The organism is Endozoicomonas sp. ISHI1, from assembly GCF_024606225.1.
In the GTDB taxonomy this organism is placed as follows: domain Bacteria; phylum Pseudomonadota; class Gammaproteobacteria; order Pseudomonadales; family Endozoicomonadaceae; genus Endozoicomonas_A.
The window spans coordinates 1-40804 of sequence record NZ_JAGRPU010000047.1; the positions used below are offsets into that span (position 1 = coordinate 1).

Sequence of the window (40804 nt, forward strand, 5' to 3'; positions counted from 1 at the left end):
GTTCAAAGTTGCATCAGCTTCTTTATCGCCTGGAAGCTTTTAAATATCAGAGATTGTGCGCTTCAATCAGTTCAGCAAGAAAGCTGCTAATCCTCTGCATCATTCACCATTTGCCCTTGCGGGTGGGTTGCCATGCTAACAAGTTGCTGGTGTCGCCCCTAAAGGGGCTGGGACGCCGCCGTGCGGCGCCCCACAGCATGGCGTTATATTTCAAAGGAGAGTATGTGCAAAATTTCAAAATAGCTGTAGCTCAGGTTCCTTCTAAAGATGGAGAGATCGATAAAAACATTGAAATGCACATGAGGGCAATTTCTCTTGCTCATAAAAACGCTGTTTCAATTATTATTTTTCCAGAACTTTCTTTAACAGGTTATGATCTTGAGATAGCAAGCAAACAGGCTTTAACCATTGACGATAAAAGGCTTTCAACCTTTCATAAAGCCGCTATTGAGAATGATATTTTTGTGGTAGTCGGTGCGCCTTTAATAAAAATTAAAGAGCCTGAAATTGGATCAATTATTTTTGCTCCAAATGGTGAGATTTCATCTTATTCAAAAATCCATTTGCATTCAGGAGAATGTAAATATTTCAAACCCGGAAAAAACTATAAAATCATAGAAGTTCAAAATCAAAAGGTTGCATTAGCTATTTGTGCAGATACAAATAACCCTGATCACGCTAGTGCCTGCGCTAATGCAGGAGCAACAGTATACGCAGCTGGGGTTCTTTTCACTGAAAATGGATATATCCCAGATACGGATATGCTCGCTTCCTACGCAAAAAAACATGAAATGCTGGTTACAATAGCCAACCATAACCAAAACACAGGTAGTTGGGAGCCAACTGGAAAAAGTGCTAGCTGGTCTAGCAAAGGGCTTTTATCAAAGAGCAGTGAACAAGCAAACTCTTTGGTAATTTCACAGCAAATAAACAGCGAATGGGTTTCCGAGGTATTTGAAATATAACAAATGCTTCCAGTTCGTTCCGGGGCTTCGCCCCTCCACCCGACGCACCTGCGGCGCGCGGCTGAAGCAGGCGTTAAAACTCTTATGAAAAAGTGCTGCAATAAAATTCTTATACCTAAAATAAAGTACAAGGCCAGCATAATTGACTCCATCGGTCTTACTGTGCTGCTTAGCTTCTTTCTAGGCATTGCCTTTCTTATTGCTTGGGCTGGCGCTGCATCACTTGTCTCCTCAGTTGAGGATGGCTCTATTAGTGATCGGGGTATATTCGGACAAAGAACCGTACCAGGCGGCCTCATAGTCTTTGCATTCTTATATTATTTTCTCCCCAAGTTCATAAATGCATGTACTTACTTGGTAAATTATCAGCTGCATATAAGCGCAGTATGTAAGGCTTGCGGTAAGAATCATCAACTAGCAAACTACCCCAAAACAGATGACCCGTTTTAACAAGGCCAAGCACTTATGCACGCTGCGCGTGCTGGACTCGCAACAAGTTGCTCGCCCGTGTTGGCGGCGTTATACGGCTAATTCCAAATTCAAGAGTATTTAAAATTTGGTGATAATTTAAAAATGCAAAATAAATTTGTTTTTACAGGTGGTCCTGGTGGTGGTAAAACAACAACATTAGAAGAACTCAAACGGCTTGGATATTGTTTTATATCAGAAACGGCAAGAGAAATAATTAAAAAAAGATTATCTAAAGGGCTATCACCTCGCCCAGAACTTGAAGAATTTGCTTACGAATGCTTGAAATCAGACATTCAAAAATATGATAAACATGATAAAGATAGCACTACATTATTCTTTGATCGAGGCATATTAGATTCATTATATATGCTCAATAACGAAGCTAAGATAAATGCTTCTGAGTTAAAGGATTACATTGAATTTTATGAGTACAATCCTCTTGTATTTGTATTCCCTCCATGGGAAGAAATTTATGCAACTGATAACGAACGTGATCAAACTTTCGAAGAATCACATAAAGTTAACTCAGATCTAATCAAGTGGTACAGTGCTCATGGGTACAAAACAATCGAAGTTCCAAAAACATCGGTTAAAAATCGGGTAGCGTTTATCCTAAAAACCATCAAGAACGCCGTATAACAAAGCATTCAAGTTCGTTCTGGTGCTTCGCACCTCCACCCGACGCCGCCTGCGGCGGCGCGGCTTAATGCGGCGTTATATTTCTCTATCCCTCAACTCTGATTTAAGTAATCTGACAGCAAAATCCATAGCTTTTATTATATCTTCTGGCTTGTCACCTCTGATTTCTATTCTTTGATGTCTGTCGTTATTCCAGTCAATACGAATAGCATTACTTTCATTTTCCTCAATCCATATTTTTTCAAGTTTTGTCATTACCCAAACTCCATGAAATATAACAACACGCTCAACGGGACGCACATACTGTGCGCCCGTCAGCTTTGAGGTTAACTTCCAGGAAAGTATCGAGAATTGTGCATGAAACAAGTACTTGTCAGCGCTTGCTTGCTAGGAGATAGAGTTCGCTATGATGGCAACTCTTTGTCTACCAACAGTGAAATTCTCCAAGAATGGATAGATGACGGTAGAGTTGTTTCAATTTGTCCAGAAGTAAGTGCTGGTATGAGTATTCCAAGAGCTCCAGCTGAGATATCTGGCGGTGAAGGAAATGATGTTATTTCTGGAAGAATTTCAGTAATTGAAAATAGTGGTGAAGACGTCACCGAAAAATTTCTGACTGGAGCGAATAACGCCTTGTCTCTGTGTAAACAAAATCATATCAAGGTTGCTGTGCTGGCCGATTTTAGTCCTTCATGTGGGAGTTCATCTATATATAATGGTGCTTTTTCAGGAACAAAAATTGATGGTGCAGGCGTTACAGCAGCATTATTAACAGCTAATGGTATTAAAGTGTTTAGTCAATACCAACTAGAAGAAGCTAACAAGGCCATGCACCCGACCTCCGGCAGCTGTCACGCTTTTTGCCGAGGGCAAAAAGCGTGACAGCTACCTCCGGCGGGTGATGGTAGCGTTAGCAGGCAGCAATAATCGAGAATTTCTGGTTGTGAAAAGACCAGTTTTCAAAAAGAGTTTTTGGGTTCACTGTCTATGGTGGGTTTCGAGTTAGAACCTCCCAGCAAAAAGACACTGTTACACTAACTTTTCAGTAGTTCTCAGCAGTACATGTCTGCTGGTGTGAAGTCTGTCGCTGAAAAATCTGCGGTGTATCGTTGGGCATGTCAGCGTTGGTTTTCAGTTTATCGGTACTTTTTGCTCAGTGGCCCTATGCCAGTTCAAAGTTGCATCAGCTTCTTTATCGCCTGGAAGCTTTTAAATATCAGAGATTGTGCGCTTCAATCAGTTCAGCAAGAAAGCTGCTAATCCTCTGCATCATTCACCATTTGTCCTTGCGGGTGGGCTGCCATGCTAACAAGTTGCTGGTGTCGCCCCTGAAGGGGCTGGGACGCCGCTGTGCGGCGCCCCACAGCATGGCGTTATGTTTCTAGGATATGTTATGAGTAACGAAATACCTACAAGAGTACATGTTGTAAGCTGGTTTTTCATGATTATAGGGAGCTTAAGTGTACTCAGCGGTGCTGGAAATTTAATGGTCAGAGAATCTGGCGATCTAGCGATATCAATTATTTGGCCAGTGTTAATGCAGATCTTTATAGCATTAATGCTTATCGTTGGCGGCTATGGATTACTCAAAGGCTCAGAATTAATGCGAAAGTTGCTTGTCAGATTATCGTTTTTAATTCTGATATTAATGGCTATTTTTTACGTTGATAAATCATTTGATTTCAGCTTTGTGTATTCTCTTGCCATAGGCTATTTGTTCTATCTTGTTCCATTAATATTTGTAATTCGAGCATTACAAAGTGATATCACCAAAGGCTACACCAACCGAAACATAACAAGGCGCTAAAGTACGTTCCAGGCTTCGCCCTCCACCCGACGCAGCCTGTTGCTGCGCGGCTTATCTTGGCGTTATGCCTCATGTACAAACTTAAAGAAATTCAAGAAGATATGAAAATTTGACAAAGTACGGCAATGCCGTATACTTTAACTCATGATATTTATTGAAACAAGCAAGTTCACCAAGTTGCTATCTGAATATTTATCGGATGATGAGTATAGGATGTTGCAATGGCACCTACAGGAAAAGCCTGAATCTGGTGATATTGTTCGTGGTAGTGGTGGTGTACGAAAAGTAAGGTGGGCACCTGAAGGTAAGGGTAAAAGCGGTGGTGTTCGGGTAATTTACTACTGGAAGAAGAGTGACCATGAAATTTGGATGTTAACGATTTATAGCAAATCTGAGCAAGCCACTGTTCCCGGTCACATTCTGAAGAAAATTGCGGAGGCTATCGAAAATGCGTGATAGAGATATAGGCCAGGAAATTCTTGATGGTATAGAAGAGATAAAAGCCTTCAAGTCAGGCGAAAAAGAATTGAAAACATCTATTCTTTCAGAGCCATCTCCGGCTAAAGAGATTAGAAAAAAGCTAAAATTGTCACAATCAGCGTTTGCTGGTTTTATGGGCGTTAGCATCAGAACCATACAAGACTGGGAACAAGGTCGCCGAAGTCCACAAGGTCCAGCAAAAGCCCTCTTGCGAATCGCAGAGCAGTGCCCGGAAGTCTTCCAAGAGCTGCGATAATCTCAGCAAAGGCATAACAAAAAGTTCAAGTTCGTTCCAGGGCTTCGCCCTTCCACCGGACGGCGCTAGATGCGCCGCCGCTTAACTTGGCGTTAACTGTATAGATATGGAAGAAATCGCACTAGGATCGATCAACTCAAAGTTCTATGAAAAGAATGGAGAGCAATACTATAAAATATCGCCAATATTGGGGCAGCAGATCAATTTCTTTCTCGATGCTCCTGTATCTGAAATCAAAGTATTAAAGAGCACAGAGCAAGAACTAGTAATAAAAAGAGGCAGGCTTAAACTTAAAATGGCATTCAAGCCATATGTTCCGGGGCTTCAAAAACTTCGCCTAATGCCAATCTATTTCGACTTCTTACCAATGGGGGTTTATTTCTGTGAAATATCCGAAACAAACAAAAATAGGTTACTCGGTACATTCGGCAACAGTTAACAAGTTTAGGCAACCTCGCCCCTACGGGGCTGGACAGCCAAAGCTTCGCTTCGGCTGCCGTTGCTAAAGGCGTTAGCAGGCAGCAATAATAGAGAGTTTCTGGTTGTGAAAAGACCAGTTTTCAAAAAGAGTTTTTGGGTTCACTGTCTATGGTGGGTTTCGAGTTAGAACCTCCCAGCAAAAAGACACTGTTACACTAACTTTTCAGTAGTTCTCAGCAATTCATGTCTGCTGGTGTGAAGTCTGTCGCTGAAAAATCTGCGGTGTATCGTTGGGCATGTCAGCGTTGGTTTTCAGTTTATCGGTACTTTTTGCTCAGTGGCCCTATGCCAGTTCAAAGTTGCATCAGCTTCTTTATCGCCTGGAAGCTTTTAAATATCAGAGATTGTGCGCTTCAATCAGTTCAGCAAGAAGGCTGCTAATCCTCTGCATCATTCACCATTTGCCCTTGCGGGTGGGCTGCCATGCTAACAAGTTGCTGGTGTCGCCCCTAAAGGGGCTGGGACGCCGCTGTGCGGCGCCCCACAGCATGGCGTTAGGTTCCCTCAACCGGCGTCTGTGATTTAGCTCAAATACTAAGCCCGTCACGCCATACAATCTTATCGGCAGATAAAAAGTTTGGGAGTTCCCAGTCAAGGATAACCGGCTGCGGGAACAGTCGGCCCCGGCTGAAAAACTCCCCGGAGCGTGGGCACACACTCCGTTAGGTGGCCAATGTTGAGAAGCAATGCCCCAGTGTTCCCGCACTGGACAAGTACGTCTATCACAGTAACCACCAAAGCACGGCCACGTTTAACGTAGTCGCGCAGCGCTGTTGCGACTGCATTGAAATGGTATCAGCCATGAAAATGCTTATCGCAATCAGAGTAAACGTCAGTGTAGATAGAATCATTATGTCGGTATCCGCCTGCACAATGGTTCTTCACGAAATCGGTTTACTCTAATTCCAAGTCCTCGGTGGGCAGCCACCGGGGCATTCAAACAATCGAAAACCTAACAAAAGCGTGGTGTCGGCAGCAAGCTGTCTGGGATGCCGCCTGTGGCGGCACCCCACACACAGGCGTTATGTTGCAATCCAATCAAAGGAGTTATCAAGTAGATGGATTTTCTTGTACCTTCTGAATTAGAAACAGAGCGATTAATTCTCAGGCAATTCCAAGATGATGATTGGAGAGATCTTCATGAATATTATTCCGATACTGTTGCAACAAAATTTACAACTGGTCGGGAATTCACTGAAGGTGAAACTTGGCGAACTATGTGCGGTATGATCGGTCATTGGCAAATCAGAAAATATGGGCCGTATGCTGTAGTGAGTAAGGATTCTGGTAAAGTCCTTGGGCCTGTTGGTTTCTGGTATCCCAATGATTGGCCAGCGCCAGAAATAAAATGGGCTTTGGCTCCAAGATATTGGGGTAAAGGTTACGCTAAGGAAGCAACTATCGCAGTGCAAGTTGCTGGCAGAGAACACATACCAAATTTGCCATTGATTAGCTTCATAAATTCAGAAAATATTCCATCTATAAAACTTGCTGAATCTGTAGGTGCAGTTTTTAGCAAAGCTACAGAGTTTCGTGGTGGTATATGGCATATTTACCAGCACCCAACAGCAACATAACAAAAAAATCCAGGTGACGCCTACGGCGCACCTGATTTTGGCGTTAGGTTTCCTCAACCGGCGTTTGTGAATTAGCTCAAATACTAAGCCCGTCACGCCATACAATCTTATCGGCAGATAAAAAGTTTGGGAGTTCCCAGTCAAGGATAACCGGCTGCGGGAACAGTCGGCCCCGGCTGAAAAACTCCCCGGAGCGTGGGCACACACTCCGTTAGGTGGCCAATGTTGAGAAGCAATGCCCCAGTGTTCCCGCACTGGACAAGTACGTCTATCACAGTAACCACCAAAGCACGGCCACGTTTAACGTAGTCGCGCAGCGCTGTTGCGACTGCATTGAAATGGTATCAGCCATGAAAATGCTTATCGCAATCAGAGTAAACGTCAGTGTAGATAGAATCATTATGTCGGTATCCGCCTGCACAATGGTTCTTCACGAAATCGGTTTACTCTAATTCCAAGTCCTCGGTGGGCAGCCACCGGGGCATTCAAACAATCGAAAACCTAACAAAAGCGTGGTGTCGGCAGCAAGCTGTCTGGGATGCCGCCTGGGCGGCACCCCACACGCAGGCGTTATGCGCTTCGATTCATCATAAATCATAGCATTGATACCATTTTATGATACTATGCTCTATAGTGTCTTCTATGAATGCTAAACACCGTAAAACGCTCACAGCGATATTCAAAGATCCAACCCCAAAACAGTTGGAATGGAAGGCTATAGAAGCCCTCTTGATTGCTGTCGGAGCTGATATTATCGAGGGGCGCGGGTCACGTGTAAGATTCCATAAAGATGGGGAAATCGGAACTTTTCATAGACCGCACCCAAAAAAAGAGGCAAAGCCCTATCAGGTTAAAGATACACGAGATTTTCTAACTAGAATTGGAGTTAAACCATGAACACAATGACATATAAAGGCTATGCAGCTAGCATAGAATACAGTGACGATGATGAATGCTTTATTGGTCATATTGCAGGCATTAAAGATCGAGTTGGTTTTCATGGTGAGTCAGTAACAGAATTAAAAGATGCTTTTCACGACGCAGTTGAAGATTATCTCGAAACTTGTGCCTCTGTGGGCAAAGAGCCTCAGAAACCATACTCTGGAAAATTGATGCTACGTATTCCACCAGAACTTCATGCAACCATTGCAACAGCAGCTCAGGTTAGCGGTCAAAGTATCAACCAATGGATTTCAAGAGCCTTAGTTCAAGCTTCTCGCATATAAACCAGCGCATAACAAGTGCGTGGTGTCGCTAGCAAGCTGGCTGGGACTGCCGCCTGTGGCGTCAGCCCCACACGCAGGCGTTAGGTTTCCTCAACCGGCGTCTGTGATTTAGCTCAAATACTAAGCCCGTCACGCCATACAATCTTATCGGCAGATAAAAAGTTTGGGAGTTCTCAGTCAAGGATAACCGGCTGCGGGAACAGTCGGCCCCGGCTGGAAAACTCCCCGGAGCGTGGGCACACACTCCGTTAGGTGGCCAATGTTGAGAAGCAATGCCCCAGTGTTCCCGCACTGGACAAGTACGTCTATCACAGTAACCACCAAAGCACGGCCACGTTTAACGTAGTCGCGCAGCGCTGTTGCGACTGCATTGAAATGGTATCAGCCATGAAAATGCTTATCCAGGGAAAAATCATGAAAACCCCTGAAATTATTGACCTGTAGCTTATATTTGTTTTCTTTTTAATACGTCTATGGTCTTATACCTGCACAACAGGATAAGGCCTCAGCATGAATGCTCACGATTTGATTTCACAACTCTCTATTATTAGTGACCCACGCCAAGCCTGGAAAGTCGGCCACAAGCTAACAGACATCCTTTTTCTGACCATCTGTGCTGTCATTGCCGGCGCAGAAGGCTGGGGTGAAATCGAAGACTTTGGTCATGAACGGCTGGACTGGCTTAAGCAGTACGGTGATTTTGAAGAAGGCATTCCTTCTAATGACACCATAGCGCGAGTCGTGAGTACCATCAGCCCAAAGCGGTTCCAGAAGTGCTTTATTGCTTGGCTGCCTGCGATTCCTGTTAAAATATTCTGATCAAGATAATTCAAAAAATCACACGAGAAAAATAATATAAGTGGATGAACTCCTGGGATTTGATAACCAGATTGATAAAGCAGATTGTCTTGATTTAGATGAGAAAAAACCACTTGCCAATCCATCATGTCAATAGCTGGCGTTCTTAACAATAAACTAGGTGCGTTATCGAATGACAAAGTAAAACTCTTAGAGTATTCGCGTTCAGCAGTCATACTCATAATTCCTGTCCTGTACAAAGAACGCGAAAAATTCTCTAGAGCTGTAAAGAAGGGATGTGTCCCCAGCCTGCTTCTTACTGTATCTGATAGTAATGACCTGACAATGATTTTATCGGGGACTATATTTCTGGTCCTGGATGCTTGATGATTATATTTGGCTGTGATTTCAAGTACCGGTATTTTGTCAGATTTAATGATTATTCTTTCAAATCCTGCTTCAGATTTTAGTACAATGCAAAGCAGTAAGGTTGATGTGAAAAGCCCAAAATGTTTCATTTTATTTCGTTTTGAAAACACCATAACAAGAAGTAGGTTCTAATATAGTTCATACTTAAATAGCTGCCATATTAGTTATAAAGAAATTTTCGTTCAGGGTAACCGCCGCATAACAAATGCTTCCAGTTCGTTCCGGGGCTTCACCCCTCCACCCGACGACGCCTTCGGCTGCGCGCTACACGCAAGCGTTGAGGCTGTAGAAAAACCCTCAAAAGCCCTGTCCTGGCCGGTGTTGTCTGATAAAATAGCGCTCAAGCCCCTGAGAAGACTTAAAACCCGCACTATGTCTCGCTTTAAACCGTACGACACCAGTCAGAATCTGTTATTACCAGTTAATCTTGCCGAACAACTGGTGCCGGGCTCTTTTGAATACACGCTGAATTACCTGGTAGATCATGAAATCGATACTTCGATCTTTCATGAGCATTACAACAATGATGAAACCGGTCGTTTAACCTACGATCCAGCCATGCTTTTAAAGGTGGTGTTGTTCGCCTATTCCCGAGGGATCACCTCCAGTCGTAAAATCGAAAAAGCCTGTCGGGAGAACATTGTATTTATGGCACTGTCAGCCGACAGTCAGCCTCACTATACGACCATCGCCGAATTTATCAGCCGCTTGAAGGGACCGATTACCCAGCTGTTTATGCAGGTGCTAATGGTGTGTGATCAATTGAGTCTGATCGGCAGGGAGATGTTCGCCATTATGTCACCGACCCCGACAGTGCCAAAATGAAAACCTCCAAAGGCGTGATCCAGGGCTACTGCGGTGTGGCCGGTGTTGATAGTAAGCATAAGGTGATTATGCACGGGGAAGCCTATGGTAGCGGCGCTGAGCAACCGACTCTGATACCCATGGTGCAGGCGATTGACGCTCACTGTGAATGGCTCAAACACCGCAATGTACTGACTACCGCCAAAATTGTAGCCGACAGTGGCTTCCACTCTCGGGAGAGCCTGGAGTCGCTGTTGGCTATGAACGTCGATGGCTATATTGCAGACAACCAGTTTCGTCAGCGTGATCCGAACTTTGATCAGGCTGGGCGTTATAAGATTCAACACAAAAAGGAGCGGGCGGCCCTGGCAAAGAAACACGGTAAGCCTACCGCCTCGGACCGTTTCACCCTGAAAGATTTTGCCTTCGATAAACAGGAAGAAACTTGCATTTGCCCGGCGGGTAAGGCCATGTGGCTTAGCAGCAGGAACGCGATGGTAGGCGGCACATCAGCCTATCAGTTCTGTGGCTATCTTCATTATTGCTAGCTGCACTGTCCAGATTGACCACCTCTACCGTTAAAAAGTCACCCACTCTGCTGTTATCCGGTGACCACACCGCTGCTCAAGGTCCAACATATTTCTTATATTCATCCATTCTGTCCCGTAGTTTTTTAATATATGGGTGTTGCTCCAGCCTGATTGGTTTCTCATTGAACAAAACATGCTCAAGCTGTTGTGCCTCTGTAAGAAAAACCGACCATAAAAATGCTCTCTCATCCAAGACGGTTTTTTGAACCAGCTCTATTTCTTTAGCTTGACTTAACCACTCTTCAAACAATGACAGGTTGTTGTAAAAAAGCTCATACGCATCACTGAAAAAACAATTCATTATGTAGTCCTGGTTCTGATTGCGATCTGTGAACACAAAATAGAAAGGTTCGTAGGAGTCGATGCTATGCAAGCGTCGAAGTCGCTTTGAAATGACGTCATAGAGATCATGTGCTGTCGCCGACATGGGACTCAAAACACAAAGCCGAAGAAATAGCTTAATGGCTGTCATCTGTCGTCCATGTATCCGATAACAGTTGTCTTCTGACCCTGCCAGTCCTTCCTCAATAGCCAGTACCAGAAAGCAGGTAAGTGAATTCAAATCATAAGGCACTTCTACTTGAAAGCGTTCGTTATTTGTTTCTTTTGATGAACATTTGGTGACATTTAGTGGTAAATCTTGACACGCACTGCCTTAAAAGTATCCAATCCAAACTCACAAGGAACAGAATAATTATAGGAAGTCGCACCGATGGATGGTGTACGCAGTTCGGAATCAGCAGTGACCTGTCTGGTGATGCTGGCCCGTTTTCATGGATTGGCCGCTCAGCCGGAGCAGATCAAACACCAGTTTGGTGATTCCGATCGACCTGTTGAGGGGTTAGACCTTTTAAGGGCCGCAAAATTTTTAAAGCTCAAGGCTCGTCGTACAGAAGTTGAGTGTGAAAAACTTCAAGATCTGCCTCTACCCGCCATTGCCCGTCACTCTGATGGCCATTACTTTATCATTGCCCGCTTTCATGATGGCAAAGCACTGATCCAGGACCCTTTGAAAGACCGGCCTGAAACGGTATCACTGGATGTACTGGAAACCCTGTTCACTGGTGAACTCTTTCTATTCACCAAACGGTCATTGCTACCAGGGGGGATAGCAAAATTCGACTTCAGCTGGTTTATTCCGGCCATACTCAAGCATAAAAAACTGATTTATGAAGTGCTGCTGGCATCCTTCTTTATTCAGCTCTTTGCCCTGATTACGCCTCTGTTCTTCCAGGTCATTATCGACAAGGTTCTTGTCAATCAGGCACTAACGACACTGGATGTATTGGCTTTTGGTCTGCTCGTGCTGTCAGTCTTTGATATTGTGCTGAATGGACTCAGGAACTACGTGTTCAGCCATACTACCAATCGGGTAGATGTGGTGCTGGGTTCCCGGCTTTTTAATCACCTGCTCCGCTTGCCCGTTGCTTTTTTTCATGCCCGCAGAGTCGGTGACACGGTAGCCCGTGTCCGTGAGCTGGATACAATTCGGGAGTTTATTACCGGTTCTGCGCTGACGCTGTGTATTGATCTGTTGTTTACTATCATCTTCTTTGTAGTAATGTACTTCTACAGCCCGACACTGACCTGGATTGTTCTCGGCTCTATTCCTTTCTATATCATTCTGTCCCTGATAGTAACGCCTGTTCTTCGTGCCCGATTGAATGAAAAGTTCAAGAGAGGCGCAGAAAACCAGTCCTTTCTGGTGGAGTCTGTCACCGGGATGGAAACCATTAAAAGCAGTGCGGTTGAACCTCAGATGCAACGAGTCTGGGAAGATCAGCTTGCAGCTTATGTCTCTGCCTCGTTCCGGGCGATGAACCTGGGTAATATTGCCAGCCAGTTTGCAGGGCTAATTAACAAGGTAGTCACAGTGCTGATTCTCTGGGTTGGCGCCACCCTGGTGATCAATGGTGAGCTATCGGTCGGTATGCTGATTGCCTTCAATATGATTGCAGGCAGAGTGAGTGCACCTATTTTGAAACTGGTTCAACTTTGGCAGGACTTTCAGCAGGCAGGTATTTCCGTTCAGCGGCTGGGCGATGTTCTGAATACACCCACAGAACCGGGACATGACCCAAATCGTACGACACTTCCAACACTGAAGGGAGTTGTCAAGTTTGAACATGTCACGTTCCGCTATCAACCCGATCGTCCTGCTGTCTTGAATGGCATCTCCATCGCCGTCAAACCGGGTGAAGTCATTGGTATTGTCGGTCGCTCGGGTTCAGGAAAAAGCACACTCACCAAACTGGTACAACGACTTTATGTGCCTGAGTCTGGTCGAGTATTGGTCGATGGCATTGACCTTGCGTTAGTCGAGCCCGCCTGGTTGAGAAGGCAAGTCGGCGTGGTGCTTCAGGAAAACTTTCTGTTTAACCGCTCAGTACGCGACAACATAGCACTGGCTGATTCGGGTGCTTCTATTGAACGGGTCACTGCTGCCGCCCAGCTGGCAGGTGCCCATGACTTTATTCTTGAATTGCCTGAAGGTTATGACACTCAGGTTGGTGAACAGGGCAGCACCCTCTCTGGTGGGCAGAAACAGCGTATTGCCATAGCTCGGGCATTACTGACCAATCCGAAAATTCTGATATTCGATGAGGCCACCAGTGCGCTGGATTATGAGTCCGAACACATCATTCAACAGAATATGAAGCGGATCAGCCAGGGTAGGACGGTTTTTATTATTGCCCATCGTCTTTCAACTGTGCGGGATGCTGACCGCATCATTGTCATGGAAAAAGGTCGTATTGTGGAAGAAGGCGCTCATGATCAGCTGGTTAAGCAAGGCGGACATTACGCCCGGCTGAATGCCCATCAACATGGTTTGCGGGAGGCTATCTGATGGTCAGACCAGTTTGGGAAAAAGCGACCAGGTTCCTGTTGACCAGAACAGAAAAACAGGAAGCATTGCACAATACACGACGCCAATTTCTACCGGCAGCTCTGGAAGTGGAGGAAACACCGGCGAACCCGACCAGCCGAATAATTGTAAAAACCATCATCCTGTTATTCACAATAGCCATTGTGTGGGCTTGCGTGGGCAGGATTGATATTGTTGCCACAGCACAGGGCAAAATCGTACCGGGCGAGCGCGTAAAAACCATTCAGCCGATGGTGATAGGTGAAGTACAGGCCATTCACGTTCGGGAAGGCGATGAGGTGAAAGCTGGCGATCCACTGGTTTCTCTGGTTGGCATTGTGACCGAGGCAGAACTGGTCAGGCTGAAAAAAGAAATAATCGCTCTTGAGCTGCAACTGGCCAGACAACGGGCGTTTGTTAGTTATCTTGATCAACCAGCCCAAGACCAGCCGGACAGTATCCGGGTACCCCAATATAAGGCAGCTGACCAGTACTCGAGTGGCTCGCCGTCACAGGAAACACTGGCTTTTGAAGAACAGTTGCTTGCCCAGCAGATAAAAGACTACTTAACGGCTTCAGACACCCTAAAGAGCCAGCTTAAGAGTAAAGTGGCTGAGCAGCGGACTATTGAAGCTATCGTCAGCAAGCTCCAGCGGATTTTACCCATCATTGAAGAGCGAACACTGGCACTGGAGGGGCTCTACAAAAAGAACTTCGGCTCAAGGGTTCAGTATCTCGAACTGGAACAGCAACGCATAGAGCTGGAAGAAGATATCAAGGCACAAAAAGCGACGGTTCAGCAGCTGGTCGCAGAACAGGAAGAGACTCAAAACCAGCTGCACAGCCTCCATGCCCAGAAACGCCGGGAGAGCCTGGATCAACAGGAGCAGGTTCGTCGCCAGCTGACCAGCCTGAAGCAGGAAAGCATCAAGGCCCAGGAACTGCATGACCAGCAGAAGATTGTTTCGCCCATAGACGGCACAGTGCAGCAACTCCAGATACACACTATTGGAGGTGTCGTTCAGCCTGCACAGGCACTGATGCAGATCGTACCTAAAGAAGCAACCATGGAAGTTGAAGCCTGGGTGCTGAACAAAGATATCGGCTTTGTGCAGGAAGGCCAGCGGGCAGAGGTGAAAATCGACACCTTCAACTTCACCAAATACGGTCTGATTGGCGGTGAGCTGATCAATATCTCCGACGACGCTGTACCCGATGAAAAGCAAGGCTTGCGGTACCTGGCCAGTGTTCACATAGAGAAAGACTGGATGCTGGTAGAGAAAAGGAAAGTGAATCTGTCGCCTGGCATGAGTGTAGCTGTGGAAATTAAAACCGGGCAGCGGCGATTGATAGAATACTTTTTGAGTCCGCTTTTGAGGTTTAAGCAGGAGAGCATCAGGGAAAGGTAAAGCCTTTTTCTGGGCAGTCTATTTTATTGATTCAGTTACAGGTAGAGAGAATGAAGAAGAGAAAAGTAAAACAAGAAATGCAAGAACTACTCAACAAAGGTATGGGAAAAAGTGAAATTTACAAAAAATATCAGGATAACGGCCTACCAGAGAAAAAACTGGCCTTAATGGTAACTGCACTTCCTGATCCTTTCTTGTGCCAGAAGTATGAAAAAATGAATAACCTGCTTATTCTTATAATGTTCGTTCAGGCAAGCATCGCAGCTCTGATTGGTTTCAATACGGGGGCCTTGTTAGGAGGACATAACATTATCCTTTTTGGTCTGATCAGTATTGCTGTGCCCGTACTGTTTATTATTGGATTCTATCGCTATAGCTTAACAGCCTACAATGCTTTTCTTATCCTTGGCATTATCCAGTTTCCCCGCTTATTCAAAGATATAGGGCAAGTGCCAGTTTTTACCACTTTGGTCGTTGTCTTTTCAATACTGAGCATGGGCTACGTCTGGTTTTTGAAAAGTAGGCTTTATCCAGACAGTGGGCTGTTTGGTGTGAAGAAAAATGGTGGTAAGTATTTTCAATTGACGCAGTAGCATCGAATTATTATTGCCCTTATTTTTATTGTTGCTGCTATGGGCTATACCTGTATGAAAATAACTTTTGACCTAAAGATGAGTAGTGCCAAGCAATTGCTTCTTGGAATTGCGATTACAGCTAGCATTGTTTTTTGTTATAGCTACATTAGTCAAATAACCAGGTCCGAAAGTGATCATAATTCTGCAGCTTTGGTTTGTGGAAAGGTGGTCAAGTCATTTTGGGCATCTTCCAAAAGAGGTATATCTGCTTGGCTTATTGAGCTTAAGGATAAGGAAAAAAATACTATTAGAGTCATAGATAAAAAACTTGTTTCAAAAATAAAACAGCTAGATATTAAAAGAGGTGATTATTTATGTATTAAATATATAGTTGCAGATTACTTGTCAAATGAGGACTTCGTTTTCCAGATATATCGCAATAGCGAATATTTATTGAATGAAAAGTATGTCATGGATGTGTACTTGAAAAAACCTTCAAGACTATTAGCCTATATCACATTGTGTCTACTATTTTTTTCTTTGATGCTAACAATTAAATTCCATAGGTAGGAATATGTCAACAATAGGGATCAGTAACGCTGAGGCTGCGGTTCGAATACTGCAAGGCCATGGAGCCTCAACTTCAATTGCATCAGCCGCAGACAGTTATTCAGATGGTGACTACCTCAAAGCAGGTTCAGATTTGATAGCTGCGCTTGATGCCTTAGCTACAATGGCTGATGCAGCTGAGCTTGCAGGCAAAACGATAGGCAAAGCCAATATAGCTGTTCTAATAGCCCAAGTGCCTGCGATAGTTGAAAAAGCTTATAGCGAGTTAAATAACGACAACAAATTAAGTGATGCAACAATCCAGGACATTTTGGGCTTAGGTCTTGGAACTGCAGGCATGTTTGCAATGGCAGCTGGCTCAGTCGGTTTTGCATTGGCCGCAACAACTGTTGGAGTAGCACTCGGTGCATATTCTCTGGTGAGACCAGAAGAAGGTAGCCACATCTGGGATACCATTGTAGGTGATTTTGATGATGCTTCAAACTCGCTAACTTCACCTGAATCTTCAAACCAGCTAAAATCACCCACCGACCCGGTGTTTGTCATTTCAAACGACCCTAACATTACAATAACCGATGAGCCATTACAGTCAACAGATATTAACCTCAGTATTGAAACTGACAACGCCACCGGCGTGAAAGTTATCACCATAACCGATGAGAATGGCAAGGCATCTATTGTCACTGTTCAACCGAAAGAACCTCTGGATACCAGTGAGCCACTGAGCTTGAATGATCAGTTTGGCACTGCTGAGACCAGTGAGTCAATCATCGGAGTTCATAAAAATAATCAGTATATTTCAACAGTTATTGAAACCGAGGGACGAACGCTTGTTGAGTTTGTCAATCCAGATACTGGCGAAACCTACTACGTTAATACCAAGACTGATGAGATTACTCAGGGTGCCTTGAGTAATATTAATGAATACACTGGCCCTGTAGACAACTCCCTCCTCGACATCGACACCCACACCACCCAGGGTACTTCCGAAAACTCGCATTTCGATCCAGAGCAGTCATCCAGCCTGATTGGTGAGGGGTATCTGGAATACGACAGTAACTGGTATGCGCTCTCTACCGACAGCATTGTAAACGACAACGGCATTCACAACACCCTGATTGGCGATATCATCGGTAACGGATTACGGCCCGGTAACCATAACCTCAATCTGGAGTTCGACTATGGTCTGGGTTCTGCCCTGGAACAAGACCCCCTTTATAACTTCGATACCTTCGATGACTTTGACCTGGGCTCCCTGAACAGCGCCCAGAGCAATGCGTTCGATACTCTCTTTATTGATCCTCTGGTACTGGATTTGAATGGCGATGGTGTTCAGCTGGAGCATTTCGACCATGCGAATGTCTTCTTTGATATTGATAATGATGGCATCAGGGAACAGTCGGGTTGGGTGTCGCCTACTGATGGTCTGCTGGCTGTTGATCTGAATAACAATGGAAAAATTGATGATGTCAGTGAACTGTTTTCGGAGTATTACAAAGGTGCCAAAGGGCAGGATGGTGCCCCGGGTGAAACGCCTTATGCCAATGGTTTTGAAGCACTGAGAACCCTGGACAGTAACAGTGATGGTGTGTTCAACAATCAGGATGCAGCCTGGTCTTCTGTCAAGGTCTGGGTGGATGCGGATGGCGATGCTGTGTCGGATGCAGGTGAGCTGAAAAGCCTGGAAGACGCTGGTGTTGTTTCCGTCAACCTGAATGCCAAAGAAGAATCCGGGGAGATTCTGGATGGTAACGAGGTACTGGCACGGGGCGATTTTGTCCAGAATGTGAATGGCGAGCTGAAAACCCGGGAAGCCATTGCCGCTAACTTCCTCTCCAATCCGGATGGACATACCTTTGTCACCGATGGAAATGGCAAGAAAGTGTCTTCCCAGAGTGGTTTCAGCAGTTATGCGGCAGGTGACGCAGGTGAAACTGTGGATGTTGTCGCCAAAGGCGTTAACTCGGCTTATGGTGGTCGTGGCAATGACACGCTGATCGGTGATGCCGATTCCAACTGGCTGGCCGGTGGTGGCGGTTCCGATTCCTTTAATGCCGGAGCAGGCGACGATGTTCTGTTGATTGACGGTGATGATAACCCGAACAATATCCAGGGTGGCGATGGCATTGATATTGTCAAGGTCCTGGGTACTAAAGGCGTTACCCTGAACCTACACCAGTCCGGGATAGAAGTCGTTGAAGGTGGCCGGGGGAATGATATCTTCGTTGGCGGCGGTGGCAGTAACGTCTTTATCAAGGGCGGCGAAGGAAATGACGTGATCTCTGGGGGCCTGGCAAACGATGCCTTGTCGGGTGAGGACGGCAACGACTCTGTTTATGGTGGCAAGGGCAATGATATTGTGCGGGGGCATCGTGGCCGAGACCGTTTGAGTGGCGGTGAAGGCAATGACGTTCTGGAAGGTGGGCTGGACGACGACATCCTGTTGGGCGATGCCGGTAATGATGTACTGAATGGCGGTCAGGGTGATGACCGTATTGACGGTGGTGAAGGTGTGGATGTCGCAAGGTTTTCTGGCAGCTATTCAGACTATCGAATTACCCGAACCTCCGAGGGCATCTGGGTTACTGATACCGTGAGTGGCAGGGATGGCTCTGACTTCCTGACGGGCGTTGAGAAGTTCAGTTTCAGCGATGTGTCCACCGTGGATGTCAACCTGGAAAACTACTATTGGTGTGGGCTTCAACCTCCAAGAAGATCAGGTTTTAAGGGCAGTGCTTATTCACTTTGGTTACAGCACGGGGTATCCTCGGTGAACCGCCCGATGTGGAACTGCATGCCTGTGTAGGGAGAGCTCCCGAATATAACAGTTATTATACGGCTTTTTTGCTTTTCTCTGATATTGTGACGCCATAAGGCCAGTCATATGGTGGAATTTCTGTCCAATATTTTAAATCTGGTATTTCTTGAACTTTATCTAATGCTTTGACAGCAGCCTCGTATGTGTCAAATTTATGAAAGTGGACTATTTCTTTATCTATTGTTCCATAATCATCATAACTAACGACATTTACTGGTTCACAAACAATATGGAATTTATTATTTAAACTTCCAATTCCAATACGAACATCCAAAACTCCAGACAAAGATAAGTCATTATCAAACCCAGCAAGTTCTCTACAAACAAATGAATCTATTAATTTAGTTATATTTAGAGCGTCTTCTAAAGGCAGTAAGCTTGACTCATTAATACAAAAATCTGGAATTTTTGGCTTCCAATCAAAAAGATAATAGCCTTCTAAAAATCTAAAGTTCTTAATCACTTTCTCTATTGTTCTTAATATTTGTTCAAACTCATACTTAGAATCATTTAGATTTTTATATTTTGCATAAGGTGTAAAAATAAATTCCTGTTCATTTATTCTGTTAATTTCTTTACCATTAACCTTGTAAAACTCATCAATTAGATAACTTTTACTTGCTTCGGATAAGCTTAAATCTTCGACAGGTACGTAAGAGTTATTATTACTGTTTTTCGAATATAAGGTCAAAGCTACACTATAAGAGTCATCATCGAAGAATCTTATTAATGATACAGTCCCTGTATATTTAGCACTTTTATCTAATTCTTCAAAATGCAAATTATTGGAAAATGGTTTTTCTGAAAATGGCAATTTTTTAAATGGCAAATCATTCGGATTTGTGTATCTTTTTCTTATTCTTTTATGATCCATTACTTACCCCCTTATTGGAAAATAGATATTGTTTTTGTGATCCTTGCTAAGTCGTATACGTATAACGCAGAGCTAAGCGGAAGCGTTTATGTTCATCTCTGACAATTATATATAACTTTGCCTGAAAGGGTACGAGTCTCTTCCAATATGAACTGAGCCTGAAGGTGAACCCAGTTTCCAACATGAAATGAGCCTGTAAACTCCAGCACTTTCGTTCATGATGAGAGGATGAAGATCATCATGAACACCACTTTCATCAAAACACTGAAGGACGTGCAAAACCCTCTCTAGCAGGCTCTCTGTCTGAATCCGGGCTAGGATTCCATGGATGAGGCTGGATTCAAGCAATAAGTGCAAGCGACTCCCCGGTGCAGACTTCAAGCTGTGTTCGCCCACCTAAGACCTTTCGAGGCGTGGTATTAATCAATACCACCGTGGTGCGAATATCCTCCCTTGCGGAGACGACACCCTTATTGGTAATGCGGGTTCGAACTGGCTCAAGGGCTATCGTGGTAATGACACCCTGTCAGGTGGCGACGGTTATGACATTCTGTTTGGTGGCTTGGGTAATGATACCTTAACGGGAGGAACCGGTAAGGACTTCTTCATCATCAAGCCGGAAGAAGGTGCTGTCGATACCATCACAGACTTCCACAATGGTGGTCCTGAAAATGAAGAACCAGCAAGTCGCCCATATTACTGAGCAGGACTTTACCTTTATATCGGATGAATCCTTGTTGGATGCCTATCTGGATATGTTGGCAAATTCAACGATCTGGACGGGTGATGATAATGTTCAAAATGGTCTGCTGCCCGATAGTTTGGGCAATATGACGTATTTTGCACAAGGGGGGAACGATGCCATTGGTGCTGTGACAGGCAATGATGTTCTGGATGGTGGTGATGGTAATGATTTCATTGATGGTGAGTATATCACCAACACCCCGGGAACGGATTGGCTACAAGGTGGTCAGGGGAATGACCGACTGGAAGGAGGAGGCAGTGATGACTTGCTCTTTGGAGGAAGCGGAAACGATCTGCTGCTTGGTGAAGACGGTCATGATCGTTTATTGGGTGATTCCGGCCAAGACAACCTGTTGGGTGGAGAAGGCAATGATGTGTTGCAGGGAGGTGATGGCGACGACCTTCTGCAGGGTCAGGGCGGTGACGATACCTTGTACCTTGATGGTGACTTGGGGAATATTGACCTTTCTTCAACGGGAGCCAATGTAGTAACAGGGTTGCTGGGAGGCTCAGGCTCAGACACTTATATTGTTTCAAGGGATAAAACAGGCTCTCAAAATCTCAGCTTGAGTTCATCCAATGGTGTGATGAGAATGTCATCGACCAACTTTATTGCCGACTTTGATGTGAACGCCAATGGTGACAAGATTGACTTGAGCCAGCTTGAGGGTGTCCGGGGCTTTCAGGATATTACTGTCACTCAAAGTGTTATTAATGGACTGGCGATTGCCCGCCTGACTATCAATAATGCGGGGCAGGAGTACTTCGTTAACCTCTTTAATACGACAGCGGCCAGTGTGACTGCAGATCATTTTATTTTTGCCAATAGCCAACCTTATGGGTTGGTAACCGACGGGGATGATACTCTGGTCGGCGACGCTGGAGGCAATTATATCGATGGAGGTTCTGGTGCTGATGATATGACAGGCAGAACCGGGGACGACACCTATATCGTTGACGATATCGGCGATAAGGTAAATGAACTGGTTGCCGGTGGTTTTGATCATGTGATCAGTAGTGTCAGCTATGCCCTTGATGCAGAGGTTGAGAGTTTGACCCTGACAGGCAATGAACATCTGATGGCTACAGGTAATGACCAGGATAACCGCATTGTGGGTAATGCCGGTAATAACCTGCTCTCTGGCATGGGTGGCATAGACACTCTGGTGGGCAACGAAGGTAATGATATCTACGTCATTGACAATACCTCCGATCGACTGGTTGAACGCCTGAATGAAGGTACAGATACCGTCATGTCATCGGTCTCCTATACCCTGGGTGATCATCTGGAGAATCTGACACTCTCTGGCTCGGAGAATATCAATGCAACAGGCAATGAGCTGAGCAATATTCTGACCGGTAACCAGGGGCGCAATATCCTGAACGGTTCTGACGGAAATGATGTACTGACAGGCAAGCAGGGTAATGACTACCTGATGGGGGGTGAGGGTAACGATACGTACCGGTTTGCTGCAGGTGATGGTCTGGATATGTTGAATAACCAGAGTACCAATGCTTCGGATCATGATGTTCTGGAGCTGGAAGGTATCAGCAAAGAGAATATCTGGCTGATGCGTTCTGGCAATAATCTGTTGATCGATGTTGTGGGTTCCAACGATGCCATTGTCATTGAAGATTGGTATCGCGATACAAGTCAGCAGTTGGATGAGATTCGTGTCAATGATGCAGTGCTTCTTGCAAACAAGGTTGACAGCCTTGTAACTGCAATGGCTGGTTTCAGTGCTCCACCTGCGGGCAACGCTCAGCTGTCACAGGATACTCGGAATCAAATCGATCCTGTAATCACGGCCAGTTGGCAAGCAGCATAACTTAAGTTGAGTTAAGCAATCTGCAATGATGGTAAGTTCTCTGAGCGGTACTTATCATCATTGTTTCCCCATGATGTAACGTAAGAAATTTTGGGAGCCGAGTACTACTCAAAACAACCCGCTTGGTCGAGGACCAATCAAATCAGCATGATGGGCCATAATCAGCAGAGTGGGTATTTCTTAGCGGTGGGTAGGTCCATTTCGAACAGTGCCACTAGCAACTCTCGCCATCATCGTAAACCACCTTCAGAAATAGCCATGCCACCTAACAACTCGCTTGACGGGACTGTTCCGCTACCCGTCAGCTTTGAGGTTAAGCGCATCTGAGTCATCATGCTTATACAGTAGAATTGATTATGTTAGAAAGTCTTTCTCTATTGTTACAGATAAAAGTGACTTATATTCACATTGACTTGTCCTAACATGTATATTCAAAACTACGTAATAGGTGTTAGGATGTTAAGAGATAAATTATTATCAGCAGTATTTCTTCTTTGTTTAATAGCAAAAGCAAGTGCTGATGAAAAAGAGTCTAGCTCTGAAGTAATTGAAATAACAACGAAGTATGTATGTAGCCTTCTTGAAGGAAATTACGTTTCCTGTAAGCAGGAAATCATATCAGAGGAAGAAATCAGATTAAAGCTTCAAGATAAAATACAAAAGAAAATGGATCATACCTATCAAATTGTTTATAAGACACCAGTTGGAGGAACTACTCCTGATAGCTTTAATTTAGATAATGATGTTAATAACAAAAACAGCTCTATTCCTGCATGGAGCAATCCTGTAGTGACAACATTCTCAGTAACATCTACAGTCGCAACAATTGCGGGCCCCTTCGTTCAACTAGTTCAAAATACATGGAAAAGTTGTAAAAAAGGGCAAAAACCAGAAGCATCAGATATTTCTTGGGCCTGCATCGACGTTATTGCAAATGGATTGAATGTAGGAATGTTATTAACTCAATATTTTGCACAAGACGTCTCAATTGTAGTATGGGATTATTTATCACAATCAGCCGCAATGGTTATCGAGATAACCATCATTGGAAGCAGTATAGTTTTCTACTTTAAACATAAAACAAAACACGCTCACAATGCAGAATATCTGCCAATCAACTAAAAATGCTCGCTTAAATCGGGTAAGGGCTGGCCTTTCTCCAGCCCTCCCCACAGCACCCGGCATGCGGGTCCGCACCGGGCGGTTCACCGAGGATGCTGAAACCTGATCCATGACTCTTTCAGGGAGACAAACCCGATATTTGCAAGATAAATGTCGTTGAGTGCCTGCTGTGTTGCCCAGCAATGCATACATTCAACACCCACTACAATATTGTTCTGATAAGGTTCGATTAAGGCCTGAAGAGCTGATGGATCAGCCGCTATTTTCTGGTGAACCAAGGTGTCGCCTTGCTAATCAAGAATACAAACGAAGAGCATTCGGGCATGGAGATCAATACCACAGTAGTAAGGGTGAGAGTTGGTGTAGAATCTCATTGGGTCTTCTCCTTTTTTGGTTTGGTCGCCTATTAGCTTACTCAGTAAGCTGGGGAGAAGGCTCAATAGGTACCAATTGGTTCCAGGTGTCGCCTTCGGCGCACCTAAACCAGGCGTTGGCCCTTTCGCATATGAATAAACTTGAGGAAGAATAATGAGAAAAACAATACTTGAGATTTACGCATTACTTATATGTTCTGTAACTCTCATATGTTTTGCAGTTACATCTGGGATAATGCTTTACAATTTAGTTAGCGTAGTAAGTCCAGAGTTTGGTTTGTCTTCACATGATTATAAGCGTCTAAACAATAACGATAGATATTGGAACAATATCAAACCCTCATGTGGAGAATATAGTAAAGAAGGCTGTGGTGAAGCCGGAAAAAGACCTCCAGAAGGAGAGCTTACTAAAAAGAGAGAAGATGCAAGAAAATTAGCTCTTGAAGTAGAAGCTAGAAGTTCAATGCAGACATTTATTAAATCTCTAATCGTAGTAATAATTGATATTTTAATATTTATCCCTCATTGGATAATTGGTCGTAGAGCGAGAGAGAGTAATGGCTAATCGGGTAAGAGTTGATCTTTCTTCAGCTCTCCCCAAACCACCCGGCATGCGGGTCCGCACCGGGCGGTTCACCAAGGATAGTGAAACCTAATCCATAAGTCTTTCAGCGAAACAAGCCCAAGTTGTGCGAGGTAACTGTCGTTGAGTGCCTGCTGTGTTGCAAAGGTTTTGCTTAACCGGTAATACCCTTTGCTACTGATTGCGATCCCGGCGGCTTTGATGTGATCAACGCCCAACCTGACCAAATTTCGATAGCGGGTTTTCGGTTTACGCCACTGCTTGATAAAACAGCAGCGAATACGCCGACGTATCTATTGATCCAGTAGCGATATAGGACGGTAATATTCGGTTATTCTGAAGTAACCCATCCAGCCCCTGATATATTCGGTAAGCTTTCGCAAACGGTAGCTCATTGATACACCCCAGCTGCGGCTGGTGAGTTAAAGGACTTGCCGCCTGAAGCAGAGCAGGCTCTTCTCTGTCCACCGGATTTTTCTTACCTGTAAAGGTGAAACTCAGGAACTCTGCCTTGGTGGCTTTCACCACCTTGCTTTTGGTTGGATTTACCGTTAATTTCAGTCTTCGTTCAAGGTAACGGGTAATGCTATCCATCACTCGCTCCCCTGATCGTTGACTGCCAACGAGTATCACAAAATCATCACAGTAACGTGCGAAACAATGACCCCGGTATTCCAGTTCTTTGTCCAGATCGTCGAGAAGTACATTTGACATTAGCGGCGAAAGAGGGCCGCCTTGTGGCATACCTACCCGAGTCGGGTAGCATTGCCCATCAATCATGACGCCAGTACGAAGGTAGCGGCCTATCAGTTTTAATAGGCGCTTGTCGTTAATCTTACGAGAGACTCTCGACATAAGGACATCATGGCTAACAGTATCAAAGAATTGACTCAGATCAACGTCAACTACCTGATGCAGCCCCTGTTTGATATAGCGTTTAACCTGTTGCACGGCATCTTGTGCAGATCTTCCCGGTCTGTAACCAAAGCTGCTGTTTGAAAATTCGGGATCAAAGATGGGGGGTCTATGTCCTTGGATTCACCCATTACTGTACTCGCAACCGGAAAGGGAACTTTCATAGCCTTTGCAAGGTGTATCGGTTTATGGAGAGATATTGGCGCAGGATGCTCAGTAAGCGAAGCCGAAAGGGCAAGGTGACTTGGGAGGCATTCAATCGCCTTAAACAGATTATGCCGTTACTGAAACCGAAGATAAGAATCCCCCTTCTGGAAGTTGCGTATTAATGCAGTGCTGTAAGTCAAATGTCGAAGAGCCCGGTGCGGGAAATCCGCACGCTGGGATCTGAGGGGGTTGGAGTTATAACTTTTAGCTCCTTCTACCCGATGCTGAGGGGGAGGTTCCCTTGGGCGACTCGACTGGGGGGGGAGTTACAACTTGTAGCTCCTTTTACTCGGTGAGCAGAGTCGTGATGCTATGCCCTATCCCGATTATGTTGCAAAAATACAGGCAAAATCCTCTAAATATCTTAATATGTCTATGCATAGACCATTTTCTTGAATGCTCAAGGAAAGGAGGTTAGCTGTGTTTTATCAAAACTCAATACATCATCACCCCTTCTTGCTGGATTCAGTGTTGCTTTGTTCGTTGATTCAAGTGCAAAGCACTCACGCATTGACTACTTTTTTCCAGACAACATTTAAGAATCAAGATGATAGTTATTCATTGATAGCTGAAGGAGAGGTTACAACTGGTATAAATACCAGCCAAATTAGTTGTAAATCATCTGATAACTCAATGCCTCAATCAGAAATGTGGGATCATCCCGAAAAGTTCTCATTTACAGACAACCAGAGTTTATGTCCTCAAGTAAGTTTTCCTTATTTAGGAGAAACTTCATTTTTTGCATTATTAATTGATAATTGTTTACTTTCTGGAGTTTCCTTAAATTATGCAATATCTGAGTTAAAAGAAAATTCAATTATTTGGTTGGATATTCCAACTCTTAAATTAAGTAATTCTAATAAAGGAATAACTCCTGTTTTTCGTGTTACTAGATTTAGTGGCGATGAAAATCAGTTGACAATCAAAGCTCAACCTGTAAATTGTGATCAATGTCCCTACCGTCCGGGGAGTGATAGATCTGATAGTCAATGTTGTGGTGGCTGTAATGACAATAGTGAGTTAATAATTTTTGATTCTGCTGGAGACAGACCGGGTTTATCCATTACTAAAGCTCGAGAGTATTTATTCGAGCCTGTAGAAATAAAATACAAAAAATCAACTAATGAGGTGCATTTTGATTTCAATACGGCACAAGGCGTGTTTACAAAAAAAATATCTCATTATCGCCATGAGCCACTTATTTCAGAAGGTTTACAACCCTTGGCTATACCTTTGGCTCTGTTACTCTCAGCAACCATTTTAGTTCAGTCGAGAGCCAAACAGTAGCAACATAACAAACACATGTGAGTCGTAACTCCGTCAAGGGGCCAGGGCAAATGCATGAACATTATTTAACCAGTCCAAGAACGTGACAAAGGTACTCCTCACTCCAACCACACGTTTTTCGTTTGTTCATAAACGGTAAATTAACCCCACATTACAAAGAAAGCCATATCCCTTAATACTTCAGGTTTCAAAACGGAAAGATCTATGAAACCTATAGAGCGCAAACAAAACAGCTAGTCTGGCAAGAACGAATGAACGACTGGCAAAAATCCGGACTTTCGGCCTCTGGCTGGGGTAAAAAGCACGATATCAAACAGCACCTGTTCTTTTACCAGAGGCGCAAACTGCTTGCTCAGCCAGAAGCGCCTGCAGTGTTCTGAACGGTTCCCAGACTGGTCATAAGCCAGAGTGGAAAAATTATAAATTAACAGGGAGTCTGAAGGTCAGCACTCGCTAATAACAGGAGCCGCAAGTTTTACGGCTTTGTTCTTTGATTTTTCTACTGGCTCCTTATGTGGCTAATTTCCCAATCTATGTCCCGTTCCTGACATAGATGTAGATTGTCGTGATGTCGCTTTTGTCCATAGTTCAGAGAAGAAATCGGAAAAATTTTCCAAAACTGTCTGGCATTGTTCAGGCCTGAATGCACAGGTTATAAAAACCATTAAACAGCCAGGTGCTAAATATGAAGAACCAAGCCCCCATAAAATTGCAAAGGTAAGGCTCGTAGCAATTATTGCTGGACGAACTTTATTAATAGAATCTGAATTGGTCAATTGAGTAGGCAATACTACTATTAATGGCTCCTTGTTATCTTTACTATCTTCTAAAGTCAAATATCGCTTGATGCTATCTTTCAAATATGGAAATTCATTAGTTAAGTTTTTTAAATTAACTATTTCACAGGAGCTGGGAATGTAATGGCCCCTGACAAGAAAAAACGGAGCAAGCTGATTAATTACAGACCAATTGTTATCAAAGTCATCATTAAAGATTTTCTTATCAATTGTTTCTCTTTCAATAACAGCATATTGACTTTTATTTTCATTAGCTGAACATATAAAAAAGTTTATCTGCTCAGAAGCAGAAGCATTGAATATAAAAAGATTGAAAGTTATCGCGGAAAGAATAAATAACGCTTTGTAAATAAATACCATAATATATGGATCCTGAGATTGATTCTATGATTTCTTTTTTGATGAATCTCGCAAAAGTAGACCATAAAACGCCACATAACAAATGATTCAAGTTCGTTCCGGGCTTTGCTCTCCACCCGACGACGTCGGCGGCGCGGCTGAACCAGGCGCGTGTGCCGGGCATGGCACTTAACTTGAGAAGTGAAGATCAGGTATTCGCAGAGCCGGAGGTTAGCGCAAGAGCAAGGGCGTTGCCGTGAGGCAGGGTCTGCGCGAGGAAAGTTAAGTGTCATACATCGGGAGGTCGGCATTTTGTTGAGGGAGCATCTGACAAAGGAATCATTCTGCTTGACCGCAATACAGAAGACCGAAAATGGCTCCTGCAACAGACCATCCATTGCCTTGTCAGCAGAAGGCATTGTAGTTGAATCTCGCCCCTGAAGGTCTGAACAGATATTGGAGAGTAATTGTCGGGGAAGTGATTTCGGATGACAGTTGTTAAACAACTGTCGTTGTCTCTGGATTATCCAGGGGGGGAACTGGTAACGGGAGACCCGATTGAATCCAAATCCATCTTTTGTTCACCTGTGATGGCGCGGCTACTTGAGAGGAATAATCTGGTACCGGTACTTAGCAGCTTCAAGGTAATAAAGGAGCCGCTGGCGTTAATGGTATGACTGTTGACGAACTTCCGCATTTGCTGAGATAGCAATGGCCAAACTGAGAGTGACTGCCAAACAACTAAGCCGTCGAACGAAGGCCGTTATCTTAAAGATCATTACAGAGCTAAGATGTGTGGGACGGATCAAAGCTGTCAGGCTCTGCCCTATCCGGATTAAGTGTCTTGCCGTTAATCTCTGCTAATCTGTGTCCTTCACTTATATAGATTGAAGTTATGCCATTGAGTGCCAAAGCAAAACCTCAGCCGACAAAGATTGATCATACTCGCAACACCCTGACTGACGCAGTTGATGCTTTGGGTCAAACCCGTGGTGAAATGCACCAAAGGTTTGACCAGTAAGACAAAGAACATGGTCAATTCAAACATGAGGTGAAAGAGCGGTTTAACTGCCTCGAACGGAAATTTGTTTAGAAATAATTAATGATGGAAAGTTGCGCACTTTTGAGTACGGTCATAAATTTCACCGTGAATGCATCGCAAAATGGTTTAAAAAAACATCCTGCCCATTTTGCTAATTTAATGTAATGACTGGTGAAATGGAGTGTAGCAATCCGTCTTCAGGCCCAGAAAGTTCAGACTCAGAAAGTCCAGAATCGGAAAGTTCAGGTCTGGAAAGTTCAGATCCGGAAAGTTTAGAAACGGATAGCTCCACACAAGAAAGTTCAGAGACTGATAGCACTGACTCTGAGTGCAACCCTCCACGCAGAAAAAAAAGACGCTATAGCTAAATACTTAGTTTTTGAAACAGGTATAAATCGGTTAGCCGGGGATCTCTAACCTCCGGCCCCTGCAGCACCTTGGTCTGCGGGTCCGCACTGGGCGATTCACCGAGGATAGCTAAACCTGATCTATAAGTCTTTCAGAGAAACAAGCCCAAGGCTCGCAGGAAAAATGTCGTTCAATGTATGCTGAGCTGCTTGTTAATCTGGCGTTCCTTGACTAGATTTACCATGGTTGTTTGAGAGGGAGAGCGATTCGTGGGCTTTTGCGCCAGATGTTTTTGTACTTTGTTCTGGCCTCAAGGAGATAACCTGCCTGGGTTTCCGGGAGCCTGACCGACAATGGCCCCGTCTGGGAGACCACGTAGCCAAGACGGCAGAAAATTGAGGATGAAAATTCGGTTTTGTGAGGAGAATAGCGAGCTATTTGACGAACGAAAGTGGACTTTCAGACTAAATTACCGCCGCCGCACGACTGCATGGATGCAAGAGCCAGAGCAACGCAGGAACAGTTGCCGTGAAGGGCAGTCTATTCTCGGTCAGGCTCCTGTTGGGTTGCCGGAGCCGTAAGTGTTTCGGTTAGCAGCGGTATTGATCTTTGTGGCCTTTGCACCGCTTAAAATGGGCTTTTATTCGGTTTGAGCCAAGTTAGAATTTCTACATCAGTTGAAGAGCGGTGATGAAGGTTGTAAGGTTTTTGTTGATTTTAATAGCTATACATTCCATAGCACTTCGTGCTGAAATGCTGTCTGAAACGAAAAAAGTATTGGATTTTTTTGATCAGAGCATAGAGAAAACATTCCCAGCGAGCTCAGATGAGTATAAAAAACATGAAGCCTTGAAACATTCTCTGAGGCTTAATATTGTTATTGATGAACTTAGGGTGAGCTTTTCAGTGCTTCACTATAAGCTAAATGCTTCTGCAACATCGGCTAAAGATGTGCTTTTGCAAAATCTACAGCAATCAATGAGTCAAGTCTTGCATGAACATGTATCTCAAGAACTTTCTACGGCGTTAATGGAGTTCAGTACAGTTATTATACATGGTGTAAGTATGAGTGATTACCTACATCCGTTTGAATCAATGGAGGTAAGAGATTTGAAAGTAAAAATCACATCTCTAATGGAACAAATATTAAATATTTTTCTCAATAGTCAAGATCTCCATGACTTTTATAGGTCTATTGGAATGGATGTCAGTTTTTCTGAAATTGTGGCTTTTTTACAATCTATTTTGTCTGAAAAGTAATTTATCCACATTAACAACAAGTATAGCAAATGCAACCAGTTCTTTCTGGGGTCTCCCCCCTACATCTGATGCGCCTTGATCGCACAGCAGAACCATACGTTAGATGAAGTTAGATTAATGCATGAGATAAGTAATATGAATATTGCAGGAAAAAAGCTACCTTCAATTAATACAGAAGATGTATCGCTATCTGATAAAAAGCAAAAAAACGAATGTGATGAAAATTCTAAGGAAAAACTTATTCCTCATAGAAAAAGTGAACCATTTTATGGATTGGAACTGAAAAGCAGGAAGGTTGAAGAAATAAGTTTGCATGATGGGCAAAAATATAAAAATCTCTGTATTACACCAGAGAGGCTATCTAAAAAGGGGGTTTTATTAGCAGATAAAGATGATCAAGAATCAATATTGAAAGTTGCAAATTTAATTTTCAAGGCGATGAATAACCCAAGTAATCCTTTATATACATTCTTATCGGGAGGAAACACTCCAACAGCCAGTGATGAAGCTAAAAGGATAAAAGTTAATAACTTTCTGGAATCTTATGATGAATTAGATCTTTTCATTACTCTTCATTCTAATGGAAAAAAGCTGGATACAAAGACTTTCGTTTCCGATGAAGAGCTTAATAGCACCTTTGAAAACTATGGTGTTGTGATTCTGAATGGATTGAATCCAGACAAGCATTCTACTTTAATGCTTGGTTGTGGTCATAATAATGATTATTGTGATCATTCAAACATAGATACTTTGGATATTCGGGCAAGTATCAAACCTGATGTTTTATTACAGTGGGGAGACAAAAGAGCAATTGAATATCTCAGTATATTAAATAAATATGATGAAATTGTTGATGAAGGACCTTTGTGTTCATTTATGAATTACTCGGATGATTATTTCTCGGCAGTAAGGTCATGCTTGGTTGAAAATGGAAAATTACGACTACCAAGCCACGTGCTTGATGAAAGTAAAATTCCATTAGACTTTATAAAAGATGGCTCTTCAAAGAGAAATAATTTTGGTTCACGTCACTTTTGCACAACCTATATCTACTCCCCTGGTTGAAATCACCTAACAAGTGGCTATGCTGCCAACTGCAGATTATCCTGCTAAACCGGCACTGGCCGAAGATTCGGCAGCAACTGTCATCAGGAACCTACCAACCCAAACCCATGCGGTGGGATGACCCCCACCAAACCGGATGAGAGCAAGCGCAAGATCTTAGAGTAGACATTAAGCCTCACCCACAGCACAAAGATCTAATCTTGTACGCCCTGAACAAACATCTTGTGCAGGGTGTTCACGTTTCGCATTATCTGCCCAGAAGTCGAGGAGCTTCCTTGTATGTGAGTGCAGAGACTTACCATAAGGGATAAAATGACATTACCAAACAGACTGGTTCCACTTTTCATCGCCTTATTTATTTTGGCTGTTCAAGGTGAGTTCTGCCGCCGGAAATGAATCTTTTTTGAGCTTAATGTCTACCCTTAGAGCGCAAGATGGCCTTCTGCCGCCTGTACTTTCAAATATCGTACTCAATAATCTGGCTGGGGAGCAGGAAAAGGGGAACCTTGGAATTGACCGCCGTGCCCACGACAGTGTTGTATTCCCAAACCATACGGTATTGGCAATGCCAGATGACATGCGTTAACTTTTCAAATTTGCTCATGCTACTTCCTTTGTCTAGTAGTTGTGGAGACAACTCAGAGATAAGGAGTAGCAGGGGTAGTTCATGGCAGGCGAAGCCAACCATTCACAGGGAAAAATCATGAAACCTCCTGAAAATATTGACCTGTAGCTTATATTTGTTTTCTTTTTAATACGTCTATGGTCTTATACCTGCACAACAGGATAAGGCCTCAGCATGAATGCTCACGATTTGATTTCACAACTCTCTATTATTAGTGACCCACGCCAAGCTTGGAAAGTCGGCCACAAGCTAACAGACATCCTTTTTCTGACCATCTGTGCTGTCATTGCCGGCGCAGAAGGCTGGGGTGAAATCGAAGACTTTGGTCATGAACGCCTCGACTGGCTTAAGCAGTATGGTGACTTTGAAGAAGGCATTCCTTCTAATGACACCATAGCGCGAGTCGTGAGCACCATCAGCCCAAAGCGGTTCCAGAAGTGCTTTATTGACTGGATGAATGCCTGTCACAAGGTCTCTCAAGGAGACGTTATAGCCATCGACGGCAAGACGCTCAGACGTTCTAACGATAAAGGTAAAAAACGCGGTGCGATTCATATGATTAGTGCTTTTTCCGCGGCCAATAACGTGGTGCTGGGGCAACTTAAAACAGAAGAGAAATCTAATGAAATAACCGCCATCCCCGAACTCCTGAAGCTCTTGGAAATCAAGGGTTGTCTTGTGACACTCGATGCCATGGGATGTCAGCGAGATATAGCCCAGGCCATAGTCGAAAAGGAGGCTGATTATCTGCTGGCGGTCAAAGGCAATCAGGGCAAGCTTGAAAAAGCCTTCGATCATCACTTCTCTTTGGAGAAGCTGAACCAATGGCAAGGTGATAGCTATATGACTCGAGAAACAGGCCATGGCCGCACAGAAAGCCGGATGTATTTTGTGAGTGATATCTTCGATGAGTTTGTGAATTTTTCCTTCGACTGGCCGGGTTTGAAAACCCTGGGAATAGCACTGTCATCGAGAGAAATTGAGGGTGAGCTGGTGAGCTTGGATGATGTCTGCATTCGTTACTACATCAGCTCTGCCGAGCTAACGGCTGAGCAATTGGGTAAGGCCAGCCGGGAGCATTGGCACATAGAGAATAAGCTTCACTGGAAACTCGATGGTGTGCCACAGGCACACGGACTGGCTGCATAAGGATAATGCAACAGAACTGTGGCTAAGCTTGGGAGGAGATGGTGGTATGGCCCACCGAAGTCTACTGTCGGAAGTCGGCTTCAAACCACTTCAAGCTGCGTGCATTAAGAGTGCTCGTGGTGAGCGTTGAAGAGACGTGCACCGATCAGGTGTGCAGGTGAGGAATGAGAAGACGAGTTATCGAACCCATGATGACGCATCGTAAACCAGAGATTCGACATCAAAAGCCAGCAGCGTCTAAGGTTGGTGATCAATTTACAGGTTGCTCCGAAGGCCGTGTAAGTGGTGTCCGGTGTAAAGTGGGCGTGATCTCATTCCAGGCTCCTCTCAGGAACTGTGGGAACCAGTCGTCAGACTGCCAAGGGAGAAACGCAAGTCATCAAAGTGATAAGCGTGAGAGTACCAATGTCTGGCACTGGGGCGGAACTGCCCGTATTAGTGTAGAAATACTTGTAATGAGTATGGAGCGAAGGGGCAGTGTTAAACGGTATCTGTCGGGTATCCAACTGCGAAAACAGGAGGAGATATCGTGACAGGTACACATCGATTCAACATCGACAAATGGCAAGTCGTCAAAGCCTATCAGTTGGTGAAAGCTAATAAAGGGGCAGCGGGTATTGACAGGGAGTCAATGGCCGAGTTTGAGAAAGACTTAAAGAACAACCTATACAAAATCTGGAACCGCATGACAGCAGGGAGTTACTTCCCTCCTGCTGTCAAAGCGGTCCCCATACCCAAAAAGTCAGGGGGAAAACGGTTACTGGGTATCCCAACGATATCCGACCGAATAGCCCAGATGGTTGCCAAGCTCTACTTTGAGCCTTTGGTAGAACCATTCTTTCTCAGGGATTCCTATGGGTACAGGCCGGGTAAATCGGCAATTGATGCCATACGTGTTACAAGAAAACGATGCTGGCATCAGGACTGGGTTCTGGAATTTGATATCAAAGGACTGTTCGACAACATTTCACATGAATTGCTGATGAAGGCGGTGAGCAAACACACCCGCTGCAAATGGCTGTTACTCTACGTAGAGCGGTGGCTGAAAGCGCCAATGATCAATGAGAGTGGTGAGTGTATAGAACGTACACAAGGCACACCTCAGGGAGGTGTTATCAGTCCGGTGTTAGCAAATCTGTTTCTCCATTACGTATTCGATAAATGGATGCAGAAGCACTATCCGCATGTGAAATGGTGCAGGTATGCAGACGATGGGCTGGCGCACTGTCGAAGTGAAGAAGAGGCTCAGGGTATGCTGTCGGCACTACGGGACAGGTTTGCAGAATGTGGACTTGAGTTGCATCCTGAGAAGACCAAAATTGTCTACTGCAAGGATGGTTCTCGTAAGGGGCAGTCTCAACACACCAGCTTTGACTTTCTGAGTTACACCTTCAGGCCGAGGTGGGTGCTGAACAGGAAACGACAAAGTCTTTTCCTCAGCTTCTCTCCAGCAGCTAGTAGGGGTGCGCAGAAGGCAATGATCAAGAAGATCAGGATGTTGGGTATCCGTAAGCGAACAGATTTAAGTCTTGTTGAAATAGCCAGATGGATTAATCCAATCCTGTCGGGTTGGATCAATTACTACGGTTGTTTCTATCGATCGGAGCTTTACAGAGTCTTCCGACAGGTTAACAAAGCGTTGATCTGGTGGGCGAGGCACAAGTACAAAAAGCTACAGAGACGAAAGACGAGAGCGGGCAGGTTTATGGAAAACATTGCCAAATCTCACAGCTATTTGTTTGCCCATTGGCGGGCAGGGATGAGGGGATCGATGGTTTAGCGGGAGCGGAATGAGTCGAGAGGCTCACGTTCCGTTCTAGGAGGGGCTGTGGGGGTAGTTCCCACGGCCTACTCACCTTGCGATGAGAGAAGACGAGAGTCGCATCCGAAGAAATGACGGAGCAGAAATTCTAGCAGGCTTTAGACATATTGCAGTCAATCTACTGAACAACACGAAAACCTTCAAAGCAGGTCTGAAGAGAAAACAAAAGAAAGCCGCTATGAGTACACGCTATCTGGCTGAAGTCCTTGCTGGGCAGGCACTTTCATGATTTTGCCGTGCAACCATTCATGACCATGTCGATAGGACGTGGGTTTTCACGATGCACTAAAAAAATACCAGTTCTTCCCGGTGCTTCGCACATCCACCGACTTAGCCGGAGTTTTTAAATCTTTTGTAAATGAAGTTAAAATGATATTTAGGAAGTGATTCTAGAGATTCGTTATGTTCCTTGAGATTCAATTATCGATGGTAAAAAAGAGACATGAGCCAAGGATATGCTCGTCTCAGACAGTTTGTCGGTACTCCTTTTGAAGTTTGGAGCGAACTATGTTGCGTATCATCAATATTCTGATCATCATCGGGATCGATTGCGTTTGCTTGTACAATTATATCTTGATCAGAATTTAATATCTGACTTTGACCTTGCTGTGTTGCCAGAATAATAACTTGGGGGTATAGAACTGTAGTCCTGTGTGACTGTAATATTGAGCGATGATAAGCAAGGGCATTTCTACAAATCGTATTAGTTACAGAGGCACCTACGGAACCAACTATTAAAGGTCGTTGCAATGAAGAAGGGCATAGATTTACAAAAAACATCATGTGTGCGAGAGCCGCTGAACCTGCACCTTGTAGTAACGGACTCAACGGGCCACTTATTCCTCTATATCTGCAATATGCTATCATTCCGGCAAAACAGGCACCGGCTGAAAAGATAGTGACTCCATTTGGATAGCGTATCATCAGTCTTCTTATTAGTCGCGGTATCCATTCACTTGGATAAAGGTTAGCAATCCAATTCATGCCACCAGGGAGAAGCGCCCCTGCATTACGCTGCTGCTCAAGTTGTTGCGAAAGTAACTGAAGTATTTCTTCATCTTCGGCATGCAGATAAAATGTTCGTTCCCCAACTCTGATCCAGCGCTGTTGCCAGTTGTATGGGGCTCGACCATTACCGTTGCATGCTCCTCCTGATGGTGGGGGCGTTGGTGGGGGGGGAACCATATCTGTACCCGCCATACAGATGGGGCATACATCTAAAAATGTGAAAGTTAGAGTAACTAGTATTCTAAAGTAATAGGGTAATATTTTGGCTTCATAAATAAACGACATATAGGCACCGAAAGCCATACAAAAACCTTATCCAGTCTATATGTGATCAGCTAAATATGACAAAAAAATCTGGAGACTGTGAACTTTCCCTATTGTGTTGGACACTCAAATTCCAACCGAAACGTGAGCTATATGCTTGCTTACAGTACTGGGAAAAAACTCGTCACTACATCAACGAATTTAAAAAAATATCTGCTGTTCGAATGTTTAAACCCAAAAAAAGGGTGAATGATGTCGCTTAAGCTTTCGACATTCATCCCTATCGTTTGGCTTTGCAAGGAGTATTTTGCAGGACTGCACGTGGCTGATAAGCACAAAGTCAGGACAACTCCAGCTGATGTGTATGCCGATCAAGGTCTTTACTGATAAAAATCAGGATTTTGTCGTCTTCCTATCGAAGTGTTTTGATCCGTCAGAGATACGTTGGGCAGGCCTTTTTACCCTTCTCAGAAGAGAGTTTGATAATCTGATCTTTTAAGATGAAATCTTCTGTTGCTCTTCGGGCGGGTGCTAAGGACTTCATCAAGAGTAGAAGACTTCATCCTGCCAACAAAATGTGCACCCTGACAGGTCATCTCGTAGTTCCAGACATAGTCGTCAGAGGTTCGACCAGATCGTGAACAGAGACTCGCCGCAAGTTGAGCGAACATCATGACAACAAGTTGGTCCGGCAAGATAGCGTTCTGGTTCTGGAGTCGCCATTATGACGATCGACGGCTCTCTGGAACGGGTGAGGGGAAATTACCCTGAGCAACTATTGGAAAAGCTGTTATGATACTTCATGCCTGTTCTTCTTGGTTTCTGAAATATCCGTCTTGACAACTGCTGTTTTACTGCTGACCAACAGAGGCAGGCGTCTCACCACTTTGCTTGTTTTTTAACCAGACGGCAGTTATGTGCATTCGGTCAATACGTGCTTTCACTCTGTTCTCAGTATTGTCAATGATTTGCATTTCAGGGGAGGCTGACATTCATGAGATTTATATGAAGTATGGTTATAAAAATGTTCATATATTATACATTGTGCAATTTCCTTTCGTGAATGGTCTCATTGAGTACTTAAACCGAATCTCCCACGAGCTTTTGATCCCAATGCTAGACTTTGTAGATTCAAGTCAAACTGACCTCCGGGACTTGGATGACTTAACCTTTTTAGAGTCCGAACTTGCAACCACCAGCAAAATTCATGCTGAGACACTTAGATGGCTCAATGAATGGTTGTTTAATTATTAGTCTTTTATTCAGGATGTATAACCTGTCTTCCCGGGGACCGTGTACCTCCGTAAACGCTAAACCCACAATACCTACTTCGCAATACTTAAGCGGAATATTTTAAAGATTCCGACTTGATATTCAGTAGCGATAGGTGTTCCGTGTTCGCGTCTTTCTCTAACACTGATCTGCTCACTAGCTGCAGGGACCGTTGGTGTGACATGACAAGCCTACCTGGAGGACAGTGGTGCTGGTATGGATTTGCGCAGGGGGGGCGGGTAACTGGCATTCTTGTTGTGGACGCTAGCTCTGCCATGCTAATTCGAGTTGAGCTCCCTCCACCTTCGGCGACTGAAGCAGACGCTGTGTTGTGATGCAGCACACAATAGTCAAGCAATACTGGCTTGTGCTCATAATATTGCTACTCTGGAGCATTCATAAAGTTAATTATTCATAAGGTGAACCTACGGCTATGCAGTGGAGGCTGGCATAGGTTATACCGAGGCTTCGGTAGCTGACATCGAGGGTTTTGCTAAGAACCAAGAGGTTTAATTTATGGCAGATTACAAAAGTCTGGCTCATACTTGATGGGGTTGTAAGTATCACATTGCCTTTGTTGCCAAAAAGCGGCAAAAGTCGTTTATGGAAGTTTGAAAAATTTTCCAGTTCCCGGGAACATTTTTTTCATGAGCTTGCCAAACGCAAAAGGAGTGAAATTGTGGGAGGGTATTTGATGCGAGATCACGTTCATATTTGCGTTCGCATTCCGCCGGAGTATTCTGTTTCCCGTATTGTTAGTTATGTGAAGGGTAGTTGTGTAATAGCTATTGCGAGACACTTCAAAGGTAAGCAGAGGGCTTTTTCCGGGGAGTACTTCTGGGTACAAGGGTATTTTGTTAGCATAGTAGAGCCTGACCAAAATGTGGCTCGAGAATTCAGCAGAAATCAGGAGAAAAATGATGAAACACGGGCTCAGCTAAAACTTGGTTTTGACTCGCGCCCCGGGGTGCAATAAAAGCCCTTACCCTTTGAGGGCGTCACCGAATAAGCCTCCGGCTTTGCCGGAGGTCAGCTAACTTACATGGAGGTATAAAAGACAAGAGATAGGCGAATCGAATGAAAGAAAAACTAATGTGTTTGTTTTTAATGTTCTGTTCCGTAACTGCCATTGGTGCTGGTTTTGAAAGGAAGTGGTTTTGGACTTATAGGGGAGCAGCAGAGACAGGTGATCACATAGTTGTTACTTTTAACTTGGAAACTAATAACGTTACAATAAATGGAGAAAGTATTTTCTCATCACCTCCTGACTTATCACAAATTGAAAATCCATTTTTGTTTTTGTTTGCTATGAATTGGGGTGTTATATTTCACTTGTCCCAACTGTTGGCTAGTAATAAAATTGGATCAGTTATTCCCTTTTATATCAATGTTAATGATCCTATATTCAAGCATGTTGCTGAAGGGGAAGATGGCAAAAGTTTGTTTTATTTTGATAAAAAAGCTGATATTACGTTAAAGTCTGGGATTAGATATAAGAAAATAGGATTTAAATCAAAGAATGGTTCTATGATTTGTATTTATATGGAAGAAATCAATGGTTCTGAATATACAATCAGAGCTGTCTTCATGACATCTGATAAAAAATATAAACATAGCTATAGAGATTTTAACTTTAAAAAAGATTTTGGTGATGGAGGTAGTGGTGGGGCAGGTCTGGTTTCAAATATGTTAACTTACGATTCTGAGATTTACTATAAACAACGAATGAAAAATAACTATTTAGACAAAAGTTTAGCTGATCCTTTTAATAACTATTTAGATAAAAAATTAGCTGACCCTTTTAATAAATCTTTAGAGTATAACAATATGCTTGTTAAAATAATGATTTCGTGTTCGTTATATTGGTTGTCAAGCGTTGGACGTTGATATTAAATCATCACAACATGAGAGTGCCTTTAATCGGTCCGCTTTTGGAGGCGGCCTCGGTGGTATTCCCGAAGAAAATAAACAGTATGACGTTGTGGTGGTGAACTCCATGTTCTTGGCGAAGAAGCCGGCGAAAAACTGGATATTGTTCCGGCACGAAGAGGCAGGGTTATTGAACTTCGTCCGAAGTACGGCTGCCTCTATACCGATACGGCCAGGTATCCATCCTTAAACGGTTGAATGTCGACATCAGTCGTGCGACACTGGCCAACTGGATGATATGGACGGTGCAGCTGCTAACGCAGCTCCCTTTGCATCGAAATATCTTGCCATTCGGCTTGGATCGTCCAGTCTGTTGAACATGGAGAGATAATCCATTGTCGTTGAATTCCGGGCGCTGGGTGAGGGTTGGCTGAGATACGTGGTTACATTTCCAGCCGAGAAATTGAGAAAGTTGTAAGGAGCATTCGCAAGCCCTTGCAATGCAGTTTCTGACTGTCACTGTTTGACCCAGATTAACTGGTCAGTGTCAAATCCAAGCTTATCGGATTGTTGGATAAACCGTTCTTTTAACTCCTGGCTTATTTCAGGGGTTCGGGACAGAAACCATAGATAACCCCTATTAAAACCGCTAACAAAGGCGTACTGGTAACCCTTCTGGTCCAGTTCGAAGATAACATAAGAGCCATAAAAGGGGCCAAAGAAAGAGACTTTTAAATAGCCCTCACCACTTTGTCGAGCGAACTTTGCTGTGCCTCTTGCCCGACGGTATTCATCGTCTTTTTCAGAGTAGCCAGAGTTGGTCACTTTTACGGTACCGTCCAGTTGTAAGGTGTACTCAGCAGTGACCTGACTCAGGCCTCGCTCGAAGGAGTGATCCAGTCGGGCAATTTCGTACCACTTGCCCATATACCTTTCAATGTCAAAAGGTGTTACTGGTTTTACGTGTTCAGGAATTCCTGTGCAGCCTGAGACCAGTGCAAGCAGGGCCAGACAGGTAAAGAGTTTCATAAATAATCACCCTTTTTTTTATTCAAGGTAGATGTACGGGAATTTTAAGGGATAGGATGCAATTAAACATCTATTGTCGTGAAGGTGGCGTTTTACCGCTACTAAAAATCTAACATAATCTGTAATTATGTAGACTTATCTACGCCGTCACCGTGGATGCACGACGAATCGTGTCTAACTCCACTCTTGCGTAGGGTTTAACGTCGAGCTGTAACGTGTC

37 protein-coding genes and 4 pseudogenes are annotated in these 40804 nt (G+C 44.1%); 31 read left to right on the forward strand and 10 right to left on the reverse strand.

Annotated elements, in window-relative coordinates:
- The coding region (locus KBW69_RS20050) for a carbon-nitrogen hydrolase family protein (RefSeq protein ID WP_257282025.1) at positions 1-965 on the forward strand (965 nt) is incomplete at its 5' end.
- Between the two features lie 573 nt (positions 966-1538).
- Positions 1539-2075, forward strand: coding sequence for an AAA family ATPase (locus tag KBW69_RS20055; RefSeq protein WP_257282026.1), 537 nt, complete (start codon positions 1539-1541; stop codon positions 2073-2075).
- A gap of 75 nt (positions 2076-2150) precedes the next feature.
- On the opposite strand, the gene KBW69_RS20060 is transcribed toward KBW69_RS20055, so the two are convergent.
- Positions 2151-2330: a hypothetical protein gene (locus KBW69_RS20060; protein ID WP_257282027.1), complete on the reverse strand. Its 180-nt coding sequence runs from the start codon at positions 2328-2330 to the stop codon at positions 2151-2153.
- A gap of 102 nt (positions 2331-2432) precedes the next feature.
- Between KBW69_RS20060 and KBW69_RS20065 the strand changes: the two genes are divergently transcribed.
- From KBW69_RS20065 to KBW69_RS20115, 11 genes and pseudogenes are all read left to right on the forward strand, one after another.
- Positions 2433-2957: a DUF523 domain-containing protein gene (locus KBW69_RS20065; RefSeq protein ID WP_257282028.1), complete on the forward strand. Its 525-nt coding sequence runs from the start codon at positions 2433-2435 to the stop codon at positions 2955-2957.
- 511 nt (positions 2958-3468) lie between these two features.
- A complete protein-coding gene (locus KBW69_RS20070; protein WP_257282029.1) occupies positions 3469-3882 on the forward strand; it encodes a hypothetical protein in 414 nt (137 codons plus the stop codon).
- A gap of 144 nt (positions 3883-4026) precedes the next feature.
- Positions 4027-4338 carry a type II toxin-antitoxin system RelE/ParE family toxin gene (locus tag KBW69_RS20075; RefSeq protein ID WP_257282030.1) on the forward strand — a complete coding sequence of 104 codons (312 nt, stop codon included), beginning with the start codon at positions 4027-4029 and terminating at the stop codon, positions 4336-4338.
- Complete coding sequence (locus KBW69_RS20080; protein WP_257275640.1) at positions 4331-4618, forward strand: DNA-binding transcriptional regulator; 288 nt, start codon at positions 4331-4333, stop codon at positions 4616-4618. Before KBW69_RS20075 ends, KBW69_RS20080 begins: the two co-directional genes overlap by 8 nt.
- A 106-nt stretch (positions 4619-4724) precedes the next feature.
- Complete coding sequence (locus tag KBW69_RS20085) at positions 4725-5057, forward strand: hypothetical protein (RefSeq protein ID WP_257275639.1); 333 nt, start codon at positions 4725-4727, stop codon at positions 5055-5057.
- Between the two features lie 1099 nt (positions 5058-6156).
- Positions 6157-6675, forward strand: coding sequence for a GNAT family N-acetyltransferase (locus KBW69_RS20090; RefSeq protein ID WP_257275337.1), 519 nt, complete (start codon positions 6157-6159; stop codon positions 6673-6675).
- 642 nt (positions 6676-7317) lie between these two features.
- The gene (locus KBW69_RS20095) at positions 7318-7572 is read left to right on the forward strand and encodes a type II toxin-antitoxin system HicA family toxin (RefSeq protein ID WP_257282031.1); all 255 of its coding nucleotides are present in this window, start codon (positions 7318-7320) and stop codon (positions 7570-7572) included.
- On the forward strand, positions 7569-7901 hold the full coding sequence (locus KBW69_RS20100) for a type II toxin-antitoxin system HicB family antitoxin (RefSeq protein WP_257282032.1): 333 nt from the start codon (positions 7569-7571) through the stop codon (positions 7899-7901). Before KBW69_RS20095 ends, KBW69_RS20100 begins: the two co-directional genes overlap by 4 nt.
- Positions 7902-8411: 510 nt before the next feature.
- Positions 8412-8693, forward strand: a pseudogene (locus tag KBW69_RS20105) (ISAs1 family transposase); the annotation flags it as partial.
- Positions 8694-9500: 807 nt separating this feature from the next.
- The gene (locus KBW69_RS20110) at positions 9501-9953 is read left to right on the forward strand and encodes a transposase (RefSeq protein WP_257282033.1); all 453 of its coding nucleotides are present in this window, start codon (positions 9501-9503) and stop codon (positions 9951-9953) included.
- Positions 9950-10480, forward strand: a complete 531-nt coding sequence (locus KBW69_RS20115; RefSeq protein WP_257275524.1) for a hypothetical protein — start codon at positions 9950-9952, stop codon at positions 10478-10480. Before KBW69_RS20110 ends, KBW69_RS20115 begins: the two co-directional genes overlap by 4 nt.
- Before the next feature lie 76 nt (positions 10481-10556).
- On the opposite strand, the gene KBW69_RS20120 is transcribed toward KBW69_RS20115, so the two are convergent.
- The gene (locus tag KBW69_RS20120; protein WP_257282034.1) at positions 10557-10823 is read right to left on the reverse strand and encodes a hypothetical protein; all 267 of its coding nucleotides are present in this window, start codon (positions 10821-10823) and stop codon (positions 10557-10559) included.
- Between the two features lie 411 nt (positions 10824-11234).
- Here KBW69_RS20120 and KBW69_RS20125 point away from each other — a divergent pair, with 411 nt between their 5' ends.
- The 5 genes from KBW69_RS20125 to KBW69_RS20145 are packed head-to-tail and all read left to right on the forward strand — an operon-like array spanning position 11235 to position 18748.
- Positions 11235-13370, forward strand: coding sequence for a type I secretion system permease/ATPase (locus KBW69_RS20125; RefSeq protein ID WP_257282035.1), 2136 nt, complete (start codon positions 11235-11237; stop codon positions 13368-13370).
- Positions 13370-14797, forward strand: coding sequence for an HlyD family type I secretion periplasmic adaptor subunit (locus KBW69_RS20130; RefSeq protein ID WP_257282036.1), 1428 nt, complete (start codon positions 13370-13372; stop codon positions 14795-14797). Before KBW69_RS20125 ends, KBW69_RS20130 begins: the two co-directional genes overlap by 1 nt.
- Positions 14798-14847: 50 nt before the next feature.
- A complete protein-coding gene (locus tag KBW69_RS20135) occupies positions 14848-15390 on the forward strand; it encodes a hypothetical protein (RefSeq protein ID WP_257282037.1) in 543 nt (180 codons plus the stop codon).
- A 54-nt stretch (positions 15391-15444) separates the two neighbouring features.
- Positions 15445-15942, forward strand: coding sequence for a hypothetical protein (locus tag KBW69_RS20140; RefSeq protein ID WP_257282038.1), 498 nt, complete (start codon positions 15445-15447; stop codon positions 15940-15942).
- 4 nt (positions 15943-15946) lie between these two features.
- Positions 15947-18748 carry a calcium-binding protein gene (locus KBW69_RS20145; RefSeq protein ID WP_257282039.1) on the forward strand — a complete coding sequence of 934 codons (2802 nt, stop codon included), beginning with the start codon at positions 15947-15949 and terminating at the stop codon, positions 18746-18748.
- A 25-nt stretch (positions 18749-18773) separates the two neighbouring features.
- On the opposite strand, the gene KBW69_RS20150 is transcribed toward KBW69_RS20145, so the two are convergent.
- Positions 18774-19634, reverse strand: a complete 861-nt coding sequence (locus KBW69_RS20150; RefSeq protein ID WP_257282040.1) for a hypothetical protein — start codon at positions 19632-19634, stop codon at positions 18774-18776.
- Between the two features lie 445 nt (positions 19635-20079).
- Between KBW69_RS20150 and KBW69_RS20155 the strand changes: the two genes are divergently transcribed.
- The 3 genes from KBW69_RS20155 (at position 20080) to KBW69_RS20165 (ending at position 23329) form a co-directional block, all read left to right on the forward strand.
- The gene (locus tag KBW69_RS20155) at positions 20080-20337 is read left to right on the forward strand and encodes a hypothetical protein (protein WP_257282051.1); all 258 of its coding nucleotides are present in this window, start codon (positions 20080-20082) and stop codon (positions 20335-20337) included.
- Positions 20306-22207, forward strand: a complete 1902-nt coding sequence (locus tag KBW69_RS20160) for a calcium-binding protein (protein WP_257282041.1) — start codon at positions 20306-20308, stop codon at positions 22205-22207. The genes KBW69_RS20155 and KBW69_RS20160 overlap by 32 nt, the downstream gene beginning before the upstream one ends.
- Positions 22208-22663: 456 nt before the next feature.
- Entirely contained in the window at positions 22664-23329 is a 666-nt protein-coding gene (locus tag KBW69_RS20165) for a hypothetical protein (RefSeq protein WP_257282042.1), read from the forward strand.
- Between the two features lie 176 nt (positions 23330-23505).
- Here KBW69_RS20165 and KBW69_RS20170 read toward each other — a convergent pair.
- Positions 23506-23703, reverse strand: a pseudogene (locus KBW69_RS20170) (IS110 family transposase); the annotation flags it as partial.
- 154 nt (positions 23704-23857) lie between these two features.
- On the opposite strand from KBW69_RS20170, the gene KBW69_RS20175 reads away from it, so the two are divergent.
- Positions 23858-24268 (forward strand): hypothetical protein, encoded by a 411-nt coding sequence (locus KBW69_RS20175; protein WP_257255203.1) that lies wholly within the window; start codon positions 23858-23860, stop codon positions 24266-24268.
- Positions 24269-24579: 311 nt separating this feature from the next.
- On the opposite strand, the gene KBW69_RS23960 is transcribed toward KBW69_RS20175, so the two are convergent.
- Complete coding sequence (locus KBW69_RS23960) at positions 24580-24681, reverse strand: group II intron maturase-specific domain-containing protein (protein WP_373690724.1); 102 nt, start codon at positions 24679-24681, stop codon at positions 24580-24582.
- A 103-nt stretch (positions 24682-24784) separates the two neighbouring features.
- Positions 24785-25324 (reverse strand): annotated as a pseudogene (locus KBW69_RS20180) (reverse transcriptase domain-containing protein); the annotation flags it as partial.
- Positions 25325-25828: 504 nt separating this feature from the next.
- On the opposite strand from KBW69_RS20180, the gene KBW69_RS20185 reads away from it, so the two are divergent.
- Positions 25829-26695 carry a hypothetical protein gene (locus tag KBW69_RS20185; protein WP_257282043.1) on the forward strand — a complete coding sequence of 289 codons (867 nt, stop codon included), beginning with the start codon at positions 25829-25831 and terminating at the stop codon, positions 26693-26695.
- A 518-nt stretch (positions 26696-27213) separates the two neighbouring features.
- Here the strand turns inward: KBW69_RS20185 and KBW69_RS20190 are convergent.
- Complete coding sequence (locus KBW69_RS20190) at positions 27214-27852, reverse strand: hypothetical protein (protein WP_257282044.1); 639 nt, start codon at positions 27850-27852, stop codon at positions 27214-27216.
- A 467-nt stretch (positions 27853-28319) separates the two neighbouring features.
- Between KBW69_RS20190 and KBW69_RS20195 the strand changes: the two genes are divergently transcribed.
- From KBW69_RS20195 to KBW69_RS20205, 4 genes are all read left to right on the forward strand, one after another.
- Entirely contained in the window at positions 28320-28508 is a 189-nt protein-coding gene (locus tag KBW69_RS20195) for a hypothetical protein (protein WP_257282045.1), read from the forward strand.
- Between the two features lie 406 nt (positions 28509-28914).
- Positions 28915-29028 (forward strand): RING finger domain-containing protein, encoded by a 114-nt coding sequence (locus KBW69_RS23965; RefSeq protein ID WP_368736461.1) that lies wholly within the window; start codon positions 28915-28917, stop codon positions 29026-29028.
- Positions 29029-29911: 883 nt separating this feature from the next.
- Positions 29912-30481 carry a hypothetical protein gene (locus tag KBW69_RS20200; protein ID WP_257282046.1) on the forward strand — a complete coding sequence of 190 codons (570 nt, stop codon included), beginning with the start codon at positions 29912-29914 and terminating at the stop codon, positions 30479-30481.
- 135 nt (positions 30482-30616) lie between these two features.
- A complete protein-coding gene (locus KBW69_RS20205) occupies positions 30617-31546 on the forward strand; it encodes a hypothetical protein (protein WP_257253964.1) in 930 nt (309 codons plus the stop codon).
- Between the two features lie 457 nt (positions 31547-32003).
- On the opposite strand, the gene KBW69_RS20210 is transcribed toward KBW69_RS20205, so the two are convergent.
- Positions 32004-32150: a hypothetical protein gene (locus tag KBW69_RS20210; protein ID WP_257282047.1), complete on the reverse strand. Its 147-nt coding sequence runs from the start codon at positions 32148-32150 to the stop codon at positions 32004-32006.
- A gap of 195 nt (positions 32151-32345) precedes the next feature.
- Here KBW69_RS20210 and KBW69_RS20215 point away from each other — a divergent pair.
- Both KBW69_RS20215 and ltrA read left to right on the forward strand, forming a co-directional pair.
- Positions 32346-33293, forward strand: a pseudogene (locus tag KBW69_RS20215) (ISAs1 family transposase); the annotation flags it as partial.
- A gap of 556 nt (positions 33294-33849) precedes the next feature.
- Positions 33850-35100 carry a group II intron reverse transcriptase/maturase gene (ltrA, locus tag KBW69_RS20220; protein WP_257282048.1) on the forward strand — a complete coding sequence of 417 codons (1251 nt, stop codon included), beginning with the start codon at positions 33850-33852 and terminating at the stop codon, positions 35098-35100.
- Positions 35101-35562: 462 nt separating this feature from the next.
- On the opposite strand, the gene KBW69_RS20225 is transcribed toward ltrA, so the two are convergent.
- Positions 35563-36453, reverse strand: a complete 891-nt coding sequence (locus KBW69_RS20225) for a hypothetical protein (RefSeq protein WP_257252628.1) — start codon at positions 36451-36453, stop codon at positions 35563-35565.
- Between the two features lie 1723 nt (positions 36454-38176).
- Between KBW69_RS20225 and tnpA the strand changes: the two genes are divergently transcribed.
- Both tnpA and KBW69_RS20235 read left to right on the forward strand, forming a co-directional pair.
- Positions 38177-38662, forward strand: a complete 486-nt coding sequence (tnpA, locus tag KBW69_RS20230; RefSeq protein ID WP_373690725.1) for an IS200/IS605 family transposase — start codon at positions 38177-38179, stop codon at positions 38660-38662.
- 101 nt (positions 38663-38763) lie between these two features.
- On the forward strand, positions 38764-39573 hold the full coding sequence (locus KBW69_RS20235) for a hypothetical protein (protein ID WP_257282049.1): 810 nt from the start codon (positions 38764-38766) through the stop codon (positions 39571-39573).
- Positions 39574-40071: 498 nt separating this feature from the next.
- Here KBW69_RS20235 and KBW69_RS20240 read toward each other — a convergent pair whose 3' ends face one another.
- On the reverse strand, positions 40072-40584 hold the full coding sequence (locus tag KBW69_RS20240) for a lipocalin family protein (RefSeq protein ID WP_257282050.1): 513 nt from the start codon (positions 40582-40584) through the stop codon (positions 40072-40074).
- Between the last annotated feature and the right edge of the window lie 220 nt (positions 40585-40804).

Coding starts and splice junctions, on each gene's coding strand:
- KBW69_RS20065 (WP_257282028.1), top strand. CDS start 2,433: ATGAAACAAGTACTTGTCAGCGCTTGCTTGCTAGGAGATAGAGTTCGC.
- KBW69_RS20200 (WP_257282046.1), top strand. CDS start 29,912: ATGAAGGTTGTAAGGTTTTTGTTGATTTTAATAGCTATACATTCCATA.
- KBW69_RS20190 (WP_257282044.1), bottom strand. CDS start 27,852: ATGGTATTTATTTACAAAGCGTTATTTATTCTTTCCGCGATAACTTTC.
- KBW69_RS20115 (WP_257275524.1), top strand. CDS start 9,950: ATGAAAACCTCCAAAGGCGTGATCCAGGGCTACTGCGGTGTGGCCGGT.
- KBW69_RS20135 (WP_257282037.1), top strand. CDS start 14,848: ATGAAGAAGAGAAAAGTAAAACAAGAAATGCAAGAACTACTCAACAAA.
- KBW69_RS20130 (WP_257282036.1), top strand. CDS start 13,370: ATGGTCAGACCAGTTTGGGAAAAAGCGACCAGGTTCCTGTTGACCAGA.
- KBW69_RS20055 (WP_257282026.1), top strand. CDS start 1,539: ATGCAAAATAAATTTGTTTTTACAGGTGGTCCTGGTGGTGGTAAAACA.
- KBW69_RS20145 (WP_257282039.1), top strand. CDS start 15,947: ATGTCAACAATAGGGATCAGTAACGCTGAGGCTGCGGTTCGAATACTG.
- KBW69_RS20205 (WP_257253964.1), top strand. CDS start 30,617: ATGAATATTGCAGGAAAAAAGCTACCTTCAATTAATACAGAAGATGTA.
- KBW69_RS20240 (WP_257282050.1), bottom strand. CDS start 40,584: ATGAAACTCTTTACCTGTCTGGCCCTGCTTGCACTGGTCTCAGGCTGC.
- KBW69_RS20075 (WP_257282030.1), top strand. CDS start 4,027: ATGATATTTATTGAAACAAGCAAGTTCACCAAGTTGCTATCTGAATAT.
- KBW69_RS20140 (WP_257282038.1), top strand. CDS start 15,445: ATGAAAATAACTTTTGACCTAAAGATGAGTAGTGCCAAGCAATTGCTT.
- KBW69_RS20175 (WP_257255203.1), top strand. CDS start 23,858: ATGAGAAAAACAATACTTGAGATTTACGCATTACTTATATGTTCTGTA.
- KBW69_RS20210 (WP_257282047.1), bottom strand. CDS start 32,150: ATGAGCAAATTTGAAAAGTTAACGCATGTCATCTGGCATTGCCAATAC.
- KBW69_RS20225 (WP_257252628.1), bottom strand. CDS start 36,453: ATGGCTTTCGGTGCCTATATGTCGTTTATTTATGAAGCCAAAATATTA.
- KBW69_RS20150 (WP_257282040.1), bottom strand. CDS start 19,634: ATGGATCATAAAAGAATAAGAAAAAGATACACAAATCCGAATGATTTG.
- KBW69_RS20085 (WP_257275639.1), top strand. CDS start 4,725: ATGGAAGAAATCGCACTAGGATCGATCAACTCAAAGTTCTATGAAAAG.
- KBW69_RS20070 (WP_257282029.1), top strand. CDS start 3,469: ATGAGTAACGAAATACCTACAAGAGTACATGTTGTAAGCTGGTTTTTC.
- KBW69_RS23960 (WP_373690724.1), bottom strand. CDS start 24,681: ATGAGCTACCGTTTGCGAAAGCTTACCGAATATATCAGGGGCTGGATG.
- KBW69_RS20090 (WP_257275337.1), top strand. CDS start 6,157: ATGGATTTTCTTGTACCTTCTGAATTAGAAACAGAGCGATTAATTCTC.
- KBW69_RS20195 (WP_257282045.1), top strand. CDS start 28,320: ATGACAGTTGTTAAACAACTGTCGTTGTCTCTGGATTATCCAGGGGGG.
- KBW69_RS20160 (WP_257282041.1), top strand. CDS start 20,306: ATGAAGAACCAGCAAGTCGCCCATATTACTGAGCAGGACTTTACCTTT.
- KBW69_RS20095 (WP_257282031.1), top strand. CDS start 7,318: ATGAATGCTAAACACCGTAAAACGCTCACAGCGATATTCAAAGATCCA.
- KBW69_RS20165 (WP_257282042.1), top strand. CDS start 22,664: ATGTTAAGAGATAAATTATTATCAGCAGTATTTCTTCTTTGTTTAATA.
- KBW69_RS20120 (WP_257282034.1), bottom strand. CDS start 10,823: ATGAATTGTTTTTTCAGTGATGCGTATGAGCTTTTTTACAACAACCTG.
- KBW69_RS20235 (WP_257282049.1), top strand. CDS start 38,764: ATGAAAGAAAAACTAATGTGTTTGTTTTTAATGTTCTGTTCCGTAACT.
- KBW69_RS20110 (WP_257282033.1), top strand. CDS start 9,501: ATGTCTCGCTTTAAACCGTACGACACCAGTCAGAATCTGTTATTACCA.
- KBW69_RS20125 (WP_257282035.1), top strand. CDS start 11,235: ATGGATGGTGTACGCAGTTCGGAATCAGCAGTGACCTGTCTGGTGATG.
- KBW69_RS20060 (WP_257282027.1), bottom strand. CDS start 2,330: ATGACAAAACTTGAAAAAATATGGATTGAGGAAAATGAAAGTAATGCT.
- KBW69_RS20100 (WP_257282032.1), top strand. CDS start 7,569: ATGAACACAATGACATATAAAGGCTATGCAGCTAGCATAGAATACAGT.
- KBW69_RS20080 (WP_257275640.1), top strand. CDS start 4,331: ATGCGTGATAGAGATATAGGCCAGGAAATTCTTGATGGTATAGAAGAG.